The organism is Paenibacillus sp. J22R3 (assembly GCF_056269305.1).
Window position 1 is genome coordinate 1 of record NZ_JBWDNS010000005.1, and the last position, 57,671, is coordinate 57,671.

The 57,671-nt window shown below is 45.1% G+C and carries 37 protein-coding genes (2 of these 37 only partly in view); 1 reads left to right on the top strand and 36 read right to left on the bottom strand.

The annotated features are described in order from the left end of the window. From AC0YN4_RS21320 to AC0YN4_RS21455, 28 genes are all read right to left on the bottom strand, one after another. On the bottom strand, positions 1 to 679 hold a 679-nt coding region (locus AC0YN4_RS21320), incomplete at its 3' end, for an immunoglobulin-like domain-containing protein (RefSeq protein ID WP_475836710.1). After that, positions 642 to 2,750: a DUF6242 domain-containing protein gene (locus AC0YN4_RS21325; protein ID WP_475836711.1), complete on the bottom strand. Its 2,109-nt coding sequence runs from the start codon at positions 2,748 to 2,750 to the stop codon at positions 642 to 644. The genes AC0YN4_RS21325 and AC0YN4_RS21320, both read right to left, overlap by 38 nt. Before the next feature lie 754 nt (positions 2,751 to 3,504). Further along, on the bottom strand, positions 3,505 to 4,245 hold the full coding sequence (locus AC0YN4_RS21330) for a glycerophosphodiester phosphodiesterase (RefSeq protein ID WP_475836712.1): 741 nt from the start codon (positions 4,243 to 4,245) through the stop codon (positions 3,505 to 3,507). A 30-nt stretch (positions 4,246 to 4,275) separates the two neighbouring features. Further along, a complete protein-coding gene (locus tag AC0YN4_RS21335) occupies positions 4,276 to 5,106 on the bottom strand; it encodes a carbohydrate ABC transporter permease (RefSeq protein WP_475782922.1) in 831 nt (276 codons plus the stop codon). Positions 5,107 to 5,214: 108 nt separating this feature from the next. After that, positions 5,215 to 6,087, bottom strand: a complete 873-nt coding sequence (locus AC0YN4_RS21340) for a carbohydrate ABC transporter permease (protein ID WP_475782484.1) — start codon at positions 6,085 to 6,087, stop codon at positions 5,215 to 5,217. A 1-nt stretch (position 6,088) separates the two neighbouring features. Further along, positions 6,089 to 7,165: an ABC transporter ATP-binding protein gene (locus AC0YN4_RS21345; protein WP_475836713.1), complete on the bottom strand. Its 1,077-nt coding sequence runs from the start codon at positions 7,163 to 7,165 to the stop codon at positions 6,089 to 6,091. Continuing rightward, a complete protein-coding gene (locus AC0YN4_RS21350) occupies positions 7,119 to 8,036 on the bottom strand; it encodes an HAD family hydrolase (RefSeq protein ID WP_475836714.1) in 918 nt (305 codons plus the stop codon). Before AC0YN4_RS21350 ends, AC0YN4_RS21345 begins: the two co-directional genes overlap by 47 nt. A gap of 84 nt (positions 8,037 to 8,120) precedes the next feature. Next, entirely contained in the window at positions 8,121 to 9,491 is a 1,371-nt protein-coding gene (locus tag AC0YN4_RS21355) for an ABC transporter substrate-binding protein (protein WP_475836715.1), read from the bottom strand. Between the two features lie 209 nt (positions 9,492 to 9,700). Then, the gene (locus tag AC0YN4_RS21360) at positions 9,701 to 10,330 is read right to left on the bottom strand and encodes a glycerol-3-phosphate responsive antiterminator (RefSeq protein WP_475836716.1); all 630 of its coding nucleotides are present in this window, start codon (positions 10,328 to 10,330) and stop codon (positions 9,701 to 9,703) included. Continuing rightward, on the bottom strand, positions 10,330 to 11,190 hold the full coding sequence (locus tag AC0YN4_RS21365; RefSeq protein WP_475836717.1) for a metallophosphoesterase family protein: 861 nt from the start codon (positions 11,188 to 11,190) through the stop codon (positions 10,330 to 10,332). The genes AC0YN4_RS21360 and AC0YN4_RS21365 overlap by 1 nt, the downstream gene beginning before the upstream one ends. A 232-nt stretch (positions 11,191 to 11,422) precedes the next feature. Next, positions 11,423 to 12,439, bottom strand: coding sequence for a glycoside hydrolase family 172 protein (locus AC0YN4_RS21370; RefSeq protein WP_475836718.1), 1,017 nt, complete (start codon positions 12,437 to 12,439; stop codon positions 11,423 to 11,425). A 26-nt stretch (positions 12,440 to 12,465) separates the two neighbouring features. Beyond that, positions 12,466 to 14,142 (bottom strand): bifunctional diguanylate cyclase/phosphohydrolase, encoded by a 1,677-nt coding sequence (locus AC0YN4_RS21375; RefSeq protein WP_475836719.1) that lies wholly within the window; start codon positions 14,140 to 14,142, stop codon positions 12,466 to 12,468. Next, complete coding sequence (locus tag AC0YN4_RS21380) at positions 14,126 to 16,024, bottom strand: SpoIIE family protein phosphatase (RefSeq protein ID WP_475836720.1); 1,899 nt, start codon at positions 16,022 to 16,024, stop codon at positions 14,126 to 14,128. The genes AC0YN4_RS21375 and AC0YN4_RS21380 overlap by 17 nt, the downstream gene beginning before the upstream one ends. Continuing rightward, entirely contained in the window at positions 16,021 to 16,413 is a 393-nt protein-coding gene (locus tag AC0YN4_RS21385) for a DUF1987 domain-containing protein (protein ID WP_475836721.1), read from the bottom strand. Before AC0YN4_RS21385 ends, AC0YN4_RS21380 begins: the two co-directional genes overlap by 4 nt. Positions 16,414 to 16,424: 11 nt before the next feature. Then, the gene (locus AC0YN4_RS21390; RefSeq protein ID WP_475782494.1) at positions 16,425 to 16,973 is read right to left on the bottom strand and encodes a SiaB family protein kinase; all 549 of its coding nucleotides are present in this window, start codon (positions 16,971 to 16,973) and stop codon (positions 16,425 to 16,427) included. 277 nt (positions 16,974 to 17,250) lie between these two features. After that, positions 17,251 to 17,811, bottom strand: a complete 561-nt coding sequence (locus AC0YN4_RS21395) for a GNAT family N-acetyltransferase (RefSeq protein WP_475836722.1) — start codon at positions 17,809 to 17,811, stop codon at positions 17,251 to 17,253. Between the two features lie 183 nt (positions 17,812 to 17,994). Beyond that, complete coding sequence (locus tag AC0YN4_RS21400) at positions 17,995 to 18,852, bottom strand: metallophosphoesterase family protein (protein ID WP_475836723.1); 858 nt, start codon at positions 18,850 to 18,852, stop codon at positions 17,995 to 17,997. A gap of 193 nt (positions 18,853 to 19,045) precedes the next feature. Next, complete coding sequence (locus AC0YN4_RS21405) at positions 19,046 to 26,506, bottom strand: immunoglobulin-like domain-containing protein (RefSeq protein ID WP_475836724.1); 7,461 nt, start codon at positions 26,504 to 26,506, stop codon at positions 19,046 to 19,048. A 978-nt stretch (positions 26,507 to 27,484) separates the two neighbouring features. Beyond that, entirely contained in the window at positions 27,485 to 27,733 is a 249-nt protein-coding gene (locus AC0YN4_RS21410) for a hypothetical protein (protein ID WP_475836725.1), read from the bottom strand. A 129-nt stretch (positions 27,734 to 27,862) separates the two neighbouring features. Further along, positions 27,863 to 29,824 carry a hypothetical protein gene (locus AC0YN4_RS21415; protein WP_475836726.1) on the bottom strand — a complete coding sequence of 654 codons (1,962 nt, stop codon included), beginning with the start codon at positions 29,822 to 29,824 and terminating at the stop codon, positions 27,863 to 27,865. 1,194 nt (positions 29,825 to 31,018) lie between these two features. Then, a complete protein-coding gene (locus AC0YN4_RS21420; RefSeq protein ID WP_475836727.1) occupies positions 31,019 to 33,058 on the bottom strand; it encodes an AIPR family protein in 2,040 nt (679 codons plus the stop codon). Further along, the gene (locus tag AC0YN4_RS21425) at positions 33,055 to 34,017 is read right to left on the bottom strand and encodes a PD-(D/E)XK motif protein (RefSeq protein ID WP_475836728.1); all 963 of its coding nucleotides are present in this window, start codon (positions 34,015 to 34,017) and stop codon (positions 33,055 to 33,057) included. Before AC0YN4_RS21425 ends, AC0YN4_RS21420 begins: the two co-directional genes overlap by 4 nt. Beyond that, positions 34,010 to 36,667, bottom strand: a complete 2,658-nt coding sequence (locus AC0YN4_RS21430; protein ID WP_475836729.1) for a Z1 domain-containing protein — start codon at positions 36,665 to 36,667, stop codon at positions 34,010 to 34,012. The genes AC0YN4_RS21425 and AC0YN4_RS21430 overlap by 8 nt, the downstream gene beginning before the upstream one ends. After that, positions 36,654 to 38,078 (bottom strand): ATP-binding protein, encoded by a 1,425-nt coding sequence (locus AC0YN4_RS21435; RefSeq protein ID WP_475836730.1) that lies wholly within the window; start codon positions 38,076 to 38,078, stop codon positions 36,654 to 36,656. Before AC0YN4_RS21435 ends, AC0YN4_RS21430 begins: the two co-directional genes overlap by 14 nt. Before the next feature lie 442 nt (positions 38,079 to 38,520). After that, positions 38,521 to 39,789 carry a hypothetical protein gene (locus AC0YN4_RS21440; protein ID WP_475836731.1) on the bottom strand — a complete coding sequence of 423 codons (1,269 nt, stop codon included), beginning with the start codon at positions 39,787 to 39,789 and terminating at the stop codon, positions 38,521 to 38,523. A gap of 8 nt (positions 39,790 to 39,797) precedes the next feature. Then, positions 39,798 to 41,678 carry an AAA family ATPase gene (locus AC0YN4_RS21445; RefSeq protein WP_475836732.1) on the bottom strand — a complete coding sequence of 627 codons (1,881 nt, stop codon included), beginning with the start codon at positions 41,676 to 41,678 and terminating at the stop codon, positions 39,798 to 39,800. Positions 41,679 to 42,165: 487 nt separating this feature from the next. After that, positions 42,166 to 42,879, bottom strand: a complete 714-nt coding sequence (locus AC0YN4_RS21450) for a response regulator transcription factor (protein WP_475836930.1) — start codon at positions 42,877 to 42,879, stop codon at positions 42,166 to 42,168. 124 nt (positions 42,880 to 43,003) lie between these two features. Further along, positions 43,004 to 43,429, bottom strand: coding sequence for a very short patch repair endonuclease (locus AC0YN4_RS21455; RefSeq protein WP_475836733.1), 426 nt, complete (start codon positions 43,427 to 43,429; stop codon positions 43,004 to 43,006). A gap of 253 nt (positions 43,430 to 43,682) precedes the next feature. Here AC0YN4_RS21455 and AC0YN4_RS21460 point away from each other — a divergent pair, with 253 nt between their 5' ends. After that, positions 43,683 to 44,798, top strand: coding sequence for a DNA cytosine methyltransferase (locus AC0YN4_RS21460; RefSeq protein ID WP_475836734.1), 1,116 nt, complete (start codon positions 43,683 to 43,685; stop codon positions 44,796 to 44,798). Between the two features lie 96 nt (positions 44,799 to 44,894). Here the strand turns inward: AC0YN4_RS21460 and AC0YN4_RS21465 are convergent, their stop codons facing one another. Then, positions 44,895 to 46,754 carry a Z1 domain-containing protein gene (locus AC0YN4_RS21465; RefSeq protein ID WP_475836735.1) on the bottom strand — a complete coding sequence of 620 codons (1,860 nt, stop codon included), beginning with the start codon at positions 46,752 to 46,754 and terminating at the stop codon, positions 44,895 to 44,897. Continuing rightward, positions 46,751 to 47,887, bottom strand: coding sequence for a restriction endonuclease PLD domain-containing protein (locus AC0YN4_RS21470; protein ID WP_475836736.1), 1,137 nt, complete (start codon positions 47,885 to 47,887; stop codon positions 46,751 to 46,753). The genes AC0YN4_RS21465 and AC0YN4_RS21470 overlap by 4 nt, the downstream gene beginning before the upstream one ends. A gap of 116 nt (positions 47,888 to 48,003) precedes the next feature. Then, positions 48,004 to 51,303: a UvrD-helicase domain-containing protein gene (locus AC0YN4_RS21475; RefSeq protein ID WP_475836737.1), complete on the bottom strand. Its 3,300-nt coding sequence runs from the start codon at positions 51,301 to 51,303 to the stop codon at positions 48,004 to 48,006. Then, on the bottom strand, positions 51,296 to 54,193 hold the full coding sequence (locus tag AC0YN4_RS21480) for a PD-(D/E)XK nuclease family protein (RefSeq protein WP_475836738.1): 2,898 nt from the start codon (positions 54,191 to 54,193) through the stop codon (positions 51,296 to 51,298). Before AC0YN4_RS21480 ends, AC0YN4_RS21475 begins: the two co-directional genes overlap by 8 nt. Positions 54,194 to 54,421: 228 nt before the next feature. Continuing rightward, positions 54,422 to 55,186: a DUF4230 domain-containing protein gene (locus AC0YN4_RS21485; RefSeq protein WP_475836931.1), complete on the bottom strand. Its 765-nt coding sequence runs from the start codon at positions 55,184 to 55,186 to the stop codon at positions 54,422 to 54,424. Between the two features lie 410 nt (positions 55,187 to 55,596). Next, entirely contained in the window at positions 55,597 to 56,412 is an 816-nt protein-coding gene (locus AC0YN4_RS21490; RefSeq protein WP_475836739.1) for a hypothetical protein, read from the bottom strand. Positions 56,413 to 56,431: 19 nt separating this feature from the next. Further along, positions 56,432 to 57,671, bottom strand: the 3' portion of a protein-coding gene (locus AC0YN4_RS21495) for a vWA domain-containing protein (RefSeq protein WP_475836740.1). The gene runs 5 nt beyond the window's last position; only the last 1,240 of its 1,245 coding nucleotides appear in the window; its start codon lies off the right edge, out of view — the gene reads right to left on this strand; its stop codon occupies positions 56,432 to 56,434. Then, positions 57,654 to 57,671: the final stretch of a hypothetical protein gene (locus AC0YN4_RS21500; protein ID WP_475836741.1), read on the bottom strand. It continues 336 nt past the right edge of the window; the window shows 18 of its 354 coding nt (coding positions 337–354); the start codon falls outside the window, past its right edge — the gene reads right to left on this strand; the stop codon is at positions 57,654 to 57,656. Before AC0YN4_RS21500 ends, AC0YN4_RS21495 begins: the two co-directional genes overlap by 23 nt.

The following is a 57,671-nucleotide window of genomic DNA, read 5'->3' on the forward strand; positions in this document are numbered from 1 at the left end:
CAGTCGCATTGCCTGATCCATACGCCGGACGTGTTACTGCGCCTGTCGTTGCATCGATTGCTACATCATTGGATGACCACGAAATCGTCACGCCGTTCAGTCCTGTTGCCGACAGCGTCACGTCTTGTGTTACACTTGCAGCTGTTTCGCCGCTACCGTAACCAACTTCTAACACCGCTTTCGCTGCGGTTACCGCTTGCGCGTCTGTTTGTGCCAGCTGCGGCACGGTCAGCCCGAACGTCTTGGTCTCGCTTGCTGTGCCTTTAGCAATCGTTGCGGTCAACGTTACAGTCGCATTGCCTGATCCATACGCCGGACGTGTTACTGCGCCTGTCGTTGCATCGATTGCTACATCATTGGATGACCACGAAATCGTCACGCCGTTCAGTCCTGTTGCCGCCAGCGTCACTGCTTGCGTTACACTTGCAGCTGTTTCGCCGCTACCGTAACCAATTTCTAACACCGCTTTCGCTGCGGTTACCGCTTGCGCGTCCGTTTGTGCCAGCTGCGGTACGGTCAGCGTGAACGTCTTGGTCTCGCTTGCTGCGCCCTTAGTGATCGTCGCAGTCAGCGTTACTGTCGCATCGCCCAAACCATATGACCGACGGGTTACCGCACCTGTCGTTTCATCGATTGCTACATCATCGGATGACCACGAAATGAGGCCCGTTTTGGGCATTCACGACGATATTAAAATCGTCTCTCTGAGTTGTCCCCGCTTTATTAGCAGTGCCATCCTCTGTCGGTGTCTTATAAATCGTGACTGCACCGGAAGCTGCCGATTGGGAGCCATCTTTGTAATTCACAGTGTCCCCGATCGCTTTGACTTTGACCGTATAATTGCCTGCTCCTGCAGCACGCATAGCGGCTAGTAGATTTGTACTCGTGCTGCCGCCGGCGGCTACCGAGACTGGGCTGCCCCAGATGGATCCATTACGGTACAGCTGCACCTCATAACTAACCGCTCCGGTCACACTTCCCCAAGAAGCTGTTCCATCCGAAAGAAGCTGTACCCCCGCAACCTGCGATAGCGATGGAGCCGTGTTCGTTACGTTGACGGCTGTCCTAAAGAATGATCCGCCGGCGTTGATGTGTACGGAAATGGTCTGCCAACCAAGAGGCAGCTGGGACAAATAGGACTTCTTAATCGTCACCGTACTGCCTGATACGGTATAATCCATACCTGGTATCAACATCGTCCCATTATTGCTGACACTCTTAAAAGTACCCGAAAACGTGATCGGAATGTCCGTTTGATTGGAACTCCGCTTGTCAAATGCAGTTATCGAGGGAACTACATCTCCCGTGCTTGCCCAAGTATTATTATCCCCATTCGTAGACTTAAGGAGTCCCGAATCCCCGGCAGCATAAAATGCCCCACCGCCACTGCTATAAGTAACGAACCATAACGGGTTATAGTCAATAAGATCAGACCTCACCAGTGTCCAGCTTGCACTGCTGTCTGCCGACTTATAAATAGACCCCGTTTCATCAACTGCTATAAATAGGGCGTTTGCAAAAACAATCGATGTGAATCCATACTCCGAAACAGCAGGAGATTTTACGGTCCAATTGATTTTGTCCGTTGATACGAGCATGGTCCCCGGAGAGTCGCTCACTGCAATATATTTACCCATCCCGCTGGCAATAGACTTTAGTGCAGGTACACGCTGTGACAGAGCAACAGACGTCCAATTCGCATAATCCGTAGACGTTTTAATAAATCCGTCGTTGCCATGTTTCCCTACAGCAATGTAGGTTGTACCGTCGAACATAACATCGGACACCACACCGCCGTAGGCGTAATCCCAAGCAGTTCCGTTTCTCGAAACGACAATTCCATCGTTACCAAGCTGCATATAGACCCCATTTGCATAGAACCCATTTTGCGCGGTCATCGTAGTGGTTTTTGGAGCTTGCTTCGTGAAGGATGTGCCGGTTGAAGACGTAAAGACTGCGCCGTAAGATGTCCCATCACTTCCAAACAAATAGTACCCAGTACCATCATAAAGGCCGCCGAAAACTTGACCCGTTATGCTGACGGGTGTCCAGGTATATCCATCTGTAGAGGTATAAGTCCCCCCTATGGGGTCGTTTGCATAAAACCGATTATTTAGACCGAGAACGGAATTAATAAAGAACGAATTATCAAGCTTCTTATGCGACCAACTGGTTCCATTGGTCGAAGTATGTACGTATCCGCCTGAATCGCCAATTACGATTGCAGTGCCGTTGAATCCGATGGTGGTAAGATCCTTGCTCGTCCCCACAGAGGACGGGTACCACGTAACGCCATTGGACGACTTGAGCAGCGTTCCACTGGCAGTGACCGCGTAAAACGCATTGTCCACCGTAACGAAAGCAACTTTCGCAATCCTGCTCGTAACCGTAGAGTCTCGCTGCGTCCAAACCGCACCGTCGGGCGACGTCATAATCGTCCCGTCGTAACCCACTGCTACGAACACATTATTACCAAAAGCAACACCTGTATAGGTGATGTCCAGTCTCGTTTTATCTGCGGCAATTTGCCAATCAAGCCCATTCGCAGACGTTAGGATTTTGCCGTAATAGCCTACCGCAACGTAGACCCCATTCCCATATGCAGCACCAGAGATGGGCTCATTTGGAACAGAACTGGTCAGCACACCTGTCGATGCGGCAGACACAAATGCCTTTTGCTGAAAAAACACGCCAAAAGCAAGCATAAAACAAATAAGCATGATGATGGATTTTGATACATTTCTACTCACTAGTACACCTCTATTAACTATTAGTTTGAACTGATTCATGAATCAAGCTGCTTACTGACTTGTTGCCAGTAACAAGGATCCTATCACGACCTTTCATTTGGCCTTATATACAAGCATCGCTATGTGTGTAGATCAAGGTGCTGCGCCAGTACATTATCAAAAACTATTATAGCGTATATCACTACCTTACTAGTCATATTTTGTCGAATATAAATCTTTTTTTCTGTAAAACATTCCTCTCAACTAAAAAAACTCCCCAGACGGGGAGGTTATATCTACGAAAGCTCCATCTGCCGATTCTTCGAGAACTCCGAGAACTCCGAGAGCGCACCAGTTCCTTTGAAGGCGCTTCTAGGATCGCGGCCGGCGACGCAGACGTTAGCTCGCAAACACCAGAAAGACACGGAAAGATATTTCCGTGTCTTCCAAAGCTGCCCGAGAAAGCTTCGACGGCGTGAGGTTTCTTTGTGCATGTTTAATTCATCCGTGCAAAAGAACAAAAGCTAACGGTTGTCAGCGTGCTTATTTCATGAAAAATTCGACTTTTCAAACGCTAACGGTTGTGACAGCACTTATTTGCTGCAAAAGGGTTGATTTCCATGAGGAAATGGCCACTTAAGCTCTCTGGCAACCGTTAGCGAATAGAAATAGCCTTTTCATGTAAAATAACCACTCTCACAACCGTTACAATTTTTGAATGTTGTTGTTACGGGATCCACTTGTCATAATGCTTCGTGGTGACGCTATTGTATCTCTAAGCCTTAACTGCGTCGCCACGCACAATCCGCAGCACGCGCTCCGGATAATTCGTCGTAATCCGGATGTCCGGATACGCCTCGATAATCCGCGCCAGCACCTCCGAATCATCTACCGTCCAGACACCCAGATCCATGCCGAGCGTCGTCATCTCGTCCACCAGCTCTTGCGTAACGAAGCCATAATGCACCGACAGGCCTGTTGCGCCTGTATAACGAAGCTGCTCCGCAAGCAGCGTCGGCTTGCCGAGGAAGATCAGAGCCGTCGCGATCGACGGGTCGATCTCATGCGCCCGCTTCATGGAATCATGATTGAAGGAGGAGAGCACGATTTCCTCCTGCATGCCGTGCCGCTGAATCAGCGAGATAACCCGCTCCTCGATGCCTTCATATTCATTGGCCAGCATCTTCAGTTCCACATGCAGCTTGCAGCAGCCTTTGGCAAGCAGCAGTACCTCCTCCAGCGTCGGAATTCCCTGTCCCGCAAAAGCAGGATCAAACTTACTCCCCGCATCGAATTGACGCAGCTCTTCCAGCGTATAGGCTTTGACCGGACCTGTCCCGCTCGTTGTGCGGTCCAGCGTATGGTCGTGAATGACAACAGGGACGCCGTCCTTAGACAAATGCACATCCAGCTCAATCATCGGAATATCCGGTTCACTTAGTGCCAGCTCGAATGCTGCCATCGTATTCTCCGGCGCCTCTCCTGAACATCCACGGTGTGCCACAATTCTTACCATCGTCACTTCATCCTTCCCATCACTCTTCTTTTATTTGACGCCGTTATACACGAAAGCCTTGATAATCTGCCGTTGCGATAAGAAGAATACGATGAGGATCGGCACTACCAAGATCACGTTGCCGGCCATCAGAATATTCCACGTCGCAACGCCTTCTACTTCTCGGATCTTGGCGATGCCGAGCGGCAGTGTTCTTGCTGTTTCGTTAGTGGTCATGACAAGCGGCCAGAAATAGTCGTTCCAATGCGCAATGAAGCTAAACAAGGCGAACGTCACCAGCACCGGCTTCACGAGCGGCACCATGATCTGGACAATAACCTTCCATTCGGCCGCCTGATCCAGTCGCGCCGCTTCGATCAGCTCATCGGAGATTTGCATGAATGCCTGCCGCAGCAGGAAGATGCCGAAGGCGCTGGACGCGAAAGGCAGGATCAGGCCAAGATGCGTATTGAGCAGCTTGAATGCACTCAGCTCCAGGTATACGGGCAGGAAGATCAGCTGAGCCGGAATCATCAGTGTCACCATGACGATGCCGAACAGGAAGCCCGAACCGACGAACTTATATCTGGCGAAAGCATACGCAGCCGGAATGATCGTCAGCATCTGCAGAATCAGAATACCGACCGCAATGATGACGCTGTTCATGAAATAGTTGAGGAAGGGTCCCGTGTTCCACGCTTTCGAATAATTCTCCCAAACCGGATGGAGCGGAATCCACTGCGGTGGGAATACCATCGTTTCGGACAGTGTCTTCAGCGATGTGGATAGCATCCAGAAGAACGGCATTGCAAAAATCAGCACCAGCACCAGAAGGCCAATCGTATTTAACCCGCCCAACAGAGCAGATATCGCACGTCTGATCGTCGCTTCACGGGTACGCGCATGACCCCGCTTACTGCTTGCGGCAGCAGTCCCGATAGATGGCCCGCTGATCGTATTGTCTACGGCTTTCAAGAGCTTCACCTCTTCTTAACGGTAATGAACGCGCTTCGACAGTAATTTGAAATAGATAATCGTAAGGATCCCGATGATGACCAGCAAGATGACGCCGGCCGCAGAAGCATAGCCGATCTTGAAGAAGCGGAATCCGTTCTCGTAGATGAAATAGACGAGCGTATTGGTGGAGTTGATCGGGCCGCCTTGCGTCATAATGGCGATGGTCTCGAACACCTGGAACGAACCGATCATGTTAATGATCACCAGGAAGAAAATCGAAGGCGACAGCATCGGCAGGATCAGCTTCCTGAACGTCGTCCAAGGTTTGGAACGATCCAGGGAGGCCGCTTCATAGATATCCGGCGGGATGCTCTGCAGCCCTGCGATGAACACCAATGCGTTGTAGCCAAGCCCTTTCCATACGGCTACGATGACCAGAGATACGAGCGATGTGCTTGGATGGGACAGCCATGCCAGCTTGCCGAAACCCACGAGCCCGATTACCCAGTTGAGCAGTCCGTACTCGGGATCCATCAGCCAGCTCCACAGCAGGGATATCGACACGAGCGAGATAATGTGCGGGCTGAAGATCGCGCCTTGAACGAAGCCGTGAAAGAAGCTTTTGCGATTCAGCCATAGGGCGAGCAGCAGCGCAATTCCGGTCGTCAACGTGACCGTCAGCAGCGTATAGATCGTCGTGTTCGTAAGTACCTGCCGGAAATCCGGCTCCGACAGCAGGTCTTTGAAATTCTGCAGGCCAACGAAAGTCTTCGTCGGGCTGACGAAATTCCAATCGAACATGCTTAAGTAGATCATGTAGAAGATGGGATAGATGAAGAACAAGGAGAACACGATAATCGCCGGAGCGACCATGCTATACGGACGCAGTCTTTCCCATACGGTCATGTCATCTTCCTCCAGCCGTCGCCAATTGTTTCGCGCTTGCTCTGGCCTCCACGCCGCGCAGTCTCTCTCCGTTCAGCCCGAAATAATAGAGCTGCTCATACGGAATCGTGACCTTCACGTGCGCGGCCGTCTCGAGCGGCGCAAGGAAGGTTTTGACGAAGAAGATGCCGCTGCGCGATTGGATCTGATAAATATTTTCCGCTCCCAAACTCTCACGGGTTAGAATCTCGCCTTCGATGTCGTAGCCTTCAACCGCTTCGGCCGCGCCAATCAGCGCCTGCTCCGGACGGAATCCTACACGGCCCACAGTGATAGAGGACTGGATCTCCAGCTCGTGGATATCTCGCACATCCATCATGTTCATGGCCGGTGTTCCGATGAACTCCGCAGTGAATTGGTTAGCCGGGTCGTGATACAGCTTCATCGGCGTATCCGCCTGCTGGATAACCCCTTTGTTCATGACGACGATCTCATCGCCCATCGACATCGCTTCTACCTGATCATGCGTCACGTAGACGAACGTCGTGCCAAGGCGCTTGTGCAGCTGAATCAGCTCCGTTCTCATCTGGTTGCGCAGCTTCGCGTCCAGATTGGACAAGGGCTCATCGAGGATGAACACCTTCGGCTTCTTTACCATTGCCCGAGCGAGAGCTACCCGTTGGCGCTGACCGCCGGATAAGTTCTGAGGCTTCTTGTTCAGATGCGGGGCTAAGCCGACAATCTCGGAGATGTCCATGATCAGCTTCTCGCGCTCGCTCTTGGCAATGCCCATGTTCTTCAAACCGAATTCAATATTGCCGCGGACGGTCATTGTCGGATACAGCGCATAGTTCTGGAACACCATCGCCACATCCCGCAGCCCCGGCGGCGTATCGTTCACGCATTTATCGTCAATCCAGATCTCACCGCTCGTCAGCTTCTCAAGTCCCGCTACCATGCGCAGCGTCGTGGATTTGCCACAGCCCGAAGGGCCGACAAGAACCGTGAACGATCCATCCTTGATGGTCAGGTTTAAATTTTCAATAATCGTCTCATCTTTGAACTTCTTGCCGATCTGCTTCAACTCGATCTTCGCCATCCGCTATGTTCCTCCTTGTGATGGATTCTTGCAACGTACGCATAAGCTGCTCCAGCTCTTCCAGATGGTGCAAACGCAAATCCCAGACCTCCCGATCACTGCTCGGATACGGAGAGATAAAACAAGTTCTGCCGCCCAGCTGCTTCACCGGATGCAGATCATTCCACGGGTTATCCCCGATCGACAAAATTTCATGCGCCTGATACCCTTGCTCAAGCAGCGCTTGGATGTATGAATGAAGGCCATTAGGCTTATTGGCGTCGTACACGACCTCTTCGAAAATATGACGGATTCCCATGTAGCTCGTGAACTCAATCCCGGAGATGTGATGGGTATTGGTCATGAGCGCTTTTATCTCGACAGCGGTCAGCTCTTGGATGGATTGGAACAAGTCGGTGTGGCAGATGAATTGATAGCGAGTTTCTTCGACCATTTCCTTACGAACCCGATCGAACGCGGCTTTCAAATTCTGTTCGGGAAGTTTATATCTGTGGTTGAGAGCCGCCGCAATTCCCCAAGGGTCGCCAATAGGAACCAGATGCGGCACTTGGGCAGACACCGTTCCGTAACCATGAGCTTGCTCATCGGCCACTTTAGTCCCCTCCCAGGTATTGCCCCGGACGAACAACGTTCCCTCTCGAACCAACCACAAATCATCCAGCTTATGATAGAAATGTCCGAATTGGATCTCATGCTCGCCTGCCCGAATCGCTCTCCCTAATTGAATAGCTGCCTCGGTTTCTCTCTCATGCGCCGTTCCCTCTAGCAGGTAACGGATATACCGATCCAGATAGGTATCTTCCTGGTAGAGCGTTCCGTCCATATCGAAAATAACCACTTTAATCGCAGATAACCAATTCTCGTTGTGCATGAATGCAAGCTCCCCTTGCTCTTAGGATGACAAGGAGAAGACACTTGCGAGCGCAAGGCTCCTCCTTGGTTGTAGTGCGAAATCTTATTTGGCGAGCAGCTTGTTGGCTTTCTCCGCCGCTTCATCCATCGCTTCCTGCGGAGTCACCTTCGGATCGAGAATCGCCTTCTCGATAGCTCCTCTGATGATCTTCGCCACTTCCGGATAAGCGTTCTCCATCGGGCGCGGTCTGGCGAATTCCAGTTGGTCTACGGCTACTTTGAATTGCGGGAACTCGATAAAATGCTGCTTCAGCTCATCGCTCTCTACGGCAGACATACGCGTCGGCAAGTAACCGACATGCTTGTGCTGGTAGATGGTGTTTTCCTTCGACGTCATCCATTTGAGGAATTCCCATGCCGCTTGCTTCTCTTCATCGCTGCTCTTCGACGTAATAACCAGCTGACAGCCGCCTGTCGGCACGCCGTAGCTGACATTAGAAGGCATGAACGCCGTATCCATCTCGAAGCCGCCTTGCTTAGCCAGTTCCAGACTTCCCGTTACGCCTGCCGTCGAAGCAAATTTGAATGCGGACAATTGGTTGGACCAGTCTTTGTCAGCCGTTGCTCCCGCTTCGTCACCCATCGGAATCTTGATTAAACCTTCGCCGACCAGCTTCTTCCAGAACTCTACCGGTGCTACGCCTTCAGGCGAGTTGAATGCTGCAGTCTTGCCGTCTTCGCTGAGCATCTTGCCGCCGCTCTGAGCAACGAGTCCCTCATAGAACCAGATATCCGCCGGCACGGTCATGCCGAGCTTGCCTTTCTCCTTCAGCACTTTGGAGTATTGCTCCAGCTCGTCCCATGTCTTCGGACCGGCAGGGTCAAGTCCGGCGTCTTTGAGCATCGTGACGTTCTTGTATAGAATCGGCGTGCTGCGCATGAATGGAAGGCCGTACAGCTTGCCGTCGACATACGCGTTGCCCATCAAACCCGGGTTGAAATCATCCAGCATTAGCTGATCCTTGTCTTTCTCTGCATAGGCGGTCAGCTCTTCCAGCATGCCGGAGTGAGCGAATACGCCCGTGGAGGAGATTTCAAGATCGGTAACCGCAGGCGCATCTCCGGCTGCGAAGGCTGCTTGCACTTTCGCGTGAAGATCGTCGTAAGTACCTTGGTGTTCAGCTATGACTTCGTATTTGTCCTGCGATTCATTGAAGGTTTGAACCATGTGCTGCTTCGCTTCTTCAATCTTGTCGCCATAGGCATACCAATATTTGATGACGATCTTCTCGGCTGCAGGTGCTTCTGCCGGGTCTGCTGCTCCTGCCGTCGTATTGTTCGTGTTGGCATTCGCGCTAGTGTTTGTGTTTGCGCTAGTGTTGTTGTCCGTGTTCGTTTCGCTTGCTCCGCATGCCGACAGCACCCCTGTTGTCATTAGCATTGCAAGTGTCACAGTAGTAAGCTTCTTAACCATCGTCCAATCCTCCACCTTTTCTCTACTTGTTTTTGTACAATCGGCAGGTGCAACAAAAGAAACCTTAATCCTGCCGAAGGCTATTAGCCCTCAAGCGGATAAGGTTTCTCCATTACTCCAACCGATCGCTATTTACTTTTCATAATGAATGATACAGGAGTTTCGTTAACGCCAGGTTATCCTATTGCAAAGATTATATGGATTTTGAATTATCGGGTTACAGGAGCTGAGGCGATGGATTTCCATAGCGCTGGCTTAGACGTCGAAATGGCGGCCGCTCCGTGTCTCAGACATTCCTCTGCCTGCTCCGGCTCGTACAGCAAACCTCCGGTAATGATCGGAAGCGAAGTGAACGCCCTCACCTTGTCAAATATATCAGGGATACGCGCAGGCATGACTTCCACGATATCCGGCTCGCTCTGGGCGAGACTCTTCGCGATGTTGTCCAAGCCTTCACTATCGACGAGGAAGAAACGCTGAATGGTGAGCAGCCCCATCTTCTTCGCGGTTTTCACGACATTGGTCTTGGTCGAAATAATGCCTGTCGGCTTGATGACCTTCGCCAGGTAATCCAGCCCGTAATTGTCCGTGCTGAGGCCGCCGATCTTCTCCAGATGCAGGAAGACCGGGAGCTGGTGCTGCTTAAACACGTCCACGTATCCTTGTATGACGCCGATGTGCCCGGTTAACAGAAAGACGCCGCTCAACTGGTTGCGTAAGGACAAGGCGGTCTCGATATGCCTCGGGTCCTTAATGGAAGCGATCATTCTGTGCGCGGCGAGGCGCTCCAGAAATGTGGCATGGTTCAAAGCAGCATGCTTCGTTCTAGTTGTCTCCATTATTGGGGCTGCTCCGCTGTTGCTGTTACCGGCGACAAGGGAATGTTGTATTCACGGTCGGCGTCTAGCCCGCGAGCATTCGGATTGTGGCCGTAATGTGAGATATGTCTGTGAAGGGTTTCAGCATGCTCCATCAGGCCTTCGTCTTCGACTGTGGCATCTATGGTCGAGATCCGGATGTGCTCATCCTCGAGCTCGACGATTCGGAAGCCAGGCTGATCCAACGCTGCGGCCAACTGCACGAACGTCCAGTTGTTCTGCGCTACGATCGAATTCACATGCGTGTGTCCGTTGAAATAAACACCTGTTCCCTGTTTCCGATTGAGAATGCGCCACATGTCGATGCTCGGATGAATGGAGCCTTTGTCCAGCTCCGATCGGGTCGTCGTCTGATACACAGGGTGATGACCGAAGACAAGCAGCGGCTTCGTACCGGATTTCTCTACACAATACTCCAACCACTGCAGCTGCTCATCATCCATCCAGCCGCTCCAATCGGCGGTGTTCATCTCTCTGGCCGTGTCTAGAAACACCAGTGTAGCCACGTCTGTATCGATAGCGTGATAACGCTCCTGCCCTGTGATCTCCAGCACTTGCTCGCGCGTCTGCGAGTAGAGATCATGGTTGCCCAACACATGAATGAAATTCCGATTCTCATGCCACAGCAGATCATACACTTCCTGCAGTTCCTCACGCGAGCCGAAATTCGTCAGGTCCCCAAGCGATATATGCAAATCGGCATCGGTATTCAGGAATTGCTCCAGCAGCGTCCCGTAGAAAGCCGTCCTAGCCTCCGGCAGACCCGGAATCGCGGCATCGATGTCGTGATAATGTAAGTCACCCATTAGCAGTAGTTTCATTCGTTCTCTCCTCCTGGAAAAATCCAATTATTGAACTCTCTCCCTTATGGTACAGAGTGAGTGTTGATTGTCCGTTAAGTGGGAGAGATGTTTTTGTAAAGGTTTTGGGTGGGGAAGGGGCAGAGCGATTGTTAGCCATATCTGGTGATCGAAGAATGGAAATAAACCCGATTTCCACTGCTAAGCGGAAGTCGGGTTTATTGGGTTCTAAGCGATTGTGAACATCCCAGGCTTAAGGATAAGATTGATGATCCGTGTCGCGCCGTCTGTACATACTCATCAACTTGTCGACGGGAAGCTTCTCGGGAAGCGGTGCAGCCCTATCCTGATACCAGTAGGCGGTCGAAGAGTACCAGTAGGGCTTCAGGTGCTTTGCCTCCCATGGGTTCACGAACGAGATGCTGAGATTGTTGTCGAACGCAATGGCGTCATGTTCGTGAAACCGATACATGCTGATCATCGAACGCAACGTGTCTTTCAGCGGCACGCCGTGCAGCTCTCCGTAGAATTCGCCGTCCCTGAAGTACCAGCCGCCATTGAAATAATCTTCCAGTCCGGTGCCAACGATCGTCGGGTTCTCGCGGTCTTCCGTGTCGATGAACATATATTCCGGCGCTTCCAAGTAAGACAAGTAGTTGAGATCCTCTCCCTGCATGGACAGGCAGCATCCGACGTAATGGCCGCGTCCTTGAATGTCTACCAGAGGAAGCGGATCCGTACCTCCTAGACGGGCCGTCCGGAAGAGGCAATGGAACCGCCCGGCGTTCTTCGGTAGTTCGTCGTATTCCTCGTAGTTGGCGTTAAAGAAAACATCAAGCGGGATGCTCTCATGCAAGTTCTCAAGCTCAATGCGCACTTGATTGTATGGCATCAGGAAGTAGGAATAGAATCCTCCGCTCGACATTCCGATATAACGTGAGACGAAGTGTCGGAATTCGCAATGGCCGATGCCGAAGAAATCGCCGATCGGACATTCCACGGACGGCTGTGACTCCCCGTCCCAATATATACGGATGATGAGCTTCTTCAACGTAGATGTATCATTCTCGGCTTGCGTTTCCCAATGTCGCCAGAACCATCCGGGAAAGGTCAACCACATCCGGCTGATCATGCCTGGCTTGTCACTCTCTACAATCGTGCGCGGAGGCTCGCCCGGCATGATTCTCACCGTCTTGCTCTTGGTAACGGGATCGAAGGTCGTGAATTGCCTTGTTGTCGCTTTTCTAATTTCATGTAAAGCGGGGAACATACTCATCTCTCCTCTTCGCCTCTACTCTATCGTTCTGGCTGGATTATGGCTACGTTTGGCAAACGCTCAGAAATTGCTTTGTCGTCACCTTCACGCAAGAATGCCAGCCACGCAGCCGCCAGTTGAGGATCAAACTGCCTGCCGGCCAGCGCTTCGATCTCGCGCTGTGCTTCACTCGCACATAAGGCTTGTTTGTAAACCTGATCATGTGTCATGACATCGTACGCATCCGCAATAGCAAGCAAACGGGATAGGTATGGAATTTGCTCCTGTGACAGCCCATAAGGATAACCGCTGCCGTCCCAGCGCTCATGCATGCCTCGAATCGCTTCGGCAAGCGCCCATTCGCCGATAGAAGCCGCCATCCGGTAGCCAACCTCACTATGGCTCTTAACGATCTCCCATTCTTCTTCGTTTAACGAACCAGGCTTGAGCAAGATATCAGAGGGAAGAGCCAAATAACCGATATTATGCATGGAAATCAGCGACTCCAGCACCTTCATGTCATGCGAGCTCGGCTGCATGCCGATCCAAAGGGCGAAGCGGGTTGCCTGTTCAGCCAGCCGCCTCTGATTCTTTCTCTCCACGAAGAGCTTGTCATGCAGTGCGGAAGTCACGCTTTTCATCATCTCGGCACGAACCAGTTGATTCTCCCGAAGCTTATTCTTGTACATCTGCTTCTCTGCGGCTACAAATGCAGTCATTAACGGCATGTCCGTATTCACGATTGCAGCGGATCCGATTGCCATGGATACTTGCACGGAATCGATGGTCGACTGCTCGCATGCCGCCTTCAACCGAGCTGCTGCAGCATCGCAATCATCCTTGTCCGTGCCTGGCAGAAGGACTACAAACTCGTCCCCGCCCCAACGGGCCATTGTCGCCGTTTCGTCATCGAACACAGATTGTATCAGCTCTGCGCTGCGAACTAACAGTCGGTCGCCTTCGTGATGTCCGAATACATCGTTTGCCAGCTTTAAGCCGTTTAGATCAATGACAAGCACACTGACGGGCAGCCACTCAAGAGGAGGAGGCAGACTCAGAACAGGCTCCAAATAATTCCGGTTATAGAACGACGTCAACGGATCCCGATAACTTAAATATCGAATGCGTTCTTCGGAAGCAATTCGTTCCGTTACGTCGGTTATAATAAGCAGCAATAGGGGATCATCGGTCATTTCATCTACGATGGGGCGGTATTCCAGCGTCACGACAGCCTCCCCGATCATCGTTCTCTCCGGCATACTTGCAAGCAGCAGCCGGCCTTCGTTCAACGAAACGCCGGCACTTAGTGCCATGCTTAACAACTTGCGAAGTGTCGGTACATCTTCATGGGTCGAGCCGAAGAGCAAATCGACAATATCCTCTCCGAAGACGCTTCTGCCGAAGATGCGCTTACACTCCTTGCTGAACTGAGGATTGACGCGCAAATTGGAGCCGAATGTGAGGAAGCCTTGATTCGCATGATCCAGCAAACACTTCAAATCATTCTCGCGGCGCCTGAGCATGCTTGACTGCACATCGCTGATAGAAGCGATCTTCTTGGACAATTTCATCAGCTTCTCGTATTCAAGCAGCAGCCCCTCATACTCCTTTTTCAAGTCGTCCGCCGACAGCTCAGAACGCTCCAGCTCCTGCTTGCTTCGGAAGAGCACGCTCTGCTCATGCCGATAGATGTCATTATGCTTATCCAGATTCCTCATTCGATTCCCCTCTGTACCTGTGCTCGTCGTCGCCTACAAGAAAAGAAAGCACTGTAATATCATCACGCTGTCGCACTTCTCGCATATAGGATTCGAGAGATTGCATAATCTTATCGCGCTGCTCCGTCTCCTTCAAATCCCAAATGGACAGTAACAGCTCCTCAAACCGCTTTCGCCCGAAGGCATGATCCCGGTCTCCACCGTTCTGGTCCATTAGTCCATCCGTTAAGAGATACATTCTTGCTTGGCCTTCCGGCAACGCAACATTCGTAAACCGGTAATCGCTTGGCGTGCGCCGATAGCCTATGCCGCTGCGGTCTCCCTTCCACGACTGCAATCCATCCGAGTCCAGCCTATATAACCAGCAGGACGCCCCGGCAAAGGTTACAGACCCGTCTTGCTCTATGGCGCATAAGCCGATGGACAAGCCGTCGTCCGTTATCCCCTCTTGCCCCCCGCGATGCAGCGTTTCCTTTATCAGCCGGTTCAGCTCCTCCAGCATATCCGCCGGGGTATAACCCGCATCAGTCTCTACAATACGATTGAGTGAGGACAACGCCAGCATCGTCATGAACGCTCCGGGGACGCCATGTCCCGTACAATCTCCCACCGCAACGAAAGTTCTGCCGTGCCGCTGCGACACCCAGAAGAAATCGCCGCTGACAACATCTCTCGGCTGCCAGACCACGAAAGGTGCTCTCAGCAGCTCCTCGATCGCCTCGGGTTTCGGTAGAACGGATTGCTGCAGCAGTCGAGCATAATTAATGCTGTCCAGCATCTCCTGGTTACGCTCCGACAGTTCCTTCGTCCGAAGTGTAATCTCCTCTTCCAGCCGCTGGTTCAAATCAACTGCCCGCTTGTACGGATTTGCAATTCTTCGAGAGATATAGAAGAAGAATCCAATGGTCCCCAGAATGGTAACCAAAGCCGCGAAGGCCGTATTCCAGCGTATCGACTGCAGGAAGCCTGTCGTTTCCCGTCTCTCTACCTCGACGTACAACTGATGATCCGTCGATCTCAGGTGCTGTCTGATTAAGTCCACTCTGCCGGCTTCTGGCCGATCATAGTCCAGAACGACCATATTGCCTTTCTTATCGCCGTCGATCTCCGACAGCTGACGTTGTGCCGAATCAGGCAGCACCTCGCTAATATTGCGTCCGTTATCGGAAGCATCGTCGGACAGATAAATTTTCCCATCGCTGCCGGTAAGCCATAGATTGATCCCTTTACCGTCCTTATACGTATCAAACTCCTCCGACAGCTCATCCAGCTTCATGCCTACGCCGACGATACCGAGCGGCTTGCGGAGATCATCGCCGGCCAAGACGTTGATGAAGGCGAATACGCCATGAAGCTCCTCATTATTATCAAAGTTGATGGATACCTGCCGCCCAGCTGCCAACGTATCGAAGAACCAGGCGTCCGAAGGATCTTCCTTCTTGATAACGGACAGCAGCTTGCCGTCGTAACTCCAATACTTGCGGGTAGATACGCCTACGATAAACGTAGCGCTGTAGCCGAGCTCCTCGTGCAGGTAGCTTGTCTTCTTGCTGATCATATCGGCAAGCCGTTTGTCCTTCTCTTCACCGGACAGCCACTCCAACACGAAAGGGTCATGGGAGAGCGTAAGCGACGTTTCCACTGCTCGTTCAATTCTACCGTCCACGCGTGCCGAGATAGAGTTCGCGAGCGACTGCAGATCACGCGTCTTCAGCTTATGCAGCGCTTCCTGCTCCGTGACTCTATAGATATAGGAACCTATCAGAATAATCGATAGAGCGATTAATGCGCTAGCCAGCACCATTACCCTGCGAATGCCAATATCTAATTGTCCATCAACAATACCCCTTGGCGCAATCCGCTGCAGCCCCTCTTCCTTCACGCTCCCGTACCTCGCGGGAGTATAGCGAACGGCAACTGCAGGTCTTCCTTAAATTCTTCCGCACATTCCTGTTCTGCTTCATTCTCTTCGTCGCAGAACCAGCGAACCTCGATCTTTTTGCCGCTTACAAACGCCTTGTCCAGCCTTTCCAATATATGCATTAAACATTTGGTGCTGCTCGTATTGACGTATGGCAGCTGAAGCTCAATTGTGACAATGGTGCTCTGCTTCATTTGATCCAAGTAGTCATCCAGCCAATTCATCAGAGGTTCATAGAATCGGAACGCATTCTCAGGAAAGGATTGACCTGTTATAACCAGCGTTCCTGCTTCCGGATCGAACCGGACCTCTGGGGTGCTTTTCGTTGATTCAACATATAATGAATTCATGCTGACACTCCTCATACAGTGGCCTTCAAAGTAAAAAAAGATAACCCATTATTCCGATCTACGATGGAATACTCCAGCTTAGAAGACGATTTACGCGCCATATCGATGAGTCCAAGCCCAGCGCCCGTTTCCTCCGGCGCGATCTCCGCTTTCAACTTCATTTTGTACAACGCTTTAAGCTCCGGCTTGTCCATCAGAATCAGCGAATCGAGATAGGCTTGAAGCGTTTGGGCATCCTCGTTATGGATCAGATTGCCGGAACAGACCATATAGCCTGCATCTTCCTGCTTGCCGATGGTCACAATGCTCGAATACAGCATTAAGTCATGATGAGGACTGCCGGACTTTGCAACATTATATTTATTAATATTTTGCGTTTGCTCGATGAATAAAGAGAAGATGTTGTACACTTCGTTCTGTGGACGGTGCTCCGTTTCCAGATAAGATTTTACTGCCTCTCCATATTCTGCAATAAGCGCTTGCGACAATTTCCCTGAGAAGCAGATCAGGATTCCGTGAGTACGCAGCGCTTGCTGTACTTCCAACACATCAATCATCATGAGTCAGCCCTATCCCCTAATCCCAAATTTATATCCGCAGCTTGTAACCTCGGATACGTCATAGCAATGGAATAACATATCTTTACACATTCGACAACCCCTCTCTTCCTCCTGCCCCAATGTATGAAAATAGAATCATTCTCGCTCGAAATTTGTCGAATCGCGAAATGAATCGAACCTATAATAAGAAAAACCGTCCACTCACATCGTGAGAGACGGTAATCGCATCATTGTCATCCTTTATTACAGCCCTAGGGCTGCCGTTTTGTCGTTGTTGTTATTCTATATCTCCGCCACGGTATGCTTTCTCATGATACTTGGTGATGAAGGAGAACAGCGATTGTCCATCATCCTCCGGGTTAAACGCAGGCTCCAGCGGCAAATACATCGCCTGATACGTCTCAGGCACCCAGATGTAAGGATGCACATAACTGGTGAGCTGAAAGCCTATCCGCTGCCAGAATTGGATGCGCTCCGCATTCTCTTCCGTTTGCTCCGCTTCAACCTCGATAATGATCGCGCGGCATGATTCCGACGACCTCGCCCACTCGCTGATCGTTTCCACACAATGGCGGCCAAGACCGCTGCCTCTTCGACTTGCCCGCACGGCGAGATAATCGAGCACGAGCACATGCGCCTCACGGTCAGTAGCTGTCAGCGCCATAGCGACGACTTCGCCCGCCTCCATCCATGTATGCAGCTCGCTCAGCTTGCGCTGAAACATGCGGCGGATCACGCCTTCGCTCTTCCCTCTATGTTCGGGAAAGGCTTCCCGGTACACCGGCTCTACCTTGCGCCACAAGCGCTCATCCCAATTCGATGTAACTTGATAGTTCATTAACGTGACCTCACAGGTGCTCGCTCGAGCTGATTGATGACAAATTCATTTTCTCGCGTGTTCCTAACTACCCTTCTGGTCATTATACCACACGGTCTTGACTTCCAAATCGTGAACGAGGAAAGACCCAAGCGTGGGTTGCAGTTCAGGGTTCGCTTGGGTCTTTGTGTTTGTGGAGATTTCTTATAGGGGTTGCGCCGCTGTTGATGTTCGCAAGGAAATCACGCATCGTCGGTCCGCATCTTGTCCCCGGCCGTCCGGATTCGGGTCAAAAAACGGCATATACTTGTGCATCAGATCGGCATGCTCCATCATCTCATCGTCTGCCACATCCAGCGTGGAGATTCGGATATGCTCTCCCTCAAGCTCCACAATCCGGAAGTCAGGATAATCCAGACAAGCTGCCAGCTGCACGAACGTCCAATTGTTTTGGGAAACGATCGAATTCACATGTGTGTGACCGTTGAAATACACGCCTGTTCCTTGTTGTTTTCGGCTCAGAATGCGCCACATGTCAATGTTGGGATGAATCGATTCATTGTTCATGTCCGATCGTGTTGTCGTCCTATAAACAGGGTGATGACCGAAAACAAGCAGCGGCTTCGAGCCGGATCGCTCCACACAAGCCTCCAACCAACGAAGCTGTTCCTCGTCCACCCAACCGCTCCAGTCCATAATGTCCAGCTCTCTGGCCGTATCCAGAAACACCAGCATCGCCTCGTCCGTATCTATCGCGTGATAGCGCTGCTGCCCCGTCATCTCCAGCACCTGCTCGCGTGTCAGTAAGTAAAGATCGTGGTTGCCCAGCACATGAATGAATCTCCGATCCCGCTTCTCGTAATGCAGCAGCTCATAAACGCCTTGTAACTCCGAAGGCGATCCCACATTCGTCAGATCTCCCAGCGATATATGCCAATCCCCAACCGTATTCATAAAACGCCCCAGCAACTTGTGGTAGAAAGCAAACCTAGCCGCAGCCAGCCCCGGAATCAATTCTTCGATATCGTGATAATGCAAGTCACCCATCAGAATCAATCTCATTAGCTCTCTCCTCCTGGAAAAACCTAATTTAGCTTCTTTCCTAATGGTAAAGAGCAACTATTGATTGGTTATTAAGTGGGGGAGGAGTTTTTGTAAAGGGGAGAAGAAGCCAGGAAACTAACCCTGGCTTCTTCTCTAATTTCCTTAGTCTGAATTCGTATCACTTGACGCCAGGGATTTTGCCCCAGTTGGTTTAACTCAGGTGCGGGCTCGGCTTTGGAGACACAATATAGATTTCACGGATTTGCGTGTTTCCTTTTGTGTCCACATAGACTTTATATTGGCCTACTTCGTACGTACCTTTCGCGTTGTTTTGGATAGAGAATGTTTTTTGGATGTCGATAAACGAACCGTCGGAATACTTTTCTCTAACCACGATAGTCAAGTTGTTTTTATTACCTTTGAGTTTTTCTACGTAAGCCGTTGGCGTCGCGTCGATCACCGTGACAGGAGGCGCAAGCAACGCCATTAGCTCTGTTTTAACTTGGCCGTCTGCCAGAATAGTGACAAAGTTGAGAGCCAAAGCGATATCGGCAGCTGATCCAGACTCGAGCGCCTTTGTTACGGCAGCCTCTGCCGATGCTTCAAGCCTTTCATTGTATCCGCCTTCGCTTAACAGATATACATTTGTAAATAATTCCGAACTCTTTAATTGCCCGCTTTCAACTTCAAATGTGCCTCTGGTGCTGTCAGATTCATTCGGGCCGTCAGATTCATTGAGCATGACCGATACTCCGATTCTTCCGTTAGCGAGTAGCGATGCAGGATTATTATGAACGGTATTAAACGGAATTTTGAGACTGTAAATCGTCTGTTTAGTCGCTTCATTTCTCGTAATCTCTGCCACAATGTCCGTGATCGGAGCAGTCGGTGCATTAGAGCCTGTTGGACGAGTCCAAGCCCATTTGATGACTTCGTTGTCATTGGTGAGCGTGAATCCCAACTCATTCCGCGTCGTACTGTTGGTTGCAGGATTGCGTAAATCAATGCCTAACTGCAAATTATCCTCTCTCCATATATTGCCTCCGGACTGACTATTGAAGTGTACGTCGTCTGTAACAACAATGTAGGCGTATAAATTGCTGTCATCCCATGCAAAATGCGATTCTACGCCAAGGTCTTGCGGACCATCCCACGTTCCCGCGGTTACATAATCTTTTGTGTTCATTACATATGCGGGAGTTGCGGCACTTTGGGCCGGATTTCCCGGACCGTTGGAGCTTACCTTTTCAGCGTAAGATGCGTCTAATTTAGCCGTATATTTGTATGTCTTTCCGTCTTCGAGTTGAAGCTCGAACGTGATCAGACCTGCAACATAATACGGTAAATCTACAGTTACGGATTCGCCTGCCGCAAGCGCGTTAAATGGGATTGGAGTAAAATCTTCAGCATAAGACGCTGGGGATTCAATTGTCAGTGTCCCTGGCGCAGAGGTTTTTCCTCCGACATTATACTTGAAGCTGAATTGCTGCTTAGTTCCGTTATTCGTAAGGCTAAACACAAACGGTTCCGCCAATAGATCCGAGCCGTAAATGCCATACGGATTGTCGACTGGCGTGCTGTTTCTCAAACCGGATGCGTAATAGTTGTTGCTAAGCTCGATCGATGTGCCGCCCGTGCGCAGCATGGCATACACATTATTATTCTGACCGTTCTTAGACGGTTGGAAGTAAGAGGAGTATACATTCGCTTGACCGCCGTAGACGTCTATACCCGGGTTGTTGGCCGGCAGCTGCGTAAAGTTTCCTTGCTGGATACGAACGATACCGTTATTGACTACCGCTCCCGCTACGCTTGGGCTTCCCCAGAACGCGCTGTTGTACAGAACAAGTTCAGCGTCGGGGTGGATTTTGGCGGTATTCGGTACATCGCCCATACGGATATACGCTCTGTTTGGCTCCGTTGCGATGTTCGTATTCACCAGTTCAGAGTTGATCGCGATGATCTGGGTGTGTTCGTCCGCGTCTTCCACATACAAGGAGTACGCGCATCCGTCCGAGCCATGACCGATCATCGTCAATTTTCCCGGGTATGCGAATTGGCCGTTCCCCAAGTCTCTCTTCAGGAAGTGTACGCCGTATACCGAACCATAAACGAAATTGTTGAAAATCGTCTCGTCTTCCACATCGGAGAATTTGAGCGCACTTAGGTATCTCTGTACGAATCCGTACACATCGCCTGTTGGTGCCGTATAGCCTTGACCTCCCGGAAGTCTCAAAGCGTAATGCGGATTGAGTTGCATATTTCTGATAAATCCGCCTTCTCCGCCTCCGCCGACCCAGATGCCTGCTCTTAGGAGCGTGCCGCCTAAATAATCGACATAGTGACCGTCGGTTCGATAGGAAGCAAGGTCAATGCCTTTATCCCCGATCGGGATCGTTATGTTGATTGCATATACCCCTGCACCTTGACCCTGTACCAAGAACGGCGTTTTTAGCGTTTGGTCAGGATCGTTGAGGTTAACGTTCGTTAGATTCGCTTGCGTAATGTTAAGTCCTCTGAGACCTGCGTTTGCTTTAAGCTGAATGAGAGAGCTTCCATTTTCCCCTTGAGCGCCGCCGGTGTAAGTTGTAAAGATCGCCGTGCCGCCGCCTTGCGTATGGTGCTGTACGTCCCATGTTCCTCTAAGTTCAACACCTTCGGGAACGATAACAGGATTATCCAGTCTATATCTTCCGCCTGGCAAGTATACAGTGCCGCCGCCGTGATTAGCTTTAATATAGTTTAGTGCGATTTGCAATTCTGCAGCTATATCCACAGTCGGCACGTTACTTGTTAAAGAACGCGGAAAGTCAAGTCTGAGCACTGCGCTTGATGTCGGTCTCGGGTGTACGTCAATATCTGTTTTGACATCCTTCGGAATCGGTTCAAACAGATAATCGATGTCATTCACGATCTGTACCGAGGTGTCATTACCGCCACCCTTAACGTCGAGTTTAAGGTTATCGATGTGGGCGGCAAGGTTAGCGCTCTCGATGTTAAGGTTATAACCGGAATTTACCGATTTAAAAGTTCCGAAGTCTGTTCCGAGATTTGCATGTTTGTCTGCTTGTTTGAAGTTGCTCTGACTGACTAATGCGTTGCCTCGATTGAGGAAGTTCAGCGCGAAATTGTCATATTCGTCGAAGGTACAATCCTCAAACGATATCACTCCGCCTCTGGCGTTGCTTACAATCGGACCTTGGAATGCAACTCCGTTGAACTGAACCGAAGTGTTGAAGCGTTCGTTGACATATGCTGCAGTGTCGCCGCCAAATTCCGAATTCGAGATCAGCAGTCCGAAACCGTTAGCGTTGTCAATATAGATGCCCGTTTGACTGTCTTCGATCTTTAATCCGTAGAACTGCGCGTTCGGAGATTCGTCGCCGCCAGGTTCTCTTCCGATCCACATCCCCGTCTTATACCCGGTGACATTTAAACCAGAGACATATTCCCAGTCGGAACGATGCATCATAAATCCGGTAGCGTTCGCTCTTGTGTACGCTTTCGCAGCCGATAGCGTCGGAGCGCCGCTAAGCCCTGAATTCGCCCAATAGTTCGGATCAATATTAACGTTCTCGATCCGTCCGATATCTGTACATGTGTGAACCACGATTCCTTTGTAGAGAGCCGTCATCTTGCTGTTCAGCACATAATGCATTTCGCTCGGCAGCGAGATGAAGCCTCCCCAAGCATTGACAAGAGTAACGTTATCCAGCGTCACGCTGTTTCCGGTTCTCTGATAGAACGTCCACGGATACGGAATTCCATGAATAGTCTCGAGTTCCCCTGTCTTCTGACCGTTGTCGTCCCTCTTCTCAACAACGGTTTCAGCAGTAATATCCTGTTCTGGATACCATACCGAGACGTTAGTTACACCTGTGCCTTGTTCCATGTCTATAAATCTATCGGACACATTCGCTACTTTTTTGCCGCCTGTCTGATTTTCTCTCTCGTCAGAGTCGACATACGTGTCATAATTGGCGGAATTTTTGCCGGCATATACCGCGAGAATGGTTCCGTCGATTTTACCATCATAATTATCCGCATCCGGGTTATCCCATTCGCCGCGGAGCTGTACGCCTGCCGGCAATTTTAAAACTTGTTTATATTCGTAGGTTGTATTGCCGGTCGTGCTCTTAACGCTTATTGTGCCGGTAGATTCCGTACGGAACGCATAAGTTCCAGCCGGAATATAGACAACGCCGCCGCCATCAGTATAAGCCGCGTCAATCGCCGCTTGGAAAGCCTCTCTGTTATCTGGATTAACGATGCCTTCATTTTGTGCCATCTCATCGGTTATTGCACCGAAAGCAAGTACGTTGTAGTCAGAGATCGCCCAATCTTTCGCGCCCTGTACCTGAGTAATTGCCGTTCTCATGTAACTTACGTAATCATGTCTATTCGGAACTGTCAGTACGAATGATTTCTTCTTGATTACAGGAGCGGAAACTGGACCTCTTGTAACCGTCGCGGTAATCGTTACTTCACCGCCGTCGTCCGGACGGTTTGTCGGGATCATGCCTGCAGCGGTTATGAGGTTGGCAGCGGATGTCTCCCATGTAATATCCGTCATATTCTCGCCCATTGACGGAAGAACCAAGTTCGTCGTCACATTAGACTCAGAAGCATTCACGCCTTTGATTGCATCCCATGTCAGCTTGTTCAACATATTCTCTACTGCAGCCTCGTCGGTTCCGGCACCTGTCCCGCGAACGACGATATTAAATGTTTTGGCAACCACTGCCGCGCCTTTGCTTATGGTCGCCGTGAGGGTTACGGCTGCATTGGCTTCTTGACGAACTACTGCGCCGGTGTTGCTGTTTATAACCGTGTTATTAGTGGACGTCCACGCAATGTTCGTTCTCGCCGAACCCGTCGTAGTAAGAGTCAAGCCTGCTTCAACCAGATCCTGTCTGGTATTCGTGCCCTTGATCATGTCCCAGATCAACGCGTCCGAAGCAAGCTGTACCGCTTCTGCATCCGTTGGCGGAATTTCGGTTACGCGCATGCTCTGAATGATTGCTCCTGCCGTTGCGAAACGGAAATGCGCACCTTGATTCTGTGCACCTATTGCAAAATTAGCTCCGTTAAGCACAACTTTGGACGTTACCCACGTGCTGCCGCTTCCTGCCGCCGGAAGGCTCGCTGATCGATACGCATCAAATCCGGAGAAACTGCCAGGATATATCGTGTTGTAATGTAACGCAATACCGCCGGTTGCGCTCGGCCTCCAGTATGTGACCGTTAATTCGACCTTGTTTACTTGTGCAAGTCGAGGGTCGTTTACGATGACGTACATAAAGTCGCCAACCTTCGCAGCGCCTACACCGCTTTGCGGTGCGACCGCCACTGGGACACTGTCTCCTTCGAGGCTGATGCCTATGCCGCTCCCTTGAAGTTTGTTGACGGATTGAACAAAGGTGTCGGGATTGTTCAAGTCAATGAACACTTCAGCAAGCTCATTAGCCGTACTGGATACTGTCAAGTTAAAAGCTACATGAACAGGTGTTGCGCTACCTTTGCTTATTGTCGCAGTAAGGGTTACTGCCATGTCTGCGACAGGGTCGCGAGTTACCGCGCCAGTTAAGGTATTTATGACACCTGCCGGTGCAGCCGACCACGCTATAGCCGTATCGTTCGTACCCGTTGTCGGAAGCGTCAGCCCGGTTCTTACTTCGGATTGAATCGCGTTCGCATTCCTGATCGCGTCCCATGTCAGATGATTTGCCGCGTCTGTTATGGCTTGCGTGTCGTCAAGATGCTCCACTTTCACTCTAGTATGCGTTCCTGCGAAAGGATATTGCGTATTTTGAGCCGTGCGTGCGAATGTATAATAGGTGTTGCCCGTTGGCTTTGTAAATGTCGCCGTATACACGCCTGCATTGAGCGTACCCGTCGTCCAATCGCCGACTGCAGGAGCGTTACCAGAGGTGTTGATTGCGAACTGAACAGCCTGACCGTTTGATGGCGCTGTCGCCGATAACGTAACGTTGTCGGTTGTTTCAATTGCTGTGGCAATCGGTTTCGGCGAATCCACGGTATTCTGGAAACGCGGGTTCTTGATATAGATGTCGCCTTGGGGCACAGCAGCCCATTGCATTTGCAACCTTCCTGCTTGTACCGTGTCCAAATTAACGGGATTGAACCCATTAGGAGAATTGGCTGCTGATAGTTTCGCATATACCGTAATCCATTCATTAACATGTCCGCTTCTAATCTCGTTAACGTTAAGGTTAAGCCGCGAGTTGGTGTCAACACTATTACCGCCAGCCGCTATGGCAATCCAGTTGTTGCCACTGAGATTCAGAAGATCTGTATGCGTAACATACATATCAAAAACGAAATATTGATCCGCATAACCTAATACATTCTGATTGCCGCTGCTGCTAATAAAGCGGGCATCCCAAATCCGTTCAGCCCCCGCGCCAATCCTTCCGGCTCCCAACTTAAACGCGTTGTTTCCGTCCGGTGCAGTCGCGTTCGTTCCCTCATTGCTATTCGGAAAAAACGTCGCAGCTTGAGCATTTACCGCCGACGGCACAGCTCTCACCGTCAAAGTAAACGTTTGCGTAGCACTTGCAGCACCTTTGGTTATTGTCGCCGTGAGTATTACGGTTTTGTCTACTTCTCTGTTCAATAAACGATTGACGCTTCCAGTGTTGCTTATTGCTGCATTGTCCGAAGACCACGCTACGTTAGTTGTTCCTATAGCTGTCGGAAGATTAAGTTGCGATTTCACATCGTTATTCAAAGTATTACTACCTTTAATCGCATCCCATGTCAGAGACGCCGCTGCTTCATTTACCAATGTTTGTTCGTTAATAGAGGTTACGGTAATTCTTGAAGATGCGCCGCTGTAGTTGTAGCTGCTATCTGCTTTCGAGCGTGCGAATACATAGTAGGTGTCTGCTGAAGGTAAGGTGTCAAATTGATAAGTATACACACCACCGTTATTCATTCCATCTACCCAACCGGATGCAGGAGCGTTTCCATTATCGCTTATTGCGAACTCCACTGCTTGCCCGCTAGCCGGTGCGTTCGCTGTTACCGTTTTTGTTGCTACGTCAAGCGCGGGGACCGTTGATTGTGAAACCGGGACTCCTAACGTACTCTTCTGGAAACGCGGGTTTTTCATGAAAACGCTGGTATTAGGGACACTCGTGCCCCATTGCAGATGCATGGCCAGTCTATTTACCTGGTTTAGCCAGGCATCATCGAAATTCCCGGCTACGGCACTTGACGACGATAGCTTCGTATAGACTGTCGCCCATGTGCCTACTGCTGCAACTGTTACCCCGCTTAAATTAAGCTGGAGACGAGAGTTGGTGTTAAAGTCATTTTTTCCGTCGCTCACAATGACGAGCCAGTTATTTCCTTGCATATTCTTGAAGCCCTCATTAGGAACGTACATCTCGAATACGAAGTAGCCGTCTCTATAAGCTGATAGATCCGGATGTGACGTCACGCTCGGCGTGAAGAGGTTATCCCACGGCCCCCCGTTCTTTGAGGTTCCGGTGTTTAAGCTCCACGCGGTCTGACCGTCCGGTGCAATGGTTTCTGTCGCCGTATTCCCATCTGCGCCTGCATTTACGGTCAACAGATTTACGGCATCTCCCCATGCCGCGCTGACTGTCGTAGGAATCGAAAACCAATTTAATAGCATCGCTGTCATAAGGAAATAGACTAATATACGTCTTTTTATCATTCTTAAACGTCCCTCCATATCTAACCTATTTATTAACGTATGGGTATTGATGTGGGGTCCAGCAAGACATTTACCCCCATCCCATCAGGATCCCAAGTTTCGCAAAGTGTGGTCTGACAACACTTTCTCGCTTTTATGTTCGCTGCCGCATCACCTCTCCTATTCACTGTGCCTAATCTGGTATAAGTGCATCCGTCCACAATCGATCTGGTGTTAAGGTATTCACGGGCAAAAAAATAACAGGATTCAAAAAGCGATAAGCGTACGTGCAAATAACGTAATCTTACTCCTTTTTAAATCCTGTCATCATTTTTCAGAATGAACCTCTGCCTATTGTGGACTAGTCTTATCATACGTCTGTTGCAATTGAGTTCCTATAAGGTAATCTTCTCCTTTACGAGGGCAATATTGTCTTAATGAGAACGGGGCCACTGTTAAGAAAGTGGGCACTTGATAAGTGTATTTTAGTTGCGATGTTTGTAGTGCATTTCCTCGATCGGTCAGGAGATTCGTAATCTAAAGAACCATGAATCCTCTAAATCGTAAAAGAACTCGATGTAATGAACCTCACCCATATGCCAATTTGTATAACAAAAGCCCAAGCGTTGAATACGCCTGGGCTTCTGAGGATTGGTGAATGTGGCACCAATAAACTATTTAAGAAACACGTAGCACTCCACATGCACCGTATGCGGAAACATGTTAGCTTCGGATATAGTCTGTTGGAAGCCGCAGAGTCCTTGATTTGACGCCTTTTTTCCCAATTGAACTCAGATTTGTTTGGCTGCAATCCGATGGCATCTGTTGATGTTTTACATCAATTTTACATCAACAACAGACGTTGCTTCTCTCACTACAACCAGCGCTACAATGGGGGTCAACTCCGTCTTTTAAGCTCGATTAATCATAATTACATCAACCACTTCATGTTTACATTAAACCTTTTCAAACACAACCATTCCATAGTTCTAGTAATAGGGGATTAATCTTCGCGTTCTTTTCTCCGAAGGCGCCGCCGCGTTCATACTGAGCGCCTTCAGCAGTTCCGACATCTCCGTCTCCGTCAACTGTTTGATATCCTGTTGCTGTTGCTGTTGCTGTTGCTGTTGCTGTTGTTGTTGCTCCTCCGAGGTTGTCTGATGGATTTCCTAGATCTCCTCGACCGGAACGTACATGATCCCGTTTGGCTGTCATAGCGTAACCGTCCATTCCGTCAATGCCTCGACCGTCCCCTTCAACTGCTCGCCGTCATCAGTCGTAATCGTCATGCATTGCTGAGGTAGCTTCGCTTTAATCTGACACAATTACCCACGAGCACTTTTGCTAATCCTCTCTAATAAGAGAGAACGGTTTGATAATGCGAAACATTATTTGGTCATCGAGTATTTGGTATGTCGGTTTTTCGATATTAACAAATCCGTGAAATTGATTTGTTAAATACATTGCAAGTTCAAATCCATTGTTCCACTCAGCAACTCTTCGTTTATAACGATTCACACGGTTTCTATACTCCCAAACAGGCAATCGTTTATTTTTTATAATAGTTTTTAAAGTCATGAAATCAATTATTGGATAATGCATTCCTTCAAACTCGTCTAACTGATTAAGTTCCTTATAGCCATTAAAATATGGATGATTTAAAACTATAAAAGGAAATATTCTCTTATCTTTTATTGACACCTTTGTCTTTAGTTCCAATACATTTATAAAATCCGCCGATTTTAATAAATCCATTCTAACATTCAATTGTTGTTGTGCATCTATGAGTTTATCGTGCAAAAAATTGTACGCTTCTATTGTATTTGATGGTTTAATTGTTGCCTTTGCTTCAAATAAAAATAAATAATCATCTATAAGAAAGAGCCCATCAATCTCAGGAATATTTTTCCGATCATTTCTTTCTAATTTATAAAAGGGAATCGTTTCGCTACGAAAGAAATCTTCAATAATTTGTTCGAATGTTATTCCCTTTTCAACAAGAACAGTTTTTTTTATCATTTCATCTGATAATATCTTATCAATCACACGGATAATTTCTACATTATCTATCCATGAAGGTACAAGAATATACACTTTGCCCTTCCTAATCAAAGGTTTATAATTAATCAAATGTGAGGAAATATTTGATTGTATCTCATATGAGATTAATTCAAGAAGAGCACTAAATTCCTTTGGTAAATTTAATTTTTTAAGCAATTGATTTTCACCTATAACTAATGAATTGCATTCGTTCTCTTCAAGTGTGAGTGCGTATTCACGGATACTAGAAATACAATTTGCTAAATCTTTGATACTCCACAGTTTATTTCGGTATATAAAAGTAGTTTCTTCGTTTCCATATATTAATTCTAGTAAGTCTAATGATTTTCGTTTATAAAGTGCTGTCATATAAATATTTGAATACTTCCAATCTATATGCAGTAACTTTTCAAATCCTATATGATATTCTGATGCAACACCGCTATCATATAGATGTCTATCTTTCTCTTCAGGTGTGAAATGACCATAGAACCATGAATTATTTAAATCTCTATATAACTCTAAATATGGCCAATACATGGGTTTGTTGTTCGCTATATAACATTTGTCATATAATACACCACCATCAAGTTTTACATTCTCAACGATTCCAATTTCGTAGCGTTCAGCACAAGTACAGATAAGAAAGTTTACAATAGAATTCTTATAACTAATTATTTTATATATTTCTGAGACTATATCTTGGGATGACTTTCCCCCTAATGGTATATTATTATCGTTAATGAATTGAATAATATCTGGAATACAGTCTAATATGTGATTATATTGAGAGGTTGCTATTGCCTTTGTAGCCACACTTCCGTCAGGACTAAAAGAGTTCTTAGCCATCTTTTCCAGCTTCCCTAAATTTTCAAACAAGCTCACCACACTAACTTGAACCTTCTTCTGCAGCAACGCGTTTAAAGCCAGTTCATAAGACCTTTTTTTTTGAACTATATGAAAGATAAAACTCCAATCATCTATTATTCTCTCAGGAATACATGTAGCATTGTGTAAACGATCTTTAAGATAAGAAATATCTTCAATATCGAGTCCCATTACAAAACCGCTATGTAAAAAAACCCTATGGAAATAAACGTTATTTTCAGCATTATATTTATCTAAAATGTATAAAAGAAGAGTATCTCTTTGCTTCATTGCCAATTTTAATTCCTTGACAAGGTTTTTTACATCCGTCTTTGAAATAGGGAGCATATATCCTCCTATGATACAAAATTTAGATATATTATTAACTATAATACGCAACGAGGAGTTTACTTCCCTAGTTACGTATTTTATTCCACTGAAAAAAATCTTCTCCCGTACGATCCACTTGCTCCGATGCATCATGATCGGATTCCCCGCAGTTTAGACCAGCTAGCAGCCGCCTATACAGCAATCTAATAAGCGTTCCTGACATGGTTCTACTACCCCTATTTTAAAGCACTATTCTTTTGACAGAGGCTTCGATCTTGAGCTAAGTAGTTGCATCTCGAAGAGTGTAGGATGTTGCAAATGAATGGTTAAGATAATACCAAGGAGTTGGCTTTGCCGATCGTGGTTAATCAGAACGTGGTTAGGTCTGGTGGGCTCACATTCCGTGGATTTATGCTTTATGAACGTTTCTTACGCATACGTGATCAATTATATCCATCGTGTCTTCAATGTCTAAAAACAATAGTGGAATGATTAAATTGTTAATAGTGGCATAATCAAGTGATTGAACACGATACATTTATTGTCACCCTCCTTCGAACTAATAACCATTAGTATATCACGTTATGGTTCTTCTTCCGATAGGGTTATAACTTGGTTAAAAAATGAGGATGGTAAGTTTAAGAGTTTCCATAAAGAAATATCATCTCCTGAAAATAAGGAACTTTGCTTACATATAGCAAGCAAAGTTCCTTATTTTCATTTAATCATATTTTTGATTTTCAAAGACCTTTTTACAATCAACACATTCAACCGTGCAGGTACGCATATATTCCATTTTTTCGTTCGAGTTTGATCCTTCTGGGTATTTGCCCACGCTTTTTATTAAGAGTACGCCACCGCATTCACAAAGGAACATATACAGGTATTCCTTCCTTTCAAAAAGTTTTAATCTTTAAATTCGACAGCCTGCAAGACACAACCTTCTTCAGTTAATTTGTCGCTTAGGTACCAAGCTATTTTATTTTGTTTGGCAACGCTTTTTAACCTCTCCCAATAATCTGCATCTAGATTTACAACCAATCATATGATTGCTTCGGAAATCGATTACATGAAGGAAATGTTTGTTCCCTCCTAAGTGGCAAAAACAATCGACGAGCTTTGGGGAAGCCTACATCCGACGGGTAAGTCATTAATAATAGATTGTTTTCTTAAAAATTTATAAGGTAGTGGATCTAGTTTTGCTCTCATGTTCCCCTAGACGCTCCTCTTTTGGATTTATTTGAACTTAGCCCAGAAATATTACTACGCGATTGCTCCTTCGTTTTCTGCTCTTTCGTATAACTGATATAGAAGTTTACTTTGTTTCTCTGATGGCAGAGCAATTTTAGCTTGTGCCATACTTTTAAGAATATCTAACTGAGTCAAAGTGATTCCTGATCTATTTTCAGTTTTCATGTAGTATTCAAATAATCTTTGCCATAATTCAATTGGTTGACTAACTACGAAACTTTGAATCTCAATGCCGCTGTCCAGTTTTTTCTCTTTTTTCACTTCCCGTTTAATTATTTTTTCATCTTCTTTGTTACTAAGCAAATCTTCCTCTATATACAACTCATCAAGTTTGATTTGTTTTACTGCCTTCCAACAATCTGATCGTTTGCAATACTGTGCCGCGTTAGCCGACCCGGCAGGTGGATCCGTTATTACTTCATAAACAGCTTTTGCTATTTCACTAATAAGTTTCTCTAGGCTATCAGGTAATTTTTGCTCTTCCCATATTTTATCGAACTTTAAATATTGCCCTGTTTTAGACGTAATAAAAGATAAATAGGCAATAGTATAGGTTACCGTTTGAGCTCGAAAGCCATTGTCATACCAAGACGCTTGAGATACCAACCTCTCTACAGCTCTAAACAGAATTACTCTAGCAACTGCATCCCGAAAGTAACTTTCGGTAATCGCTAGTTCATCTTTCTCAAGCCATTCAGTGATATAATCGGCAAATGCCGAAAAACTGTACTGCGCCCCTCTTGAAACAATTTCAGGCTTTTGGAGCCATGAATTCTCGCTTTTTGATAGAAATGTTTTATCCAGTAACTGCGACTTAGGATTCTCTAATTGAAACTTTAATTTTTCTGAATTAGAAAGATAGGCTTGCTCATTTAAGTATTCTCCTCGTACACGCTCATAAAACCAATGCGTTCTACGCTGGGCCCCGCCTACAGCAGGAGCCCAAACTCTTTTAGAGTAAGTTTTCATCTCTTTGTGGAATGGACTATTAGAAAAGAAGTCTGATTTATTAACCTTATTTTGTGTATTTGCATATTCTGAAATCTTTGAAACATAGCTGCTTTGCTTATCGTTGTCTTTTACGACCGACAACTTCACTTGAACTGATACTTTCGAAACATCAATATTAGAATTTTTCTTTGCTGCATAAATTGACGACGTAGTCTGCCCGCCATTAACAACTTGAAAATTATACATTTTTTTAATATGACCATTATCATCTATTTCAATATCGGAAGCAGTGGCAGTGATGCCGTTGTTATATGCAAAAAACATTTCAGGAGAGTACTCAATCGTGTTTCGAATTCCTCTGTTGACACTTCCTTTGAACTGTAAGAAGGTTCTTACATTTTGTTCGAACAGTTTCTGACCAAACTTCTCATAGATCTGAACTAATGTGTCTCCGTTTATGAAAGTAAGATATGATTGATATTTTTCTGACGTAGTCGGGATCTCCAGGAAAGGCAAATCTACAAAAACTTCAAAGTCTTCTCCAGTATACTCTGCAAGATAGATTTTATAGATGTACTCTATATCAATCACACGAAATTCCGCCTTAATATCGGAGATCGTTTCTTGTGGGATATCCTTGAGGTTTTTGGTGGCCCTGCCATCAGTTAAAATAATAAATCGAATCTTGTTAATCTGTTTATTGATGAAGTAATTGTAAATCATGTAGGACATAGAGTACGCATCCGAAGTTTCTTCGAGTTGATGATATAACCCATTCATGCATTTTGAAAAATAAGATTTTAGTCGACTAAACTTGGTATCAATCTGGCTCTTAGTAAGGGTGTTGATCTCGTCGTCTTGAAAAAATTGATGGACTAATAAAGTTACTATTTTCCGTTCTTCATCATAATCGTATCCATGGATCTCGATTCCAGTCTTGCTGTATTCTGCCGAAGTATAGTTAACGGATAAATCCCCGCTGCTGACCAATTCTTCGCATACATTTTCAAAAAAAGCTTGGGGTTTTAATAACCCTCTGCCTTCCGCATCGGATAAAATGGACTGCAAGAAATCTTGATGGAATTCTTTTAATTCAATCATATTGATTCGACTCCTTGCCCAAAATTCTTAATATTGACTTCAAATACACTGCATTGTGATAAATCAATAGTGTATTTTACTGCTGTAATCGGAAGCTTTAAGTCAATGGGTACAATTCTCGGAAAACCTTCTTTAATTTCATAGGCCTTAATTCGGTCAACGATAAATCGTTGCAGAGGCTCATTTATTAGTTCCGGAACGTAACCATATTGAAACAGCTTTTCCTCAAATCGTTCTGCAAGCTCCACAGAATCGGTAAGTAATGTTTTCTTTATCTCACGAGATATATCTTCAACGGACTTACCATTTTGTGTGTTTGTGAGCGCGTAGGATAACAAGTAAAAAGGATCTTTCTCACAATACAATTGATGTGCTGATGATATTTTCACAGCTTCGCCGCTTGATGTGCGATAGGATTTCACTTCAATTACTGCATCACTTAAAAGAAAGTCTTGTCTTTCAAAATCAGGCCCTCCCCATGACACAATGGCGTCAGATAAGCTGTTTGTTTGAACCATTACAATATCTTTCAAACATAATAGTTCAGCAAACAATCCCATTTGCTGCTCATATGAAAAAGATGCCTGTGGCTGTTGCAATAAATGTTGCCAGCGTTTAAATCGAGCCTCCACAGCGCTGATCATTTTGTTTTGATCAATATGTCGAACGATAACATCAATAAAATCATTACACAGTTTATGAAATATCTCCCAATCCTCATTGTTATTTAGGATTAAGATTAATTCATTTTGCTGAGACATCGGATTTCTTTTGAGTAAGGTTATACCTTTTAAATTTATTTTGTGTGTATTAATGATCGTGAAATTTTTAGTCACAATTAGAAATCCATATTTTCCGACTAAGTCTGTTACCCAATAAATATCATGAGGGGACTCAGCAATAACACGTCTTTGTGATGATAAGCCCATTTTAGCCCACGGGTTAATAACTTCAGTCATCGGAAGACTCCTCAGCCAATAGATTCTGGATATACACAGAGTTGATTTTTAATTTAATAGTTTTATTGGCACTTTTTATTCCGCCTGGAAAGCTCACACCAAAGGCAGGTAATAAATAGTCAATTTTTTTATCATTTTCTTTTGCTTCAAGCAGATGAAGCATGAGCAAAGGCCTCTTCATTTTTTCTCTAATATCTTTACGCTTGCTTCCTAAATCTTTTCGCTCGCTCTCCGAGAAGGCAATAGACTCAGCGCTCCCGGAAGATACTTGCCTGTTTTGAACTTCATAGTAACCGCCCTTTGTGGTTACATTTCTTGTCTCGGGTTTTATCATGACATCATTATCAATAGAAATGTCCTTTTCGCTGCTTCCGCTGTATAAAGCAATGTCCCAGTTGGTATCAATTTCTTGCGCGTATTTCATGACAAAATCAATTGGCATTCTAGTTTTTAGCCCAAATTGATCTTCAGTGTATACTTTAAACTTCTGAAGAAATGCAATGACAACATCCTTCTGGATATCCTTCCATACGTAACTATTGTTTAATTTATCACGATAAATTCCGGTTATTGTTTCTAACTTCTTAACAGTCTGATGTATTAATGCTTCATTTTGAAGGTTGATCTCTACATCTTTAAAAATCCAACTAGTCTCTTTCGCATGGCCGTCTAGTTTCATTTCAAAGTATAGATCCTGGCTGCTTTTCATTTTATTCCTTGCCGTAACCTGTAACCCGCTGTCCGGATGATGTTTGACTGATAATCCAAAATCATTCGGTGTCATTTTCGCTTCAGCCATTCTGTCAAAGTTGTCGAATAAATCTTCTGTAGCCTCAATAATAAGCCGAAAATTCTCGATCATCTCTTTAGACATGTATATTCTGCAAATATCTTCATAATCAGTTCGGTACCCAAACCATCTGCCCATTTGCATTAACGTATCATAGAATACAGTACTTCTAAGGAAGTAGCTTACACTTAAGCCTTCTAAAGTGAATCCTCTCGATAGGCTAGTTCCACCGACAACAATTGCATTTGTCACACTGTCCTTACGGTATTCTAATGGTATTTTCGTTCCAGAATGTGACTCCCTAATAATAATTGTATTTATGATGTTGCAGATCGCATCAAGTACCTTTAACCAGCTAAATTCAAGCTCTTTGTGTTTATCGGTAAAGGTATCAAACAATGCTTTAATATGTTCGCTCTGAGTCTTAGCATCTTTTAGCTTCCCGTATGCTAATATATGTTTTTTAATTTCACTAAAGTAGTTTTCGACATGGATACAAATCTTCTTATGCATCGCTGTAAACCTTGTTGCATGAACCATCATACTATTATGCTTATTGCCTTGGCCTCTTAAGTATCTAATTCCGACATTAAGAATAAACAGTCGTATGGCATCATATAGGCTCTCTGGTAATGCTGGCAAATCTGAATGAATTTTATGCGTTACCGGTAAGTATTTTTCATTGTCATTAATAGGTACAAGGTGTTTATTGTTAGTGTCTAGAAAAATCTTTCTTGCCCCAAAATAGTTTGAAGGGGGCTTTAGTGCATATATGAAATCCTTAGGAAACAAATCGTCTCCTAAGCCGTCAGTTGTCGCTTTATGATCAATAAAAATATTAGCATAAGGCGTAGCTGTAAAAGCTACATAAGCGCTTTTGTGAAAGAGACTCAGTAGTTTCCGAAGTCTCTTATTAATGATTGTAGGATCATCTTCTTCTTTAGTATTTATAGATGCATAATCTGATTCATCATCAATCATTAGCATCGCATGTTTTGAGATGGTTTGATTTTTATATTGTGCCTCCAACCAATCGATTACATTTTTAAGCGTGTTGGAATTTTTCTTAATAACCATGATTACTGGGCTTTTGATATTATCAAAGTTCATCCCTTGTGCGCTTTTGTTGGCATCCTGTTTATTAAAATCTTGCTCAGACGTTGTTAAGCTGACGGGCATCCTGGACATCTGGAAGCCGCCAAGTTTCCCAACACCTATCGGGATCCCCTTGTTTGCACCAACAAATGCTTCATTCATTCTATCTTGGGTTTGATTTCTAAGGTTATTTATGCCGCCAGCAATAACCACAATAAACTTATAGCCAGCGTCCGCAGCTTTGCAAATTAACGCGGAATAATTCGCTGTTTTCCCTGATTGCACGTGACCTACCACCATGCCGTACCTGGAAAAAAACTGTCCCGCTACCGGATCTTCTATATTGTCCATCACCATGTCAGAATCTTCGTCAATAGTTTTGATGACTTCAGGGGGGAGGGATTTTTTCAGAAAATCACTGTACTTATGCCAGTAATAACCCTCATTTTCCTGTTTCTCTTTGCTTGTCCACCAGATATTATCTCTTTGTTGCTGATCCTCACCTTGAATTAGAATTCCATTTTCCATCTCAACATTGAAATGTGTCTCCAGCTCTCTCTTCATCCGGTCCCAGTCCTCATCTGTTAAAGCAGATATTGCAGGTACAGATAGAATTTTAGCGAAAAGCTGAGGACCTAACTGTGTCAACAATTCCCTTGTGTTTGTTACTTCTTCGTTTATTTTATTTAATGGCAATACGCCAGGTGCATTGGCCAATTTAGTATTGATAAAGTCTTTTATATGTTGATAGCTATTTGCTTCCAATGATCAACAACTCCTTATTGTTTTTAAATAACTCTGTTTTAAGTAAACTCTCAATAAAGTGGTTGTCTATATTCACTGACTTGAGCTTTTCTGCGATTGTAATCAATTCCTCGTTACTCAACATTGATCTTTGATTAACTAAGTTTGGATTCTGTTGCAGCTGGGCTTGAATTGCATCCAATGGCAGATAAGCTTGAAGTCCCTTTAAATATATCTGAAGTAACTCTTTTTGTTGATCATCGAGCTTTGCTAACAATTGTTCCAGAAGTGGATGGTCAGCATTCAAAGTGAACTGAATTTCACCGTTATTGAGAGCTAACTCCCAAAACCTTGTGGTTAATTTGTCTTCGATTTTTCGGCCTCTGCCTGAATATGGTCTTGATCCGACTTCAGTTACTTGTCTAATAACTCTTTTAAGATCAGCTTTGATTTCCGTAGTAGGATTCGCTGACGATTTCTTTATATCGATGCCCCAATACCTATCCTGATCATTTGGCACATCGATTTTTATTCTTACTAGTTTATGAGCATCAATGGCTCTATGAAGTCCCCACCATGTTCCATATATCATTAAACGATTCGCACGGTATAAATAGAAGCCCTGCGACTTTGTATAACCTTCCGCAGTGGCGTACTGCTCATACTCCTGTTGAGTTACTTTGGAGTGATGCGGTAAGATGTATGGCTGGATCTGAACGGTTCCACCATACAGCTTAATTTTCTCAGTGGAAAGTTGCTGTGTTGCTGGATGATTCATGTTAAAGGGGTCGAATGGTTTCAATGCACTTTCGTTTATGGAAATAGATAGTTTCGGAACTCCAATAATACCTTCCATAAATCGATGGAAAACAAGGGCCAAATGCTTTCTAAGTAGATCAATCGAATCCGTAATTGATATTTTGTTAAAACCGTCGATTTGTTGCCAAACTACTAATGTTCCTTGATTTTGATTGACAAGCTGTTCGTACAGAGGCATTTTTTCAATTTCATCCGTTTCCGGGGTAATCAGTAACCACTGATTCTTCTTTGCCAGAAAATCTAAATCCCACTGTCTTGCTGAGATGTTGCCATCTTTCTTGGAAATAACCGTCAATCGCTTGCACTGCGAAAAGGAGGCCGTTTTAAGTCCAAGGCCGAATCTGCCCAAATCCGTTTTCTCGCGCTTTGCATCAGGATTTTTTGTAGCTAATCGCATAGCTTCTACAAGTTCCGAATGACTCATCCCCATACCATCATCCAAAATGCTTAATACTAATTCAGGCTCTGAGACAATCCGCAATTTAATGTTTTTTGCTTTTGCAGCAATGCTATTATCCAAAATGTCAGCTACTGCAACCTCCGTCGAATAGCCGATATCTCTTATTGAATTTACAAAATTACCTAAATTCGGACTTACATCTTCGGTCTTCATTTTGGGTTTCTCCTTTTAATTGAGACACTGCAGAGCTCGAGATTTGGCATGACTTTTTTACTATTTCCTTATGACATTTCTACAAAAAGTATGACTGTCCTGCTGTACCAATATATTTATAATAATACAATAAATTGACAATATACTGTCAGGGAACATATGTTCGACAAAAAAACAGTGAGCAGCCAGGGGCCTCTCACTTAGGTATTTACTTGATATTCAGTTCTTTAATTTTGTGTTTGATCCGGTATTCCGGAATTTTGCCCAGCGCCTTTTAAATAATTCCACATCGCCTTTCTGATATTTACATTTGTTTTGTAATCCGTTGATTGTATCTTGGATGAAAGAGAGATATTCATGCCCCCCTATCATACAATTCATATTCGTAACGTGATAAAACTCCCCCTATCTCAATAAGCCTTTGATCAAAGTATCACCCCTTTTACAACAGAAAAGCATCCCCAATAATTTGATCAATCATCTGCTTTAACGTATCCCAACAGCACACATATACTTCCTGATTTTTAGCCATTGCTAATCCTGACCAGCCTACTAAAATACCATAGAGTTGGGTATCAGCATCTTTAACATTTTCAAAATCCTTAAGGTACCCGAGTAATTTATAAACACCATCGGACAAGTACTCCCGACTAGAGGAACGCTTAACTTCAACCAGGATATAACACCTGTTCTGCGATTGAGATGATATAAGTTCAAGAATTATATCTGGTCTTCGATGTTTATCACTTAACCCGCTTTGAGTCATCAATTCAGCATATTGGCTGTTTTGATACAGCAGATCCGGTAATGACTGATAGTACAGCTTAAGTTGTAAATTATCTTTTGTTAACCGGCTAATATATTTATTTCCGCCGCCTATAACGGAGAGTCGATTCTCTATCCATCTATGCTCTTTAAAGGTTTCGAGAATTTGAAAGAGCACTGCGATCTCGTACAAAGTATTACGATCAAGTGGATAAAGAGCAACTGAGGCAGCCTTTCTCTGTAGGTACGATACCGGATTGTGAAGGAGATAAACGTACTCTCGAGCAAGTTTTGCAAGATCAACATACTGCTCGCCACGCGCCCGTTCAGTTCTTTCAATCATGGTTTCCGTTATCTCAGAAACCCCTTCAACTTTTGAAAGATAGGGGGTTCTGGTTAATTTATATGTTTGTTGACGAAGGCGCTCTATATAGTACCCCCACTTCTCTCCTTCAATATACGATTGATCAAGACCTGCATCAGTTATATCAGATGCCCAAGTGGAGCAAATCGCGAAAATCTTTCTGAGTAAGTAAACAAACACTTGGTTTTCAATTAAATCAAAGTTAGATGAGCGTTTGTTTATTACAAATACCGAAAGGTCATTACCAGACGACATACGTAATGCGATGGTTTGGGGCCAGGAGATTGCTCCTGTTATCGCTCCCCTCACTGTTTCATTTCGTACTTCCGAAGATTTCTTAAGTCTGTTGATGATGGCCGGGGCAGTCTCAAACAAGAATTGATTGCATTCCTCTGATAGTAAAAAATGAATTTCTGAAAGGAGTCGCAAATCCCTATATGATACTTTTGTAAGTTGCAAAAATAATTCTTCGGATGCTCGAAGCTCTGCATTTTTCTGAATAAACCGCCAAAAATGCTTTGATGTCTTTGATACAATATACCCATGCGTTTTCGCACTCCAACAATCACGTTGGTTCAGCATAGTGAATCCTATCCTTCCGCCTTTTCTTCATTGGACTCTACAGAATTGGGCAGTTCTAAATATGCAGGTCGAAGATCAAAGAAAGAGCTGACAAAGGTTTTATATTCCTCGCGTTCCTCTGCAATAAGCATTGGTGCTGTTTGTTGAAAGAAACTCTTGATACGATCAGCTGCAAGGCCTTCAAGCTGAGGAAGTACTGTTGCGCATAACGTCTCCAACTTCCCTTTTCCTTTTGTAATGTCCAGATACTGAATAACTTCATTAACGACTGCAGGGCCAAAAGGTTTGGGAGAAGATTCCACAACTTTTATAACATATGTTTTGTCGGCAACTGAGAGGGTTGATTCCTCTATTAAAGACTTCATATACTCCGTTCTTGGAATTGGGATATCGATAAAAGCAAAGCGTCTCATAAACGCATATGACATTGAGAACAAGCTGTTCTTGTCGTAAGTGTTCATAGTTCCAATAATGCGCCAGTTTTTACCAATATAATATGTCGCAGAGTTTTCATTAAAGAAACTATGTAATTGATTACCTATAACAAGCTTTACTGTTTCCTCATTGTACTTGTAAGGAAGTTCTACTCCCTTACCTGACAAGAGAGTAAATAACGGGCCTAAGGCCTTGTCGATTTCAGCGCGATTGATTTCATCGATAATAACCCATTTGTTTTCACGAATCCCTTTTAAAACAATTCCTTCTCTAAACACTAACTTTCCATCTTTGTCTGGCATATAGCCACCAATGGTATCAAAAGCACTCCAATCTGAAGTGGCTGTTGCAGTTATACTACCGGAAACAAATGAGGTGCGCTTTGCCTCCTTCGCAGCACGTTCTGCAATTGATGTCTTCCCTGTTCCTGGCGGACCAGAGAGAATAAGATGTTTACCAATGTTAATGTAATTTTTCAAAGCTTCTAGAGGCCGAAGTTCCATTTTAAACGTGTCTGCGATCGTTGCAATATCCGGCTCATATACGCTTGATATCTCATCCTTTGGCTCGTCACCATTAGATAATTCCGGCACCTCACCAAAAGCAAACTCTCTAGGCATCAAATACTCTTCATCACTTTTTACGTTTAGCATAAATGCCATACCAAATAATTCTTGTAACTCATTCTCCAGGCTCGGCCAACGATCCAGTAGCGACCGAACTAGCGTTACAGTCTTTAATTCCTTTATTTGTGAAATAGCTTGGTTCGGTTCCCATTTTGTTATCGGACCAATGCCAATAATATTATATGCATTTGGATATGGCACAAGATCCTCACGTGTCACAGGTAAAGGTAATAGTAACTTAATATCAATCGAGATTTTATATTCCTTCCCAACAAGGTCAAACGGTTCTTTGCTGATACTTCCAATTCCAATTAGCCCAGTTTCCCAGGTAACCTCAGCACTTCCTTTATCTCCTCCAAGCACAACAAATATTAATTGGCCAATTTTTAATTGTTCTCGTAGAATATTTATTTTATCGATCACAATTCCGGTGCCCTTTTCCATAATACTTTGCACTGTTCTAGGGTTTTTTGTCTTAATACTGTAGTATATCGATGAACTATCTGCTTGTTCCGCAATGATTTTCTCAACGATTTCTTGTAGTTCTTTAATAGGCAGCTCTTTATATTTTATTAACAGTTCATACAATTGTTTGCTTTGTTCTCTTAAAGGAGTTTTATGCCATCCCCTACGACCGTTTTCGAATTGTGCGTCTAAACTATCCTGTCTATTAGTAATCGTTTTAAACTTCTTACCATAACGAATTGAAAGAATGTCATAATATCCTTTTCTTTTCTTATATTCTGGATTTGAACTAGGCAACTGTGCAAAATATAAGTTCACTAAAAACATTTTTTCCGCACTAGATAATTCCAATACGTTCACCACTTTACTTCCACCTTTGCTTAGGATTATGCCTTATCAATTCTATCCAATATGCATAAGAATATAAACTTTTCTAAATCCACTGTTATTATAATTCTTTGATTTAAAAAACGAAATAAATGGAGATAAAACTTGAAACTCATCGATAAATATATGATCATACTTCAGCTCTTCTGGAATTAGATGTATATATCTAAGAAGCAAAAGGGCACGGTCAATACCTGAAATAACTGATGCTCAGAGAAAAAGTCGTGTAGCTCACGCAACTGAAAGCGGCTCAGTAGAGGGCTACTTCCTCGACTATTAATTGCAGTATTTACAAAAAAAGTCGTTGGTTCGTTGCATTTGGCAACAAACCAACGGTTTGGGTTAAGTCTCTATTATTTTGGTGAATAAATCAATGGAAGAAAAATCTGTTTACACGAAGTGTCTACAAATCATGAAGCATTGTTTGAATCAAAAGACCTTGCGGTAATTCTACAGATTGGGTTTAAGACTTCGGTTGATCAAGCTTATATCCTACTCCCCAAATGGTGGTGATCATCGCGGCAGCTTCTGGCGAAACCTTACCTAACTTTTCTCGAAGCCTTTTTACGTGTGTATCTACAGTACGCAGATCTCCAAAAAACTCATATAACCAAACTTCTTTTAGTAACTCCTCACGTGAAAAAACCTTATCGGGAGTTCTTGCCAAGAAGTGCAGAAGATCAAATTCTTTAGGCGTTAAATTCACTTCCAAGTTATCGGAAGTAACCCTATGAGCATTTAGATCTATTATCAAATGCGGAAGTATAATACTGTTTGTATTGTTTTCTTTAGAATAGTATGCAGTCAAAGAAGAACGTCTCAAAACTGCTTTAACTCTATGGATAACTTCTCTTGGGCTAAATGGCTTAACGACGTAGTCATCAGCACCCACTTCAAAACCTTGTACTCGATTGTTTTCTTCCCCTTTAGCTGTTAGCATAATGACCGGTGTAGACTTTATTTGACGTATTTTTGCACAAACATTCATTCCATCTATTCCCGGCAACATGATATCCAGCAAGATCACATCATAATCAAAATCTGCCGCTTTTTGAATCGCCGCACCTCCATCGGAAGCTTCGTCTATAACAAAATTCTCCCGTTCTAAATACATGCGAAGAAGTCGACGTATACGCTCTTCATCATCAACTATTAAAATCACTTTTTGTTTTTCCAAATAATATCCCTCTTTCAAAGAGTATATCTTATTAGTTTACTTCAATAAATCTAGCACTCTATACATTTCACTGTAACTACAGCCCTACACTTCAATTATATACCTATGATTCACTAAATGTAGCCTAACGGCTGATTAATGCTTTTCCCTCTTCAATAGCGTTCACAATGACATCTATAACCTGCTCCAGGCCCTTTTTGGCTTCGTGCTCCCAAAATCGCAGAACCTTCCATCCCATCCTTTCGTAGAGCTCATTAATATCTTGGTCTCTTCTTTTATTTCGTTCTATTTTAGGTACCCAATAATCTGTGTTGGTTTTGGGGATTATAAAGTGTTCTGGGCAGCCATGGAAAAAACAAGAGTCTAAAAATACTACAAGCTTATATTTCTTAATCGACAAATCTGGCTTCCCAGGAAGGCTTTTTTCATTTTTCCGAAATCGAATCCCTCGCTTCCAAAGAGCTTTTGAAATTCGCTCCTCCAACCTTGTTCCTGTTGAACGGATTTGCTGCATATTCCTTCTGCGGTCTTCCGGTGTTAAGTTATCCATCCTTCTTTTTCCCTCCATAGGTCCGTTCCAGAATCAATACTACAAGGATAGTCAATTGTTCCGAATTAAATCCAAAAGCGATACAGTAGCCCTTACATTACCCTGGAAATCTTGGACTTCACAGGCACACATATCCTCTTTTCACGAACACTTATTCGCTTTACGACAAGAAAAGACCATTTTCCAGCTGCTTTTTCCCTCAAGATAGAGTATAATAAGAGTATATTGGTTCTAATTTAAATGAGGTGATTGCATGATCTTCAGAAAAGGGGAGTTCTTTAATGGCCCTGGTGGACTTGCGTTAGGAGCAAAGCTGGCTACCTTTGTAGATGACAATGGGGTTGAGTATAAGGTTGAACACGAATGGGCTAATGATATAGATGAATCAGCATGTCTTACTTTTATTCATAATATTTGTCGCGATAGACCAGAATCAGTTATTAATAAAGATGTTCGTGAATTAGATTCTTTCATAGATACTCTTACTCCCATTGATGCTTTTACCTTTGGGTTTCCATGTAATGATTACAGCGTTGTCGGAGAAAAAAAGGGTTTAGAAGGAAATTTTGGTCCTCTGTATACATACGGGGTCAAGATACTAAGAAAATTTCAGCCAAAATGGTTTGTTGCAGAGAATGTATCCGGTCTTCAAAGTGCAAACGATGGACAAGCATTCAATATGATTATAAGAGACTTAAAAGAATCGGGATATAAAGTTACACCACATTTATACAAATTCCAAGATTATGGCATTCCTCAAACTAGACATAGAATAATTATTGTTGGAATCAGAGATGATATTAATAAAGAATTTAGGGTCCCTGCTCCAACTCATGGTGAAGGCAGATTGCCATATAAAACTGCAAGACAAGCACTAACAGAGCCCCCAATAGATGACGAAGCGAAAAATAACGAGCCAACAACACATACGAAAAAGGTAGTCGAGTTTTTGAATCATATTCCTGCCGGTCAGAATGCTTGGTATGAAAAAATTCCTGAGCATTTAAGACTTAACGTCAAAGGCGCGAAAATGAGCCAGATCTACAGACGTTTACACCCTGACCAACCATCGTATACCGTCACAGGCAGCGGTGGAGGCGGCACACATATGTATCACTGGAGCGAACCGCGTGCCTTAACCAACAGAGAGCGCGCACGTATTCAGACATTCCCAGATAATTATTTTTTCGTTGGTGGTAAGGAGAAAGTAAGACAGCAAGTCGGAATGGCTGTTCCTCCGGAAGGAGCACGAATTATTATTGAAGCAATATTGAAGTCATTTGCTGGAATTAAATATGACAGCATTGATGCAAAGTGGAATGCTGATGATTTTGAGACTGAGCCTAAACTAGATTTAATCACTGTATAAATTAAAGGAGCGACTTATTCGAGGTCGCTCCTTTGTTATTATGTTCGTCAGTTACAACTATCAAAAGGGTGGACAGCATAGAATTCCTTTTCGGAATTATTCATCCGTATCATCATCATTTACATCATAATAAATAATATTACTTGGTAATTTGATATTTGGGACCCAGAGTTTTCGCCCTCCCCAGCCCTTCTCACCCGTCATCTTATAGACAGTCAAAACGATCTTATCCTGAATCGACGATCCCAAATCCCAGTCGTTCGCAGACAACATTGCGCCCGTGCCTTTGGCAACATTTCTATTTCTGCGAACAATAAGAACTCCCTGTGCAACAGGCTGATCAGCTAATATTGACTTGATTATTGATACAAAAGAATCAACACGGAAATCTTGCTCTGAAATAACGTGACTGAGGATTTGAATCATTAATCGTAAGCTTACTTGATTATAGTTTTCTGTTTCATCAAACGGCATTAAAAGCTGATCCAACGCTTCTATAGAATCGTTTTCTGGAGAAAATGGGTAGTAGTTGGTTCCACCTGAAATTACCCCCACTTTTTTATTATCCAATACATTTGCTCTGGTAGCTTTAATACCTTCTGGATAATATATTTTAATGTTCTTCAAACCACGCTCAACTTGAGAAATAATTGAGTTATTGGTGGCATTTATATCTGAAAATAATTTGTGTAGGCTCTCATCAATAAAGACCTTCATTAAGCCTTCATCACGATCATATCCAAACATCCGGCTATGCTGCCACATCGTATCAGCCTGTGGTTTTTTAGCAGTACGCGTATAATAAATCGTCTGTAAGCCAGGGAAAGTGACCCCTCTCCCCAGTGTATTTCCACCAATTAAGATGTTTGAGCCTATCTCATATTGATCACTGGTAACAGTTGAGGAACCATTCATCACAAAAACTTCTATCTGATCGCCCATTAAGAGTTCTTTTATTTTGACGTATACTTCATCAAATGTTGAACGTGAAAACTTCTGTGGCTTTGTTCCATTAAAAACTGTTCTTAACTCTAATATGAAAGCAGGGTCATCGATATTGTTCTTACAATACTTGAGCACCTTCTCTACATCATTCTGAAATTGGTTGTGAACCGCTTGACGAACACTCGGATGGATAAGGCAGTTGCATACCTTCCCATTGGAGATCATTATTTGCCCCGATGCCACAAGGTGATGAAGAACTACTGATAACAAGGGATTATCTATCGTATCAATTAAAGCAATACTTTGTGGTACGCCATCTTTGGAAAAGAAAAAATCACCGCCAAGATAACCAGCACCTGGGCGAAAATAATAAGTAAAATAGGGATGCCATCCCGACGCCATGGTTTGTAAGAGAATGGCTTGCGGTGTTCCTGTAACCTGTAGATAAATACTGCTGGCCGCTTTTGATTTTATTTCATCTAAGTACCTATTGATCGAGGACTTTTTATTTCTATTAACCAGCGTATTCAAAGAAGCAGCATCAGCTTCATCATCAATGATAAAAAGGGGGTTCCCTTTCATAAAACCCGTTGAGGCTAAGATATTTGACCATTGCTTCAATGTATTAACATTTTTCTTTAACACAATAATTGTGGGCTTCATTAAGCTATTCTCAGCAAATATCTCTGAATCATATTCATCACAAACGCAATATCCATTCAAATCTCTTCGAACTCGGTCAATGGTTTGCTGCTGAAGTACAATATTATCGGTTGTAAGAATAATAAACACAGGAAACCCCAAATCCGATGCAACAGAAATAATTCCAAACATCTGACCGGTTTTTCCAGACTGTACATTGCCAAAAAGCAATCCTACTTCATGATCACAAAATGAAAACCTCTCCAAGTAAGCAGGCGCAACATCGTTTACCGTTTTTCTAATAGATGCTGCAAGATGGGGGTTTCCTCTGTCCGTAATTGACTGGAGATACGATTCTAAATACTTCAAACTGATACCTCCTGCGTATCGGTGTTATTCGGTAAAAATGACAGCAGCCAAACATCCATTTCTGTATCATCTTCCGTAATTGTCTTCAATGATGTTTTCGTAAGGCTAATTGTGTTTCTACCGTATTTTTCGAGTATTTCCTCGGTTATCAACCCTTTAAACTCGGCATCAGCTTCAACCTTATTCACCGGATCTACTAGGCCTGAAGCAACAAGGCGGCCTTTTATCCAACGCCCCATAATTTTCAGATCATCCTTAGAATACAGATTCTTATTATTTTGACCGCATGTCCAGACTTTAAATTTCCAACCATCGTCTGTGACCGCCATAAAAGGTTCTTGATAATCAGGATAACCTTGTAAGTCCCGGATTTCTTTCGCTACCACCATTTCGATTTCCCACCAGACTCTTTTACGGCCGCCTGCATAACAAACATTGATATTTGAGCCTCTCATCTTTGGATCCGCTTGGTTTTCTGGAACCTTTAAGGGGATTTCAAACGATGTGCTGGTGATTTTATTTTTGTAGGCAGCCACCTCGTCCGAGGTTATTTTTGTCACGAATTCTTGGTCAATCAATGCACTGTTAATTTCCCGTACGATTGGAACGTTTACTTCATTAATGTTAGCAGAGCAATTCGGCTCCTTTAATTTGCTAATAATCTGAGCTACTTCTTCAATTTCTTCCGGGATTTCTGTAACAGATGAAATTTCATATTGCCGCAAGTTTGATGCTTCAAGTTTTATAGCCCCTAAGTTATTGGATCCGATTATTGCTGCAATTGGATTTCCATTTTTATAAAACGTATATAGTTTTCCGTGATATTTGAATGCCTTTACGATCCTTACCTCACCAACACCGGCAAGCTTCCATGCCTCGTTAAGTGAAATTGCCGCGCGGTACGTACCCTCTGGCATTCCTTCCAAGTAGTACATACCAATAGTAAGACAAACGTTGTTAATACCGTTATCTTCAACGATTTTTTCAAGTTCCTTAAGAGATGCTTTTGAAACATAACCGACCGCTATTTCCAGATTATCAGAGTTTGCTGCCGCTTCTTTGAAATAATCAATAAATGATTGCTGCCCATCTTCCAGTCGTAGAGGTAAGATGTTTGAATATAATAATCGCATAATTATGTTAGCTCCCATAGTAAAGTGAGTTAAATTAATGGACTTTTAATGAAAGTCCCCTTACCAACTAAAAGTATACTTTTCAACAATTGCACCTGTTATCCTTCATTCAAGCTTCATGTTACCCAGATTCCTAACTGAATAAAGTATAAACCGACTTCTTTCACATTGTATCCGAAAGCCTGCTTCCATTCCAAAGCATAAGCCTGGACCTGCGGCCTATAGTAATCAATGAATGTTTGCAGCTTCTCTTCTGTTACGCTGTCCGTCTTGAAATCAATAATAACCCAGCCATCCTCTTCCTCAAAGAGGAAGTCAATGACTCCACGAACATGGGCATACTTCATTGAACCTGTTCCTTCTAATGCAGAAGCAACCTCTGACCCGGAATCCCCAACATCGCTAAATTCACTGATTCCGACGGTAAGCTTTCGAATCATCAAAGGAACCTCGAATAGTCGGCGGCGAGCGCGCAGGCTACGTTGCCACAGTTCGCTGGCCATTACGCTTCTCACAACCCGAACAGCTTCACTAATATGTTCCGCAACCATATCTTCCTCATCTGCTAAATAGCGCACAGCGTCCGCTATTTCCGACTCCGGCAACCCCTTGCCCAGCATTTCAATCGCCCGATGGACGACACTTCCAAATGCCATTCCTTTGCCTTCCGCGGACCATTCCGGCTTATCTCCAGTTGCTTTGGTTTGACCGGTAACTGACATAACCGCATAGGTAGGCTCAGTAATCGCATCTATCCTCTGCCTACGGACTTCCGCCAAATTTGGCAAATCTAGCCCCACTGTCAACTCAGTCTTCTTCTCTGGCTTTATCGCCGGCACATCAAGCTCACGTACGAGCTCCATACCATCTACAAGCGATGTCCAAGGGCACTTCGCCGGTTGATCTGGGTACAGGCTGATGACCAGCATCTGTTTCGGACGCGTAGCAGCGACATAAAACAACCGATCTTTCTCCGCATTTGAGAAAGCACGCTCTCGTTCGTTCATCTCACCCCAACCTAAAGGTTGAGCAATTACTTCTGTTTTAAACTCTCCGATTGATTTACTTATAGTAAAGTAACCTGCAGCCGGATCTGTCGAACGATCAATATACTGCGTCGCATCATGATCAGACTCCCCGCAGGGACAAGCCAAGAATATTACCGATGCTTCAAGTCCTTTGGCTTTATGCAGATTCATAATACGGACAGCCTGGTTGCCGCCAGCGTAAAGGCTCGACGTTTCCATTCCACGATCAGCGAGAATTTGCTCGATCGATCGACACAGTTCCACCCAACTTGAACTCGCCAAAAGATCTCCATGTAACAGCTGTAGCATTCTTACCAACGTTCCCGCACGAACAGAGCCTGCCGGAAGCGTCGACACGTACGGCAAAACACCGAGATCATCTACGATTCGACTGAACGCGGTCGCCGCGCTTAATGTACGAACCCACACCTTATATTTCTGAAGCCTTCCAAGTACCATAACAACTGCCTTGGCCTCATCCCTGCATGCTTCCAACGCCGGCAAGTCAAATAATGAAAATGAAAATCCTTCCTGTTTATACGCCCATAACTGCCGATCGCTCAAGCCAAACAGCATTCCACGCATAACTGCGAGCAACGCCGGTTTATCGGCGGAATCCTCTAAAAACCGTGCCAGCTGCAATAGTGCCAGTAGCTCCTCATAGACTGTCGTGCTGCCCGAAGTATCAGCCGGTACGCCAAACAAATCCAACTGTTCTGCGTAGAGGTGGATGAACTCCCTTGTTTTCGTCAGAATCAGAAAATCACTTGGAACCGCATCACGGCTTCCTCCATCACGATCAACAATCTGCAAGTTGCCATTATTACAAGCCCATGAGATATATTTTGCAATCTGCTCGGCATCTGTTTGTGCGACTACAGCTTTACCACCAGGCATTTTGGGATAATTAAGAACGTAAATACCATGTGGCGTTTTACGACCAGCTTTGGGATCGTACGCTCGCGTTTCCATCATCACAAACGCAGCCTGGTGCTCCGTCTCCGAAGGTGGTAACTTGCCGACAAACTGACCATTAATGAAATCGCCGATGGAACGTACAGAGCGGAAATTGGCTGTTAGACGTAACACAGCACCGCATTCCTGAATCCGTTTCTTGACTTCGTTATATATAGAAATATCCGCCCTGCGGAAACGATAGATTGACTGTTTCGGGTCCCCGACCACGAACAAGGAACCCGGCCGTGGTGTAAGCTGCCGCCAGTCTTTCTCGAATTCCCCATTCACCGAATCCCCTGTGAGCAGAAACATCAACTCAGCTTGAATCGGATCGGTATCCTGAAATTCATCGACAAGCAGCCTCTGGTATCGTTCGGCAAAATAGGCTCTTACTTCACTATTTTCACGCACAAGCTTGGCAGCTTCCATGAGTAAGTCTTGGAAATTTAGTTTTCCCGCGGCGTATCGGCGTGCTTCGCAATAAGCAATTATAGGCCGCACGAAGCGGATCAGCTTTGGATACATATATTCACGCCATTCCTGAAGGAACGGTAAAAGCACGTTGATCTGCCATTCGGGAAAAAGCTTCTTCATCTCGCCAGCATGTTCTTTGGATGTCCACCTATTCAGCGTCACATCGAGCTTGCGGTCAAACTCCTTTGCGATCTCGAGAATTCGCATATCATTCGACAGATCGACATACCTCATCTTCTGACGCGTCTGCCGAACAAGCTTCTGAACCGTATCCCAGCCTCTCTCAGGCTGGGTCGTCGGAATATAGGGCGCTGCAGCATCGAGCAAGGGAATCAGTGTATCCCGAATTCGATTAAAGTTGGGCTGTTCCCGTTCCTCGCAAGGGAGCTCGACATCCGTAAACAAAGACACACGATCGAATACGTCCCTAAGTGTGTTAACATCCACACGTAGTGACAATAATTCTTCGAATTGTAACGGAGCTTCTTCATCCAGATCAGCCATGTAATTATCCCAACAACTCGCACGGAATTGCTTATCGCTTTCTTCGTCCATTTCTTCAAATGAAGGATCCAGCCCTGCCTCAATTGGACGCTCTCGCAATAGCGATCCACAGAACGAATGTATAGTTCCGATAAAGATAAGATCAAGATTCCCCAGCGCTTCGGACAACCGCTCGCGCACTAAAGAAGCATCCGATGAAATTCGATATGCTTTCTCCAATGCCAGTCGGAAACGTTCTTTCATCTCGTCTGCGGCTTTGTTGGTGAAAGTAATGGCAGCGATTTGGCTGACGCTAACACCGGACTCGATCAACGCAAGAAGCCTGCCAACCAAACTGGTCGTTTTACCCGATCCAGCCCCTGCCTCAACGAGCAAAGTCGTACTTAAATCCGTAAGTATCCGATCACGGTCAGCCTGATCTGCAGGCCCTGTTAAGACATTCGGTTCAGCCAATTCTCTCCACCTCCAGCAGCGGGCCTAAAATATCAGCATTTAAAGACGAATCACGTTTGCCCTCCATCCACTCCGAGTGAGATCCACACACGGCCTGGTAATCACACCACCCACAGACCATTGAATCCTTAGCCGGGACATAGATTCCTCTATTTCGGGATTCCAGCAAATTAGCAACGATGGCAGTCAGCTCTTCTCTCCGATTCTGAGTTCTTCTTACATTCTCGCCACGCCCACGCTCCGTTGGAAAGTAATACTCCGCCTCAGCAACCTTGGCTTCGGGGTCTATCCCCGTTTCGCGAAGCCATTGTTCTACAGCGATTGAATATATAGCATGCTGCAGCTGTGTTCCTCCGCTGAAATATTCTAAAGCCTTGTACTTGCTTGTGCTACCCGTTTTATAATCGACAATTCGGTATTCGTGAGGTCCAATTCGATCGACCCGGTCGACGAAACCTCTCAGCTTAAAACGAATGCCGCCGGACAAATGAATCTCCATTGGCTCTCCATCATGCGTCGAGAGCTCTAATTCGAAGAAGCACGGCTGATCCGTTTTGCCGACTTCATTGAGATAAAAGACTTCCACATCTCCCCGTATTTCCTCACATTCCTTGGCGAATACATGCATGTTAGGAGCAGGGATGGAAAGCGCATTCTCCTCGATCACTGTTTCCATAATTTCAATCAATCGGCCTCTGTCATGCATAGCGGGTTTCGTACCCTTATCAGTAACTTCCTCTAGATACCTTCTAAAAACGTCGTGCAGCAAAGATCCTCTTTCGCTTGCTTGCAGCCAGTGGGTCCGATCGAACTCTGCAATTTCCTTCGGACGAAGCTTCAAAACGTAGTAAAAATAGTATTGCAATCCACAGCTCGCATACTTCTCCAACTGACTTACACTAATGATATCACGGCGTTGAACCTCTTCTATTTCATTAGACATTGTGGAAGGATTGATTTCCAACCAACCATCATAAGCTGAGAGCTTCTCAGCCAGACGGGAAGCTTGAGCTTGATACCCCGCGGCAAGAGCAGGATATGTTAGAAGCATTACCTTCCATCCATCCTTACGTTTGCTCCTTGGGTCCTGCAGCAGCCCTGCCCACGCATCGATTCCATCAATCGGAGCAGTTAATTCGGCTGCATGCATGATATCCATAACACTGTAAGGCTCACCTAAAGAATGCTCTAATGCCCCAAAATCTAATGACGAATCCCCTGACTGCAAACGCAGAACTTGAAGCATTTCAAAAGCCGGACCTTGGCTCTTTTGCTCCCCTATATCATAAGAGGAATAGCTTAACCAGATTTCACCTCGAATTTGCGACAGTCGGGACTCACGTTCGCTCCTGACATTCCTTGCATGTTCATGGGTAGGCTCCAAGTGCCTAGATAGCATAACTCGTTCTTGGTCCAAGAGAAGAGGGTCTTGCACTGCAGATATACTCCAAGCCCTCTCGTCCATACCCACGACCCATGTCCGCTCTCTCCCGCTCCATCCACCGTTTTGTAAAGAGCTAATATGAATCGCACCTGGTTTCGGTGTTGCCGTGGCGCGAATACGAATTCCAGCTAACATATCTTTCACGTATTGGACAGCCAAATCCATCTGCATAGATTCAGATGGACTTGCCCCGTAACGTTTAGTCATCTCCTTCAGCGCCGCTCCTACGTTCGCATCATCCAGTGACCGTGCAGGCACATATTTCTGAACAAAATCTGACACCCACCTTAACAGTAAAAGTGGATTCCATTCATTACCTTCGGTAAGCCGATCAAACCAATCCTTCAAGTAAGTATATAAAGCAGTGCCTTGCTCTCGCTCTTCATCACTCAGTCTTTCTGGACGAAGTATAGCAAGATACCTTTCCCTGCCCCAACCAATCCCGGACTTCTCCAGCAATCGAACCCATTCGGACCGAGACCAACATTCGTCTGAAAACGAAATATAGCCATGTCGCAGCATCTCCGTAAGCTTCTTTACCGGGAAGCCTTCTGCAATCCAATCAAGTATACCTACAGCCGCTTTTCCGGCATCACAAAATACAAGTGGCAGCCCGTTCGAGAGTGTATAGTCGATGCCCAGTGCTTCGGCATGCGAGTGAACAATGGGGGCAAAGTGTTCATAATCCGATAAAATGATTTCCATCCGATCAAGAGCCACGTGGTCCGATAGTATCCTGCGGAATCCCTCTCTAACTTCCGCTAAACTTCCGGTAGCACGAAACATAGTGAATTTATTTGTTGAAAAATCTTCGTTTATATAAAAGGGAACATCCGAATCAAGGATGCAGAGACGATCACCTGACAACTTGTGGATCATGTTCCGCTCCGCCCAGGTCCACCCTGTTGGCGTAAGTGCCAGATAGACGGTATCGTCCACTCCTGGTTTCAAGTATTCAGCTAATCCAGCAACATCCGTCCGGCCGTTTTCCCGCAGATACGTTTCATATGTTGCGAGCAACCGTTTCAAATATTCGCCTTTATACAGATTAGTGAAATGCTCCGCCTTCAATTCATCAGAACGAATACCTGCTAGCCGCATATCGGTTATGGCACGATTCACTTTGTTCACTATACCGGGCTTTAACATGGATTCAGTTATATAACTCTTCGGGTTCTCCTCGGCCAACTGCTTCATCAGCTGACGAACAACCCAAACAGCTTGCTCCTCTTCAAGCAAACTGATTTTTCTGCGAAACAGCTCTGACTTTGCATTTGCAGTCACTAATCCGCGAAGAGTCTGCACTTCTACATTAAAGATAGCTCCATGCCACTTACATAACCGCTCGAGGATTTGGTGTCCTTGCGCATAGGATCTGGCCAACAACACTTTCGGAGTCAAAGGAGCCTCTTTTATTTTCTGATACAGTCGATCGATCAAATCCATGATAAAGCCTCCTCGAGCGAATAATCCAATGGACCTACATTCTCTAAAACACACCTTCTTCTCTTCCACTATCCGGAAATGTAATGGTCCGGGTCATTTTCAAAGTGGAGCTTTGATACGTTAACGCTCGATAATTCGATTCCACGTCTTGAAGTGGACTTTTGCATTTTGGCCTCTCCAATGCCTTACATTGTTTAGTTGAAAGAACTCTACGGGCAGGCCGCCCCGTTAATTAAAAGTGACATTTACCGTATAACCAATATTTTTAAAGAATTCCTTTAACACTTTTTCTGCATTCTTCTCTGCAGTATCTAGTAAACCGACAGAGATAGCATCTTGATGTATTTGCTCTTGTGCTTCAGCGGCCTTATTAAACCCCTCATTCATTTTAATATCGGCACGGAAAATCCCACCATTTTCTATTGTTAGTATTTTATCCATCTGTAAGGACGGCTCCTGGATGATCTTTGCATGAGGAAGGGTAATATCTATTTTTCTAGTTTCTTCATCAATAACCATGTCCTCAGAAGTGATTCCTTTCAAATCAACACCAGCAATAACCGTCCCAGGTACAACTAATAGGAGTTCTCGCTTTGTTCCTGGCAGATCAAAAGGGATGTCTTTCCCGAAAATCTTATTATCCTCTTCGTGTATAACCGCTTTCATATGAGCTTCAGCTGTTGCCAATGTGGCAAGCTCTTGAACACGTTCAACAAACGTGACAGACTCTTGTTTGAAGTTACTGCCACCAAATAGCCGAATTCCTACTGAAGTAATGACTATAAAAACAAGGATGGCCAGTATAATCCTAACTCCAACAGCTGTTAAGGGAGACTTAAATATTCCTTTCAGTGGTGAAAAAGATCTTGCGTTATGATCTACCGCGATAGTTGCAGCACTTTGCATTTGTGCTTCCTTTAATTCTAATAACAGTCTTTCGAGCCGGGCAATTTTTTCGTCTTTTTCTTCTATAATTTCTCTATTTGTATCCATTTTTTTCACCTTTCATTTTTACTATTACAATGATTATTCTTTTAATCTACTAATCTATTATGTGCCACTTTGCGATCTCCTTCCATGACTGCAGCCTTCTTCCTCATCAGTTGTAGGCTTGAACCGCAGCAAGTACATCGCTTATCCTCGTTACAGAGTAAATACCTCTTCACGGCATTTTGTACCTCTGTCACTGTATAACCAAAGATTAATCGGAGCTCTGTCTTTGGCGTCATTCATCCTTCATCCCCAAGTCCTTCGATTTTATTTTGTCGAATAAACAATACAAATCCACCTGCAATCCCCCTATTTCATAATCCAATATACCTACATTCGCTGAGAGTTACCCCCATTCCTTCCTACAATCGGAAAACCAAGACACCGGAGCGATTAACCGGTGCCTGCATCGATTACAGCTTGTTTGTTACGAGCGCCAGTTGATCCGTTTGCCCGCCTAATTTGTTATCGACCGATACAATCCCGACAGGATAAGCAACCACTGTAATCTGATCTCCGACTTGAATATCGCCGCTTCCAACCATACTGAAGATATCTACGATCGTTCCGTCCGGGGCCTGACCTACAACCTCGGATTTAATATAGCTATCGCCATCTGGCGGGTAATCCTGAACGATAGCCACATCAACCGTGAATTGAATTGGCTTTCCATAATAGTTCCAAGGGGCTTTAAACACCGAACCTGACTTTTCAGTTGTTGGGGTTACAGCCTTGTCCCCGATTGCCTCAAGCATTTGAAAAGCTAATTGTGGATTCCCGTTTTTCAATGCATCCATCTCAGATTTATCCCAGTCAGGATCTTTAGCCAATTCCAGAGCGGCTGCCTTCTCTTCCTCTTCCTTTTTTGCCTTTTCAGCTTCCTTCGCCGCCTCTTCCGCAGCCCCAGCCTTTTCCTTATCTTCTTTCTCTTTCTGCTTAGCCTCTTCTTTCGCCTTGGAATCTGCTTCTTTCTTTGCTTGCGCGTCCGTGTCTACCTTGGCCTGGGATGCTTCTGCAGAGGATGTTACGCTCGTAGCGCTAGCCGCCTCCGTTTCTGGGTCACTCGGCGCAGTAACTCCAATCAATAGGAGTAAAACAACAGTCCCAACCGCGAACATCCAACGTTTTACCCTGCGCTTTAATATCTTGTCGAACATTTTGGGATAGATGATGCCGGCGATCGATGCGAAGAACAATAATGTGAAGATTGCCATTAAAAATGATGCCATGGCTATGTAGCCCCTCTCTTTACTTTCTTTTCATCCTGCGATACTTCTCCTGATTAAGCTCCTTACGCTTTTTACTCGAGTATTCGAAATTGTCTAGCTGGCTGTAAAGCTTCGCCGACTCTTCTGCCATAATCGGACTGTTCATTACAACCGACATTTGCAGCATTTGATCCGCTTGAACTTTCAGCAGCTTCTGCCCCTGTTCCATGTCGCCATTGTCGAAAGCCACCATGGCATCCTCGATGACCTTAGCCGACTTCGTCAGCTCGACCTGTTGCGCTACCAAAGCGTTACCAGGTTCGTTCAGCAGATTGATATCCGATGTGAACGAAGCAGATACATCAATGTTGAAACTGCATGCTATCGCACTCTCTGTAACGTCAATGTAGTCCCAGTTCAATTGAATCACGTTATGTTCGCCTTGGATGTGCGGGTGGAATGCCAGCTCGACAAGAATGGATTTTTCCTCGCCGTGATATATGTCTCCTAATTGGAGAACCGGCTTGCCAGACTGCTCCTCTGCCATATATCCGTAGATAGCAACAATTTGAGTACCATCCGAAGGAGTAAGCGTAAGTTTAACGTTCTGGGCAACCACCGATAGCAATCCCTCAAGCTCTTGTTTGAAAATTTCTGGGATACCCTCAGCCTTGTCGATATAATAGAAATTACCGCCGCCATGTTCGGCGATGCCTTCCATTAACCCCTCATCGAAACCATCTCCAACACCCATCGTACTGACTCCTACCCCGGACGAACGGTACTCTTTTGCAATCGCGAAAAGCTTTTGCTTATCCGTAATCCCTTCGTTCGCATGGCCATCGGATAGCAAAATGACCCGATTGACCATTCCTTCCGTCTTGTTCTTCCGAACGTGTTGTGCACCTTCGATCATTCCACCGCTAAGGTTGGTCGTTCCTCCCGTTTCGACGGATTCGATACGATTCTTGATCAAATCCTTATGCGTGATTTTGGAAGGAGGAATAATCGTCTGCACCTGATCATCGAAGGCGACGAGACTTAGCAGATCGGATACATTCATTTGATCGGCGACGAATTTACAAGCTTTCTTACTGTACATCAACGGTTCTCCAGACATGGACCCACTCCGGTCAAGCACAAGAGACAAATTAATCGGTGCCCGATTTTGAGCCTTCTCTCCTTCGTTTCCCCTCGCTTCGATATGCAAGTACACTTTTTCGGCTCCGCCGGTCGGTAAATAAACTTTGCCCCAAGCATGATTAAACGATATGGCTTGA

Bases quoted from the DNA above. Each gene is read 5' to 3' on its own strand.
- AC0YN4_RS21490 (WP_475836739.1), bottom strand. From the start codon at position 56,412: ATGGCATCATTTTTAATGGCAATCTTCACATTATTGTTCTTCGCATCG.
- AC0YN4_RS21480 (WP_475836738.1), bottom strand. From the start codon at position 54,193: ATGGATTTGATCGATCGACTGTATCAGAAAATAAAAGAGGCTCCTTTG.
- AC0YN4_RS21400 (WP_475836723.1), bottom strand. From the start codon at position 18,852: ATGAGATTGATTCTGATGGGTGACTTGCATTATCACGATATCGAAGAA.
- AC0YN4_RS21420 (WP_475836727.1), bottom strand. From the start codon at position 33,058: ATGATTGAATTAAAAGAATTCCATCAAGATTTCTTGCAGTCCATTTTA.
- AC0YN4_RS21365 (WP_475836717.1), bottom strand. From the start codon at position 11,190: ATGAAACTACTGCTAATGGGTGACTTACATTATCACGACATCGATGCC.
- AC0YN4_RS21345 (WP_475836713.1), bottom strand. From the start codon at position 7,165: ATGGCGAAGATCGAGTTGAAGCAGATCGGCAAGAAGTTCAAAGATGAG.
- AC0YN4_RS21330 (WP_475836712.1), bottom strand. From the start codon at position 4,245: ATGGTAAGAATTGTGGCACACCGTGGATGTTCAGGAGAGGCGCCGGAG.
- AC0YN4_RS21410 (WP_475836725.1), bottom strand. From the start codon at position 27,733: ATGACAGCCAAACGGGATCATGTACGTTCCGGTCGAGGAGATCTAGGA.
- AC0YN4_RS21370 (WP_475836718.1), bottom strand. From the start codon at position 12,439: ATGTTCCCCGCTTTACATGAAATTAGAAAAGCGACAACAAGGCAATTC.
- AC0YN4_RS21350 (WP_475836714.1), bottom strand. From the start codon at position 8,036: ATGCACAACGAGAATTGGTTATCTGCGATTAAAGTGGTTATTTTCGAT.
- AC0YN4_RS21425 (WP_475836728.1), bottom strand. From the start codon at position 34,017: ATGACTGAAGTTATTAACCCGTGGGCTAAAATGGGCTTATCATCACAA.
- AC0YN4_RS21435 (WP_475836730.1), bottom strand. From the start codon at position 38,078: ATGAAGACCGAAGATGTAAGTCCGAATTTAGGTAATTTTGTAAATTCA.
- AC0YN4_RS21375 (WP_475836719.1), bottom strand. From the start codon at position 14,142: ATGAGGAATCTGGATAAGCATAATGACATCTATCGGCATGAGCAGAGC.
- AC0YN4_RS21460 (WP_475836734.1), top strand. From the start codon at position 43,683: ATGATCTTCAGAAAAGGGGAGTTCTTTAATGGCCCTGGTGGACTTGCG.
- AC0YN4_RS21440 (WP_475836731.1), bottom strand. From the start codon at position 39,789: ATGCTGAACCAACGTGATTGTTGGAGTGCGAAAACGCATGGGTATATT.
- AC0YN4_RS21455 (WP_475836733.1), bottom strand. From the start codon at position 43,429: ATGGATAACTTAACACCGGAAGACCGCAGAAGGAATATGCAGCAAATC.
- AC0YN4_RS21470 (WP_475836736.1), bottom strand. From the start codon at position 47,887: ATGCGATTATTATATTCAAACATCTTACCTCTACGACTGGAAGATGGG.
- AC0YN4_RS21340 (WP_475782484.1), bottom strand. From the start codon at position 6,087: ATGACCGTATGGGAAAGACTGCGTCCGTATAGCATGGTCGCTCCGGCG.
- AC0YN4_RS21390 (WP_475782494.1), bottom strand. From the start codon at position 16,973: ATGATGATTGATGTGTTGGAAGTACAGCAAGCGCTGCGTACTCACGGA.
- AC0YN4_RS21405 (WP_475836724.1), bottom strand. From the start codon at position 26,506: ATGACAGCGATGCTATTAAATTGGTTTTCGATTCCTACGACAGTCAGC.
- AC0YN4_RS21485 (WP_475836931.1), bottom strand. From the start codon at position 55,186: ATGGATACAAATAGAGAAATTATAGAAGAAAAAGACGAAAAAATTGCC.
- AC0YN4_RS21360 (WP_475836716.1), bottom strand. From the start codon at position 10,330: ATGGAGACAACTAGAACGAAGCATGCTGCTTTGAACCATGCCACATTT.
- AC0YN4_RS21355 (WP_475836715.1), bottom strand. From the start codon at position 9,491: ATGGTTAAGAAGCTTACTACTGTGACACTTGCAATGCTAATGACAACA.
- AC0YN4_RS21385 (WP_475836721.1), bottom strand. From the start codon at position 16,413: ATGAATTCATTATATGTTGAATCAACGAAAAGCACCCCAGAGGTCCGG.
- AC0YN4_RS21395 (WP_475836722.1), bottom strand. From the start codon at position 17,811: ATGAACTATCAAGTTACATCGAATTGGGATGAGCGCTTGTGGCGCAAG.